General features: G+C 66.5%; 57 protein-coding genes (1 of these 57 only partly in view). 26 read left to right on the top strand and 31 right to left on the bottom strand.

Annotation, left to right across the window (positions count from 1 at the left end; translation table 11 throughout):
- Both F3087_RS39045 and F3087_RS39040 read right to left on the bottom strand, forming a co-directional pair.
- Positions 1-577, bottom strand: partial view of an amidohydrolase family protein gene (locus F3087_RS39045; RefSeq protein WP_150407196.1) — the 5' portion only. It extends 485 nt beyond the left edge of the window; only the first 577 of its 1062 coding nucleotides appear in the window; the start codon lies at positions 575-577; its stop codon lies off the left edge, out of view.
- A 173-nt stretch (positions 578-750) separates the two neighbouring features.
- Positions 751-1377 (bottom strand): TetR/AcrR family transcriptional regulator, encoded by a 627-nt coding sequence (locus F3087_RS39040; RefSeq protein ID WP_223885688.1) that lies wholly within the window; start codon positions 1375-1377, stop codon positions 751-753.
- 465 nt (positions 1378-1842) lie between these two features.
- On the opposite strand from F3087_RS39040, the gene F3087_RS39035 reads away from it, so the two are divergent.
- The 4 genes from F3087_RS39035 (at position 1843) to F3087_RS39020 (ending at position 5073) form a co-directional block, all read left to right on the top strand.
- Positions 1843-2163 (top strand): hypothetical protein, encoded by a 321-nt coding sequence (locus F3087_RS39035; RefSeq protein ID WP_150407195.1) that lies wholly within the window; start codon positions 1843-1845, stop codon positions 2161-2163.
- Positions 2160-3914: an alpha/beta hydrolase gene (locus F3087_RS39030; protein ID WP_150407194.1), complete on the top strand. Its 1755-nt coding sequence runs from the start codon at positions 2160-2162 to the stop codon at positions 3912-3914. Before F3087_RS39035 ends, F3087_RS39030 begins: the two co-directional genes overlap by 4 nt.
- Before the next feature lie 3 nt (positions 3915-3917).
- Positions 3918-4280 carry a hypothetical protein gene (locus F3087_RS39025; RefSeq protein ID WP_150407193.1) on the top strand — a complete coding sequence of 121 codons (363 nt, stop codon included), beginning with the start codon at positions 3918-3920 and terminating at the stop codon, positions 4278-4280.
- A 250-nt stretch (positions 4281-4530) separates the two neighbouring features.
- The gene (locus tag F3087_RS39020; RefSeq protein ID WP_223885687.1) at positions 4531-5073 is read left to right on the top strand and encodes a GNAT family N-acetyltransferase; all 543 of its coding nucleotides are present in this window, start codon (positions 4531-4533) and stop codon (positions 5071-5073) included.
- Here F3087_RS39020 and F3087_RS39015 read toward each other — a convergent pair.
- Entirely contained in the window at positions 5046-5555 is a 510-nt protein-coding gene (locus tag F3087_RS39015; protein ID WP_150407192.1) for a hemerythrin domain-containing protein, read from the bottom strand. The genes F3087_RS39020 and F3087_RS39015 overlap by 28 nt on opposite strands.
- Before the next feature lie 336 nt (positions 5556-5891).
- On the opposite strand from F3087_RS39015, the gene F3087_RS39010 reads away from it, so the two are divergent.
- A complete protein-coding gene (locus F3087_RS39010) occupies positions 5892-7805 on the top strand; it encodes a M61 family metallopeptidase (protein ID WP_150407191.1) in 1914 nt (637 codons plus the stop codon).
- A 136-nt stretch (positions 7806-7941) separates the two neighbouring features.
- On the opposite strand, the gene F3087_RS46270 is transcribed toward F3087_RS39010, so the two are convergent.
- From F3087_RS46270 to F3087_RS39000, 3 genes are all read right to left on the bottom strand, one after another.
- Entirely contained in the window at positions 7942-8118 is a 177-nt protein-coding gene (locus tag F3087_RS46270; protein WP_191094359.1) for a hypothetical protein, read from the bottom strand.
- Between the two features lie 115 nt (positions 8119-8233).
- Positions 8234-8725: a VOC family protein gene (locus tag F3087_RS39005; protein ID WP_449584072.1), complete on the bottom strand. Its 492-nt coding sequence runs from the start codon at positions 8723-8725 to the stop codon at positions 8234-8236.
- 93 nt (positions 8726-8818) lie between these two features.
- Positions 8819-9184: a winged helix-turn-helix transcriptional regulator gene (locus F3087_RS39000; protein ID WP_150407190.1), complete on the bottom strand. Its 366-nt coding sequence runs from the start codon at positions 9182-9184 to the stop codon at positions 8819-8821.
- 123 nt (positions 9185-9307) lie between these two features.
- Between F3087_RS39000 and F3087_RS38995 the strand changes: the two genes are divergently transcribed.
- Both F3087_RS38995 and F3087_RS38990 read left to right on the top strand, forming a co-directional pair.
- A complete protein-coding gene (locus F3087_RS38995; protein WP_150407189.1) occupies positions 9308-10144 on the top strand; it encodes an enoyl-CoA hydratase/isomerase family protein in 837 nt (278 codons plus the stop codon).
- A gap of 113 nt (positions 10145-10257) precedes the next feature.
- The gene (locus F3087_RS38990; RefSeq protein ID WP_150407188.1) at positions 10258-10953 is read left to right on the top strand and encodes an SMI1/KNR4 family protein; all 696 of its coding nucleotides are present in this window, start codon (positions 10258-10260) and stop codon (positions 10951-10953) included.
- A gap of 4 nt (positions 10954-10957) precedes the next feature.
- On the opposite strand, the gene F3087_RS38985 is transcribed toward F3087_RS38990, so the two are convergent.
- On the bottom strand, positions 10958-11470 hold the full coding sequence (locus F3087_RS38985) for a nitroreductase/quinone reductase family protein (protein ID WP_150407187.1): 513 nt from the start codon (positions 11468-11470) through the stop codon (positions 10958-10960).
- A gap of 117 nt (positions 11471-11587) precedes the next feature.
- Here F3087_RS38985 and F3087_RS38980 point away from each other — a divergent pair, with 117 nt between their 5' ends.
- From F3087_RS38980 to F3087_RS38960, 5 genes are all read left to right on the top strand, one after another.
- Positions 11588-11905 (top strand): DUF222 domain-containing protein, encoded by a 318-nt coding sequence (locus tag F3087_RS38980; protein WP_150407186.1) that lies wholly within the window; start codon positions 11588-11590, stop codon positions 11903-11905.
- 39 nt (positions 11906-11944) lie between these two features.
- Positions 11945-12832: a ketopantoate reductase family protein gene (locus tag F3087_RS38975; protein WP_150407185.1), complete on the top strand. Its 888-nt coding sequence runs from the start codon at positions 11945-11947 to the stop codon at positions 12830-12832.
- A gap of 114 nt (positions 12833-12946) precedes the next feature.
- Positions 12947-13789: a hypothetical protein gene (locus tag F3087_RS38970; RefSeq protein ID WP_150407184.1), complete on the top strand. Its 843-nt coding sequence runs from the start codon at positions 12947-12949 to the stop codon at positions 13787-13789.
- 182 nt (positions 13790-13971) lie between these two features.
- Entirely contained in the window at positions 13972-14514 is a 543-nt protein-coding gene (locus F3087_RS38965) for a nucleoside deaminase (protein WP_150407286.1), read from the top strand.
- A 4-nt stretch (positions 14515-14518) separates the two neighbouring features.
- Positions 14519-14899, top strand: coding sequence for a hypothetical protein (locus F3087_RS38960; RefSeq protein ID WP_150407183.1), 381 nt, complete (start codon positions 14519-14521; stop codon positions 14897-14899).
- 222 nt (positions 14900-15121) lie between these two features.
- Here the strand turns inward: F3087_RS38960 and F3087_RS38955 are convergent, their stop codons facing one another.
- A complete protein-coding gene (locus tag F3087_RS38955; protein ID WP_150407182.1) occupies positions 15122-16462 on the bottom strand; it encodes an aldehyde dehydrogenase family protein in 1341 nt (446 codons plus the stop codon).
- Complete coding sequence (locus F3087_RS38950) at positions 16462-17550, bottom strand: AMP-binding protein (RefSeq protein ID WP_150407181.1); 1089 nt, start codon at positions 17548-17550, stop codon at positions 16462-16464. Before F3087_RS38950 ends, F3087_RS38955 begins: the two co-directional genes overlap by 1 nt.
- A 94-nt stretch (positions 17551-17644) precedes the next feature.
- On the opposite strand from F3087_RS38950, the gene F3087_RS38945 reads away from it, so the two are divergent.
- The 3 genes from F3087_RS38945 (at position 17645) to F3087_RS38935 (ending at position 20022) form a co-directional block, all read left to right on the top strand.
- Entirely contained in the window at positions 17645-18196 is a 552-nt protein-coding gene (locus F3087_RS38945; protein WP_191094358.1) for a CGNR zinc finger domain-containing protein, read from the top strand.
- A gap of 165 nt (positions 18197-18361) precedes the next feature.
- Positions 18362-19561 carry an MFS transporter gene (locus F3087_RS38940; protein WP_150407179.1) on the top strand — a complete coding sequence of 400 codons (1200 nt, stop codon included), beginning with the start codon at positions 18362-18364 and terminating at the stop codon, positions 19559-19561.
- A 32-nt stretch (positions 19562-19593) separates the two neighbouring features.
- The gene (locus F3087_RS38935; protein ID WP_223885686.1) at positions 19594-20022 is read left to right on the top strand and encodes a Dabb family protein; all 429 of its coding nucleotides are present in this window, start codon (positions 19594-19596) and stop codon (positions 20020-20022) included.
- 61 nt (positions 20023-20083) lie between these two features.
- On the opposite strand, the gene F3087_RS38930 is transcribed toward F3087_RS38935, so the two are convergent.
- The 6 genes from F3087_RS38930 to F3087_RS38905 all read right to left on the bottom strand — a co-directional run bounded on the left by F3087_RS38930 (position 20084) and on the right by F3087_RS38905 (position 26877).
- On the bottom strand, positions 20084-21499 hold the full coding sequence (locus F3087_RS38930) for an MFS transporter (RefSeq protein ID WP_150407178.1): 1416 nt from the start codon (positions 21497-21499) through the stop codon (positions 20084-20086).
- A 111-nt stretch (positions 21500-21610) separates the two neighbouring features.
- The gene (locus F3087_RS38925; protein WP_150407177.1) at positions 21611-22963 is read right to left on the bottom strand and encodes a carotenoid oxygenase family protein; all 1353 of its coding nucleotides are present in this window, start codon (positions 22961-22963) and stop codon (positions 21611-21613) included.
- 85 nt (positions 22964-23048) lie between these two features.
- On the bottom strand, positions 23049-23561 hold the full coding sequence (locus F3087_RS38920; RefSeq protein WP_150407176.1) for an SRPBCC family protein: 513 nt from the start codon (positions 23559-23561) through the stop codon (positions 23049-23051).
- 29 nt (positions 23562-23590) lie between these two features.
- On the bottom strand, positions 23591-24514 hold the full coding sequence (locus tag F3087_RS38915; protein ID WP_150407175.1) for a VOC family protein: 924 nt from the start codon (positions 24512-24514) through the stop codon (positions 23591-23593).
- Positions 24515-24540: 26 nt separating this feature from the next.
- Entirely contained in the window at positions 24541-25392 is an 852-nt protein-coding gene (locus F3087_RS38910) for a fumarylacetoacetate hydrolase family protein (protein WP_150407174.1), read from the bottom strand.
- A gap of 36 nt (positions 25393-25428) precedes the next feature.
- Positions 25429-26877, bottom strand: a complete 1449-nt coding sequence (locus F3087_RS38905; RefSeq protein ID WP_150407173.1) for an amidohydrolase family protein — start codon at positions 26875-26877, stop codon at positions 25429-25431.
- A 129-nt stretch (positions 26878-27006) separates the two neighbouring features.
- Here F3087_RS38905 and F3087_RS38900 point away from each other — a divergent pair, with 129 nt between their 5' ends.
- Complete coding sequence (locus F3087_RS38900; RefSeq protein WP_150407172.1) at positions 27007-27690, top strand: GntR family transcriptional regulator; 684 nt, start codon at positions 27007-27009, stop codon at positions 27688-27690.
- A gap of 35 nt (positions 27691-27725) precedes the next feature.
- On the opposite strand, the gene F3087_RS38895 is transcribed toward F3087_RS38900, so the two are convergent.
- Positions 27726-28451, bottom strand: a complete 726-nt coding sequence (locus F3087_RS38895; protein WP_150407171.1) for an SDR family oxidoreductase — start codon at positions 28449-28451, stop codon at positions 27726-27728.
- Between the two features lie 105 nt (positions 28452-28556).
- Between F3087_RS38895 and F3087_RS38890 the strand changes: the two genes are divergently transcribed.
- Both F3087_RS38890 and F3087_RS46265 read left to right on the top strand, forming a co-directional pair.
- Positions 28557-29396: a LysR family transcriptional regulator gene (locus F3087_RS38890; RefSeq protein WP_150407170.1), complete on the top strand. Its 840-nt coding sequence runs from the start codon at positions 28557-28559 to the stop codon at positions 29394-29396.
- Positions 29397-29540: 144 nt separating this feature from the next.
- Positions 29541-29693, top strand: coding sequence for a hypothetical protein (locus F3087_RS46265; protein ID WP_191094357.1), 153 nt, complete (start codon positions 29541-29543; stop codon positions 29691-29693).
- Positions 29694-29774: 81 nt separating this feature from the next.
- Here F3087_RS46265 and F3087_RS38885 read toward each other — a convergent pair whose 3' ends face one another.
- From F3087_RS38885 to F3087_RS46255, 3 genes are read right to left on the bottom strand one after another with little or no spacing between them, the layout of a single operon-like run.
- Positions 29775-31688, bottom strand: a complete 1914-nt coding sequence (locus F3087_RS38885; RefSeq protein ID WP_150407169.1) for an ABC transporter ATP-binding protein — start codon at positions 31686-31688, stop codon at positions 29775-29777.
- Between the two features lie 15 nt (positions 31689-31703).
- A complete protein-coding gene (locus tag F3087_RS46260) occupies positions 31704-31862 on the bottom strand; it encodes a hypothetical protein (protein ID WP_191094356.1) in 159 nt (52 codons plus the stop codon).
- Between the two features lie 18 nt (positions 31863-31880).
- Positions 31881-32054, bottom strand: coding sequence for a hypothetical protein (locus tag F3087_RS46255; RefSeq protein WP_191094355.1), 174 nt, complete (start codon positions 32052-32054; stop codon positions 31881-31883).
- A gap of 414 nt (positions 32055-32468) precedes the next feature.
- On the opposite strand from F3087_RS46255, the gene F3087_RS46250 reads away from it, so the two are divergent.
- The 3 genes from F3087_RS46250 to F3087_RS38875 are packed head-to-tail and all read left to right on the top strand — an operon-like array spanning position 32469 to position 37071.
- Positions 32469-32630 (top strand): hypothetical protein, encoded by a 162-nt coding sequence (locus tag F3087_RS46250; protein WP_191094354.1) that lies wholly within the window; start codon positions 32469-32471, stop codon positions 32628-32630.
- Between the two features lie 25 nt (positions 32631-32655).
- Complete coding sequence (locus F3087_RS38880; RefSeq protein ID WP_191094353.1) at positions 32656-33978, top strand: lanthionine synthetase C family protein; 1323 nt, start codon at positions 32656-32658, stop codon at positions 33976-33978.
- 9 nt (positions 33979-33987) lie between these two features.
- Complete coding sequence (locus F3087_RS38875) at positions 33988-37071, top strand: lantibiotic dehydratase (RefSeq protein ID WP_150407167.1); 3084 nt, start codon at positions 33988-33990, stop codon at positions 37069-37071.
- Between the two features lie 264 nt (positions 37072-37335).
- Here F3087_RS38875 and F3087_RS38870 read toward each other — a convergent pair whose 3' ends face one another.
- Complete coding sequence (locus F3087_RS38870) at positions 37336-38871, bottom strand: carboxylesterase/lipase family protein (protein WP_223885685.1); 1536 nt, start codon at positions 38869-38871, stop codon at positions 37336-37338.
- On the opposite strand from F3087_RS38870, the gene F3087_RS38865 reads away from it, so the two are divergent.
- Positions 38783-41983 (top strand): caspase family protein, encoded by a 3201-nt coding sequence (locus tag F3087_RS38865; protein ID WP_396897611.1) that lies wholly within the window; start codon positions 38783-38785, stop codon positions 41981-41983. The genes F3087_RS38870 and F3087_RS38865 overlap by 89 nt on opposite strands.
- A complete protein-coding gene (locus F3087_RS46245; RefSeq protein ID WP_191094351.1) occupies positions 41964-42119 on the top strand; it encodes a hypothetical protein in 156 nt (51 codons plus the stop codon). The genes F3087_RS38865 and F3087_RS46245 overlap by 20 nt, the downstream gene beginning before the upstream one ends.
- Before the next feature lie 8 nt (positions 42120-42127).
- Here F3087_RS46245 and F3087_RS38860 read toward each other — a convergent pair whose 3' ends face one another.
- From F3087_RS38860 to F3087_RS38835, 6 genes are all read right to left on the bottom strand, one after another.
- Positions 42128-42364, bottom strand: a complete 237-nt coding sequence (locus F3087_RS38860; protein ID WP_150407164.1) for a hypothetical protein — start codon at positions 42362-42364, stop codon at positions 42128-42130.
- Positions 42365-42577: 213 nt separating this feature from the next.
- Complete coding sequence (locus F3087_RS38855) at positions 42578-43531, bottom strand: NAD(P)-dependent alcohol dehydrogenase (RefSeq protein WP_150407163.1); 954 nt, start codon at positions 43529-43531, stop codon at positions 42578-42580.
- A gap of 157 nt (positions 43532-43688) precedes the next feature.
- Positions 43689-44291, bottom strand: a complete 603-nt coding sequence (locus F3087_RS38850; protein WP_150407162.1) for a LemA family protein — start codon at positions 44289-44291, stop codon at positions 43689-43691.
- Positions 44288-45016, bottom strand: a complete 729-nt coding sequence (locus F3087_RS38845) for a DUF3137 domain-containing protein (protein WP_223885684.1) — start codon at positions 45014-45016, stop codon at positions 44288-44290. The genes F3087_RS38850 and F3087_RS38845 overlap by 4 nt, the downstream gene beginning before the upstream one ends.
- 153 nt (positions 45017-45169) lie before the next feature.
- On the bottom strand, positions 45170-46138 hold the full coding sequence (locus F3087_RS38840) for a DMT family transporter (protein ID WP_150407160.1): 969 nt from the start codon (positions 46136-46138) through the stop codon (positions 45170-45172).
- A 145-nt stretch (positions 46139-46283) separates the two neighbouring features.
- Positions 46284-47846 (bottom strand): FAD-dependent monooxygenase, encoded by a 1563-nt coding sequence (locus F3087_RS38835; RefSeq protein ID WP_150407159.1) that lies wholly within the window; start codon positions 47844-47846, stop codon positions 46284-46286.
- A gap of 80 nt (positions 47847-47926) precedes the next feature.
- On the opposite strand from F3087_RS38835, the gene F3087_RS38830 reads away from it, so the two are divergent.
- Positions 47927-48544, top strand: a complete 618-nt coding sequence (locus F3087_RS38830; protein ID WP_150407158.1) for a TetR/AcrR family transcriptional regulator — start codon at positions 47927-47929, stop codon at positions 48542-48544.
- 153 nt (positions 48545-48697) lie between these two features.
- A complete protein-coding gene (locus F3087_RS38825) occupies positions 48698-49585 on the top strand; it encodes an ADP-ribosylglycohydrolase family protein (protein WP_150407157.1) in 888 nt (295 codons plus the stop codon).
- A gap of 389 nt (positions 49586-49974) precedes the next feature.
- Here F3087_RS38825 and F3087_RS38820 read toward each other — a convergent pair whose 3' ends face one another.
- The 4 genes from F3087_RS38820 to F3087_RS38805 all read right to left on the bottom strand — a co-directional run bounded on the left by F3087_RS38820 (position 49975) and on the right by F3087_RS38805 (position 54212).
- A complete protein-coding gene (locus F3087_RS38820) occupies positions 49975-50259 on the bottom strand; it encodes a hypothetical protein (RefSeq protein WP_150407156.1) in 285 nt (94 codons plus the stop codon).
- A 2092-nt stretch (positions 50260-52351) separates the two neighbouring features.
- A complete protein-coding gene (locus F3087_RS38815; protein ID WP_150407155.1) occupies positions 52352-53422 on the bottom strand; it encodes an amidohydrolase family protein in 1071 nt (356 codons plus the stop codon).
- Complete coding sequence (locus F3087_RS38810; RefSeq protein ID WP_150407154.1) at positions 53419-53898, bottom strand: SDR family NAD(P)-dependent oxidoreductase; 480 nt, start codon at positions 53896-53898, stop codon at positions 53419-53421. The genes F3087_RS38815 and F3087_RS38810 overlap by 4 nt, the downstream gene beginning before the upstream one ends.
- Positions 53895-54212, bottom strand: coding sequence for a hypothetical protein (locus tag F3087_RS38805; protein WP_150407153.1), 318 nt, complete (start codon positions 54210-54212; stop codon positions 53895-53897). The genes F3087_RS38810 and F3087_RS38805 overlap by 4 nt, the downstream gene beginning before the upstream one ends.
- A gap of 70 nt (positions 54213-54282) precedes the next feature.
- Here F3087_RS38805 and F3087_RS38800 point away from each other — a divergent pair, with 70 nt between their 5' ends.
- The gene (locus tag F3087_RS38800; protein WP_150407152.1) at positions 54283-55179 is read left to right on the top strand and encodes a LysR family transcriptional regulator; all 897 of its coding nucleotides are present in this window, start codon (positions 54283-54285) and stop codon (positions 55177-55179) included.
- Positions 55180-55375: 196 nt separating this feature from the next.
- Here F3087_RS38800 and F3087_RS38795 read toward each other — a convergent pair whose 3' ends face one another.
- Positions 55376-55678, bottom strand: coding sequence for a putative quinol monooxygenase (locus tag F3087_RS38795; RefSeq protein ID WP_150407151.1), 303 nt, complete (start codon positions 55676-55678; stop codon positions 55376-55378).
- Between the last annotated feature and the right edge of the window lie 224 nt (positions 55679-55902).

The raw sequence follows: 55902 nt of genomic DNA, 5'->3' as shown, positions 1-55902 counted from the left end.
AACAGATGCCGTTTTGGCTCGGATGGAAGACGAGAGTGGTTCCACGTGCGTTCATCTCCGCGTAAAGCGGCTCGAATTCCGATTCGGCTGTAGATCGATCGAACACCGAACAGCTCAATGCCACGCCGACCATGCCCAGCTCGTCCAGCCCGCGCCGCATTTCCTCGAGTGACGCATCGATATGCGGCAAGGGTAGCGAAACGAGAGCGGAGAATCGGTTGGGATGTGAGCGGGTCAGCTCGCAGTAACTGTCGTTGAGCATCTGCGCCGCCTCGACTGCCAACCGAGATTCTGTCGCGTAAGGCGCCATACTGCCGGGAGAGAGAATCTGCCGTCCGACTCCGGCATCATCCATCATGTCGATACGTTGGTCGATCATCCCTGGTTCATCGGACATTGCCGCCAACATGCGACGCGCGTCTGGTGTCGAGCTTGCCGCGGGCCCGGTCGACGATATCGCGGTCAATGTCTTCAACATCGGCAGATACGAAGTGGGCAAGTAATGGGTGTGTACGTCGATGATCATTCGTCGGCTCTGCTTCTCTTCGGATTCCCCTGGCCACGGCAGTTCGTGCACTCCGTAGAGGGTCGAATGGGCAACGGCCTCGGACCGTCGGCCCCTGCGGTGCGCTGGACTGGATCTCCGACATCGCAGACCTCCTCCACACTCACCGAACACTCGTTCAGATAGTTACCGAACAAATGTTAGGAATCTTGGCGAGACTTGTCCACCCCCGGTAGAGCCCATGTTCAGGCGAAGACGAGCGAGACGAACTCGTCGACGAACGACAGCACCGAGTCCGCATCGGTGTACCCGGTGGAGTTCGGGAAGAGGGCGACGCGGCCGTGCGCGCCGACGAACGCGATCACCGCGGCGCGTTCCGCGGGCACCCGGAGCGCGACACCTGCTGCGGCGCAGCGCGCGAAGCCGGCCACGAGCAGGTCGACCACGTCGATCAGCGGTCCGGCAGGCCGGGCGCCGGACGCGGTCAGGGGCGGCCCGTCTGCCGTCATCAGCCGGTAGTGCCCCGGGTTATCCACCGCGAACCGGCAGGAGGCGTGGATCATCGCCCGCACCCGGCCCACCACGTCGCCGGACTCCACGCGGCCCTCGGCCACCTCCATCGCGGTGCGCAGCCGGGCGAACTCGTACTCGGCCAGGCCCACGACGAGCGCGCCGCGGTCGGTGAAATGCTGGTAGATGCTCGACGGCGCGATACCGGCGGCGCGGGCGACGCCACGAATGGTCAGCCCGTCCTCCCCGTCGAGCTCGGACAGCAACCGGCTGGCCGCAGCGAGGATCTCCCCACGCAGCCGCTCGCCCTCCCCCCATCGATTGCGCGCACGAGGGGCACCGACCTGGACTTCTTCCGACACGTCCCCATTCTTACTACTCACCGGCAGGTATCGCGTCATCCGCAGCAGTCCGACGCGGGTAACCGGGCGCGCCACGTCGGCATGATGCCCTCGGTACACCATCAAGCCTGCCGCGCGGCGGTGACCAAGGCACTCAGCAGTCGCAGATGGTCGGCATCAGCTTGGGCGGGGAGCGGCGGCGAAGCAAGGCGTAGGACAGCTCATGGCGTGGGTCGACCAACGCCTGCTGTCCCCGGCTCCGCTATGACCGAACGCGCCGACGCCCAGAACCGGGCAGATCTCCGACGCACACAAAATAGCCCACACTGACCAGTGACCGAACGCACGCTATGCGTGAGATGCGTTGAAGGACAGGCGATCCGGATGGCAGACGGGGCTCGGGGTGGAGGTTTTGGGGGGTCGCGGCCGCCGAACTCAGGATGCTACCGTCGGCGAAATTGTCCGAACCGACAATGCGGGGTTGCCATGGGGAGTACAGCGCCAGAGGAGCAGCGCGGTGACGCCGTGCTGCAGGTCGATGCGGACGCTTTACGCCGGCTCGGCGGCAAGCTCGGTACGCACGCCGCCGAGATCGGGCAGATCAGGATCGGGGCGAAAGTAGTCATGGCCGAGGACTCGCCGGTGCGGGCAACGTCCGACCGGGTTCCCGAGGCCGTGCGGCACGCATTCGAGCTGATCGGCCGCAATATCGACCAGATGGCCGTTCGGATGACCGCGGGCGCCGCCACGTATTCGGAGCTCGAGCAGGCCAACACGGATCAGCTGCGACGGTACGCCGGTTCATGACGACCATCGGCCACGTACGGGCCTGCGTGCCGGAAACCATGGTGTCGCTCGCCGAAGTTCTGTCGACGCAGACCAATTCGTTCACCGACCGGGTCGGGCAGATGGCTCGCGACGTCGACCAGGAGCTGGGCAACTGGAAGGGCGCGGGCGCCGCGGCGGCCTCGGCGCGGACGTTGGCGCATCAGCTCGACGCCAATCATCTCGCCGAGACCGTGGTCGGACTCGCCGATCACTACAACGCCTTCGGCACCGAACTGGCGGGATACCGGGACGTGCTGTTGACCACCGTCGTGCACGCGACCGAGGACGACGGCATGTCGGTCGACGACGCGGGCAACGTCACCGCACCGAAAGTGCCTCCCGGCAACGAACATCCGACCGTACCCGGTCTCGTCCAGCACTACCTCGACACGCAGGCGTCCGACTACCAATCCAAGATCCAGCACCTACTGGCCCAATTCGGTGACGCCGAGACGAGGGCAGCCAAGGCCATCACCGACTCCCTGCAATTGCTGGACACCTACGAGAAACACCCCGACGCCGGCGTCGGTTCGAAGGTGCAGGACATCCTCGCCGGCCGGGCTCAGTTGCCCGACGATCCGCAACAGCTGCACGACTTCTGGGCAACCTTGACCCCAGCCGAGAAGGACGCGTTGTGGAAGCACGACCCGTATATCGGAAACCGGGACGGCATCCCGGTCATCGACCGCGACCACTACAACCGGATGACACTGCAGAACGAACTCGCCCGCGCCCGGGCGGGTGACCCTGCGCTGCAAGGCAAGCGCGACGATCTGGAACGGATCAGCAAGGAACTGCAGCAGCCCGATCGCTATCTCATGCTGATCGACACCAAGTCCGGCGCTACCACGCACGCCGCGATCGCCGCCGGGAACCCCGACCTCGCCGACCATGTCGCCACCTTCGTGCCCGGCACCGGTTCCCGGCCGTCGAAGAGCATGTACATGGACTGGGTGGACCGGATGCGTGACCAGGCCAGAACGGCCGGTGCGAAGAATCCCGCGGTGATCTCGTGGCTCGGTTACGACGCACCACCCGAGCTGCTCGATGCCACGCACCAGCGATACGCCGACGCCGGGGCGGGTGCGCTGGACCGCTTCCAGAATGGCTTGCGCGCTTCACATGTCGGCCCACCGTCCTACAACACTGTGGTGGGCCACAGCTACGGGACCACCGTGGTCGGTGACGCGGCCAGTCACGGCCGGACCCTCAATGCCGACGCGGTGGTGTTCGTGGCCAGCCCCGGGACAACGGTCGAGCATGCGAACGACCTCAGCCTGACCGGCGTCCGGTCCGAGGATGTGGGCAACCGGGTGTACGCGACGGCCGCCGCCCACGATCCGACGCCTCTGTACGCGGCCAACCGCGTGGGCAAGCTCGACGATGCCGTCTTCGGCGTCGACTCCGGGCCGGCCGTGCACGATCCGTACAACCCGACCGACCCCGGCCCGGCGCTGCCGAAGGTCTCTTCTGGGCAGCTGGATGATTACGGCATGGATCCCACCGATCCCGACTTCCACGGACGCCCCTTTCCCTCCGATCCTGGACCGACTTCAGAGCTGGGATTGAACGGTGAGGCACACAACAAGTACTGGGAGCCCGGGAGCAGATCGCTGGAGGGTATGGGCCACATCATCGCGGGCCAGGGTGACCGGGCGACGCAGATCCCGCCCGCGCCGCCACCGGTGGCACGGACGCAACCGGTACCGACGCCACCGCCACCCAGGTAACCGATGAGCATGCAGCACAACAACTTCGACTCGCTCGGCTTGAAGGTGAGACGCGCCCAGGCCGCGCTGGAACATGCGCGCGGAGTAGGTGAGGTCGACGGTGTCCGGGTGGTCATCGACGCCAATAATCGCCTCGTGCAGGCATCGATACCGGGTGCGCAGGCCCTCTTGGCCGCCTACCAGGCGGCGTTGCAGGATCTGCAGTCCCACCTCGACGAGGCCATGCGCGAGATCCACGCCGACCCCCGGTTCGATGCCATATCCACCTTCGTTCACGCGAACGAGGCACGACTGGAAGTCGAACGCGCCCAACCCCTCGACGACCCCGGTCGCCCGAGGCCGACGGGAGTGGAGACGGCCTGGTGATCAGGCCTGCTGATGATCAACGCCACGGGGGTAACTGTCCTTGACCGATGCACTGACCCGCCGCGGGAAGCGGTCAGCGCGGGTCTGATGAAGACTTGACCGTGCCCCGGCGGCATGGTCTTGACTGTCCAATGTCACGCCCGCATATGCCGTGACCGGTTACCGCGCAGGCAAAGGAGGCCGTGTCGATGCAGCAAGAACCGATAGTCCTGAACCCGTCAGGCACCGATGCGGTGGCCAGGAGGTGACCGTGGTGCGCATCGAGATGCTGCCGGGCGCAACGGCTTCCGACGATCGGCTGGTTGCCGGACTGACCGCGCTGATCAATCAGGTGTACGAGGTCGCCGAGGCGGGGATATGGGTGGACGGCGCCGCCCGCACCACGCACGCGGAGGTGGCGGAGCTGATCGCGGCCGGTGAGATCGCGGCGACTCGCTCTCCGGACGGAGAGCTGGTGGGCTCGGTGCGGATTCAGCAGCTGGGCGACGGGCTAGGCGAGTTCGGCATGCTGGTGGCCGCGCCCGGTCTGCGTGGTACCGGTATCGGGCGCGAGCTGGTCCGGTTCGCGGAACGGCGCAGCGCCGAAAACGGTGCTCACACCATGCAATTGGAGCTTCTCGTGCCGAGAGAGTGGACCCATCCGGCGAAGAAGTTCCTCGCCGAGTGGTACACCCGCATCGGCTATCGCGTCGTCCGCCGCGGCGCTCTCGAAGACGACTATCCACATCTGGCCCCGCTGTTGGCCACACCTTGCGACTTCATGATCTACAACAAACCGCTACCCGGAACGTAGCGGTTCGCGCTGAACAGCTCCGCCGCCGTGTACTCGGCGCCGGGCAGCTCGTCCAGGGCGGCCGTGATCCGACGTTCCTCCCACTGGAAATGCGATTCCAGAATGGCGGACAGCCCAGCGATCTCGCCGCGCACCGCCGCCAGATTCTCGGCGCCCAGCTCGGCGAGCGCGGCGGTCATCCGGTTCAGGATGTCGGCGACCAGATGGTGGTCGGCGGAGAGCTCGGCGAGTACCGGGGCCAGGTCCGGGAAACGTTGGGCCAGAACGGGAAACGCGGTCTCGTCCTCGCTGGTGTGATGGTCGGTGAGAGCCTGGCAGAAGGCCAGGCAGTGCGCGCGTAGGTCGCGGAGCGGGCCGATCGGCTCGTCGCCCCGGTACTCGTCGAGCGCGCGGGCGACGCGGCGTAGTTCGCTGCGCAACCAGTGGTGAGTGTCGATCAATTCGCGGCCCAGGGCGCGGGCGCGATGGGGATCGGTGGACATGAAGATCTCTTTCACTACGGAGACGGGAGGGAATGCCGAAGCCTTCCACCCGGCGCGCGCACGCGACGCCACCCATCCTAGGCGGGCGGCGAGGGCTCGCTGCGACCACACCGCGCGACAGGTATGACGCAGCCCACACTCGCTCCTCGCACGCTGCGATACCGACCCTCGTAGTATCGGCAATTAGTTCAGCAACTAAGGGGGGTCCGCCGACCCGAACACAATATTCGAAGCGTTTACGCTGGAGGAGGAAAAACGATCGAACCGTACGCGAATTTTTTGCCGATATAAGCTGCATTCTTTCATAGTGTCGAAAATATCGTCTGTGACTCGGGAGTGTCTTTGTCCAAAATTCGTATCATCGGCGCAGTCGGCGTCGTCGTCATCATTCTCCTAGCGGGCTCGCTCTATTTCGGCTTGCGGGACAATTCTGATGATGCTCCGGCGAATCAGAAAGCGATCTCGGTGGCGGTCGACGTGACCAATCTGCCGCAACGCGTGATCAAGGTGAAACAGACGATCCCGGTTCAGTCGGGCGAGCTGGATCTCCTTTTTCCGCAGTGGCTGCCCGGCAGTCACTCGCCGTCCGGTCCGATCGACAAGATCGGGGGCATCACCTTCACCAGCGCCGGGAACAAGCTGGAGTGGAAACGTGATCCGGTGAACGTGTATGAGTTCAAGGTTACGGTGCCCGACGGCGTGGATTCCATCGACGCGAACTTCCAGTACCTCACCCCCACCGATTCCTCGCAGGGTCGGGTGGTGATGACGCCGAATATGCTGAATTTGCAGTGGAATGCCGTGGTCCTTTATCCGGCCGGTGTTCCCGCCAGCAAGATTCCCTTCACCGCGAGCGTGACGTATCCATCCGGATTCGAGCCCGGAACCGCGCTGGAGGTCGCCGGCAAAGACGGCGACACCGTGAATTACAAGACTGTTCCGTTGGACATCCTGGTCGACTCGCCCGTGTACGCGGGGCGTTATCACAAGGAGTTCGACCTGGCTCCCGGCGCGAAAACCCCGGTGCGGCTGCAAGTATTCGCCGATGCACCGGAGCAGCTCGAGGCCAAGCCCGAGCACATCGAGCTGCATAAGGCTCTGGTGAAACAGGCGGTGGGGCTGTACGGCTCGCAACACTACAACCACTACGACTTCCTGCTGTCGCTGTCGGATCAGCTCAGCTCCAACGGCCTGGAACACCAACGATCCAGCGAGAACGGCCAACCCACGGACTATTTCACCGGGTGGAACCCCGCGGTCGGCAGCGCCGATCTGCTCGGGCACGAGTACACCCATTCCTGGAACGGCAAGTTCCGGCGCCCGGCCGACCTGTGGACGCCCAACTACAACGTCCCGATGCAAGACAGCTTGCTGTGGGTCTACGAGGGACAGACGCAGTATTGGGGCAACGTGCTCACCGGCCGGGCCGGCTTGCGACCCGCGGAGGTCTCGCGCGACGCGTTGGCTTCGGTAGTCGCCGCGTACACCGACAACCGGCCCGGACTCGACTGGCGCACGCTGCAGGACACCACCAACGATCCCATCATCGCGCAGCGGCGCACGAAGCCGTATCGGTCGTGGCAGCTCAGCGAGGATTACTACCAGGGCGGGCAACTGGTGTGGCTGGGAGTGGACGCGCGTATCCGCGAACTGTCGGGGAACACGAAGTCACTCGATGATTTCGCGCGCGCGTTCTTCGGTGTCGACGACAGCAAGTGGGAGTCGCAGAACACCTACAAATTCGACGATGTCGTCTCGACCCTCAATGGCGTGGTCGCCGACGATTGGGCGAAGTATCTGCGCGATCGCCTCGACGGAAAGGCACCGTTCGCCGCGAGTGTCGAGAAGACGGGGTGGAAGTTGGTCTACGACAACAACCCCGGCGCCTTACTCGCGGATCAGGTGAAAAAGGCCGAGGGCGCCGTCAATTACACCTACTCGATCGGACTCAACGTGTCCGGCGCGGGCAAGGTCACCGATGTGCGCTGGGACGGACCCGCGTTCAAGGCAAAGGTCGGCACCGGGATGACGGTGGTTTCGGTCAACGACGCCCCCTATTCCCAGGCCACGATGGAAGCCGCGATCGAGGCGGCCAAGACGAACCCCGCACCGATCCGATTGCAGGTGAAGGACTTCGATCAGACCCGGACCGTTGAACTGAACTACCACGACGGCCTCCGTTTCCCGCATCTGCAACGCATCGACGGAACGCCGGACTACCTCACCGAGATCCTGGCCGCGCGGAACTGACGCCGCACGGTCAAGCATCCGGACGTCGCGGACGCGCAGTGGAAGGTGCCTGGTCCCGAACTGACCAGTGCACCGACCATGCGCGCCGCGACGAACCGGAACTCCCGCCGGCTGTTCCGGCGGAGGCACTCGTAATTCAGAACAACCGATCGCTCGACGGTGCCGGTTCTGGCGGAGTCGGTGCGTGTTCGAACTCGTCGTTGCCGATGGCGTCCTGGATCGCGTCGATCTGGTCCTGAACCACCTCGGCGCGGGTCACCAGCTCGATTCTGTCCGGCTCGGTAAGGCTTTCGGCGCCGAGCTTTTCATACACGCACGAAAGCGTGGAGCGTAAGTCCTCGAGCCTGATACCTGATTCCACGAGAGCTCACTTTACGGACCGAAAACCGCGCACACCTCCCCCTCGCCCCGCCGCACCGGGAACTAAGTCACGACTGCTGGGCGCTGATGTTGAACATCCAGCTGATCCCGAACCGGTCCACGAGCGACCCCGCCTCATCACCCCACACCTGCTTTTCGAGAGGCAGCGTCACGTTGCCGCCGACCGAAAGCTGCTCGAAATACCCCCGGAGTTCGTGGTCGTCGCCACCGACGAACACCGCAACGTTGTTACCTTGCCGATAAGGCGGCTGACCCGCCCGATCGTCCGGAAAGTCCCATCCCATCAGCGTGTAACCGGCCTGCGTGACCAGCCGGGCATGCATGACACTGTCCGCATTCGACGCATCCGGCGAACCGAAATCCCCCACCATCCCGATCTCCAACTCCCCACCGAAAACCTCTCGATAGAACTCCATCGCCCGCCGCGCATCGCCATCGAACACAATGCACGGATTGACTCCAGAACTCACGTGACATCCTTCCTGACCTGACCGATCGGACATTCCGACAGTCGCCAAGCCAGCCTTCCAACCAATCACGACATCTCCTGTCGTGATTGGTTCAGTCATCGAGCCCGTCGCGGCGGGTGTTCTGTGCCGAGCGGATCAACCAGCGCCACGCGCGTCGAACGATCATCCGTCGTAGGCGCGCTGTGCCCGCTCGATCTCGTCGCTGTGTTCCAGCGTCCACTCGTAGAGCTGCGTGAACGGCACGCGAAACGACTCCCCCAGGGGCGTCAGCGAATATTCGACACCGATCGGTGAGGTCTCCAGCACTCGGCGCACCACCATGCCGTTGCGTTCCAGGCGGCGCAGCGTTTGGGTCAGCACCCGCTGGGTCACGCCTTCGAGTTGACGCTTGATCTCGTTGAACCGCGTCGGATGTTCGAGCACCGTGAGCGCCATCATCGACCACTTGTCCGCGACCTGATCGAGGATCGGCCGAGTCGGGCAGTCGACATGAAACCGTGGCTCCGGACGGCCGTCGGTCGTGGGCATAGTGGTGTCCTCGAGGATCCTTAGTGCGCGCAAAGTGCGTTATTGACGGTTGCCGCCGAGTGCACGACGGTAAGTATTCATCGCAAACCTACATGCCTATCGACAACCGAAGGAACCGACACGATGAATCTTCCCGGCTACACCACCTTGCGCGTCACCATCAGCGCGGGCGTCGCGCAGGTCGTACTCGACAACCCGCCGGTGAACGCACTCAGCGCGACGATGATGGTCGAGCTGCACGATCTGCTGGGGTTGCTGCGGGAGGAGACCGCGGTGCGGGTCATCGTGTTCTCCAGTGCCGACGAGGAGTTCTTCCTCGCTCATGTCGACATGCACATTTTCGAGCACATGGACGAGTTGCGGGACGTCGCCGCGAAGTTCCCGGACGTCAACGTGCATCAAGGGATCGGGGAATTGCTTCGCCACCAGCCTCAGGTGACCATCGTCAAGCTCGCGGGCCTGGCCCGCGCGGGTGGTGCGGAGTTCGTGATCGCGGCGGATATGGCTTTCGCGGCGAAGGAGACCGCCGGGATCGGACAGACCGAGGCGCTGCTGGGAATCATCCCCGGCGGCGGGGCAACCCAATACCTGGGTGAGCGCGTCGGCCGCAACCGCGCGCTCGAGCTGGTCCTCGCCGCCGACCTGCTCGACGCCGATACCGCCGCCGCGTACGGCTGGATCAACCGGGCTGTCCCGGCCGCGGAACTCGACACCTTCGTCGACACACTCGCCGAGAACATCGCGGCCGTCGGCCCGGAGCTCATCGCGCAAGCGAAACGCGTTCTCCCGCCGTCGGATCTGACCGCCGGACTGCGCGAAGAACACGACGCCTGGTCCACCCTGGTCAACGGCGAGGAATCGGCAAAGCTCATGGCCGGCGCACTGGCGAACGGGATACAGACCCCGCAAACAGAACGCGACCTGGAACACTTCCTGCGCGGCGTCGCCGCCGACCTGTAGACGGAGCGGGACCAACCCAGTCGTAATCACAGCGCCCCCACCGACCGCGGGCTTGTCCGGAGTGCGTCGCCGTCGGACAGCCTCTCAGCTCGCCCCGCGATACGGTGCAGGCCATGACCTATGACTGGTCCGACGTTCCGGACAGACTGGCGCGTCTTGCCGCGACTCCGGGCGCGAACGAGATTTTCGGGGCAGGAGGTGCGGCGGGGCATGGGTGGATTCTCGAACCGCCGTTGAGTGCTGCCGAATTGAGTGAGATCGAAGGCCAGGTGGAGGTGGTGCTGCCTGAGGAGTATCGAGCATTCCTGATTGCGGCCGGCCGTGGCGGGGCCGGGCCGGCCTATGGGCTGTTTCCTATTAGTCGGGTGGACGGGGAATGGCGGTGGGAAGGGGACGGCGCAGATCTGACCGTGTTCGACACGCTCGCGCAACCGTTTCCCCATGTCGCCGCGTTCAACCCGGCGGACGGGCTGCCCGACCGGCCTGATGCGAAGAACTTCGACTCGGTCGAAGCTTTCAACATCGCGGAGGACGAGTATTGGGAAACCCATGATGAGATCGTCTACCGCCCAGGGCATTCGGTCGGGCTGCTCTATCTGTGCCACCTGGGTTGCGCACAGCGCGAGGCGCTCGTCGTGAGTGGGGAGTCGAGAGGACAGATGTGGTCCGACAACACCGCCGACGATGGCGGTTTCGCGCCGTTGGTCGATGATGCCGGAACCCGAATCGGCTTCACCCAGTGGTATCGACGATGGCTGGACCGCAGCGAAGCCGAACTCAGGAACCGGACGGCCGACGCCCGGCGCTGAACGCTCAGCCCTCGCCGTCGAGCGTCAGCACGACCAGCGGCATGGGCCGGTCGACCTTGGACTGGAAGTCCGCCAGCAGTGGATGATTGGCCAGCACCCAGGTCGCGAACTCGTCGTAGTCCGCACCTTCGAGCACCTTGCCGATCGCCCGGTAGGTCTTGTCCCGAAGCTCGATGGTGACCTGCGGATTCGCCTTGATGTTGTACCACCAGGCCGGGTACTTGTCCTCGATGAACGAGCTCACGAACATGATGCCGTCCCGGTAGAGGGGTCCGAGGGGCGTCGTGTGCCGCTTGCCGCTCTTGGCTCCCGTGGTGGTGAGCAGAATGAGGTCGCCGCCCGCGTATGCACCGCCCACCTTGCCCGAGTTCTCCCGGAACTCCTCGATCACATCATCGTTCCAGTCGGCGATGCTGACGTCCTGGTCCCATGCCTGGTTCCACGGCGCGTTCGGATCGTTGAAGTCGGTGATGTCGGTCTGATCCGGCTGTCCCGCAGTCGATTCGGTTTCGCTCATGATTCGAGTATGTCGCGGAGATAGGACAGTTACGGTCCTAACTCGACCAGAAAATTCCGACGCGACAGAGCCACAAAACATCGAACATACGTTCTATCTTGAGGTAGGCTCGCTCGCGTGAACATACATTCGACCGCGCTCGCGCCGAATGCTCCAGCACCGCGATGGCCGGACCTGGACGATGTCGACTTGCTGCGCACCCTCGTCGAAACCGAACGCCGCCGGCGGCGACTGGATGCCGCCATGCGCGCCGCCGTCGCCGAGGCCGAGCGTCGTGGTCTCGCCGCAGACACCGGCTATCGGGACACTGTGGAGCTACTGACCGATCTGCTACGGATCAGTGTCCACGAAGCGCGACGGCGAATCGAACACGCTGCGCCGCAAGCCCGCTCGCGTTCCAGAAAAGTGTGGCGGGTGCTGGCCACCGCGAGCTGAGGCCGCGACTCCCTCCGCGGTCGGTGGTAGTAAAGAAGAATGTCCCAACCAGTTGCCCCGCCGGGCTTGCGCATCGCTGTCGTCGGTCCCGGCGGAATCGGCAGCACCTTCGCTTTTCAGCTCGCCCGCGCAGGCCACGACGTCACCGTCGTCGCGCGCGGCGCTCGACTACAGGACCTGCGCCGGGACGAGGCGATCGTCACCGCGGCCGGTGAACGAGCCGCCGTGCACGTCGCCGGCGAGCTGGATACGACCACGCCGTGGGATCTCGTGCTGGTCACGGTGCTCGTTTCACAGGTCGACGTGCTGCTGCCGACTCTCGCCGACTGTGCCGCGCACACCATCATGTTCATGTTCAACACATTCCAGTCCCTCGACCGCCTCCGCGACGCAGTCGGCGTGCAGCGCACCGTGTTCGGCTTTCCGGCGATAGCGGCCGGCGTCGACGACGACGGCCGATTGTCATCGACCATTATTCGCCGAGGCGCCTCCACCACCGTCTCGGATGATCGCTGGGCGACGGTCTTCTCCGACGCCGGAATCCCCGCGGTCACGCACCCCGATATGCAGAGTTGGCTCCGCTCCCACGCAGCCGTCGCCGTGCCGCTGATGGTTGCCGGACACCGCATGCAGCAGAGCGGCCGGGGTGTGCGCCGACGCGAAGCGATGGAATTGGCCCGCGCCGTCCGCGAAGGATTGAACCTGGTGCGCCGACTGGGAAACACACCCACGCCCAGCCCGATTGCCGCACTCGACCACCTTCCGCTCCCCGTGGTCGCTTCGCTGCTGTGGACGCTCACCCGGCTCCCGGTGTTCCGCAAAACGATGGCGGTGGCACCGAAAGGTGAGTCGACAGTTCTGATCGACGAAATGAACTCCATTGCGCCGCAAGGAACTCCAGCGCTACTGGCCGTCCGGCCCGGGTAGAACTGCCGAGGAAGCTCGCGGTCCAGCTGGTGGGCGAGTCTGGCGCGAGAGGCGTCGGCGGCCTGTTGAAGCAGCCGGCGCACCTGAAATATAAGGCTCGATAGGCTGACGGTCATGAAACGGCCAGACCTGAGTTCTCCGCCGACCTACGACGAAGCGCTGCGATACGCGCGCGACGAGGCGCAGGATCCGAGCACTCTGGTCCACTACGCCCATCACGGACTGGAGAATGCCCGGTACGGCCGCGGTTTCGCCTTCTTGGAGACGATCAACGGCGACCGTGGACCGATGGACGCCTACGTCCTGGTGACCGAAACCGGATATGGCAGCGGAATACTGCCGACCGGCGGGCGAACCATCGACGAGGTGATCGCCGAGCACCTGGCCCGAGCCGAACATGCCAACCGAACCATCCCCGACAGCGAGCTCTCGGTGGCGCACCGGCTGGCGCTCACTGCCTACGATGCCGGCCTCACCCGAATGAGCGAGCTGCCCGGCAGCGCAACGATCGATGCCGAGACAGCCGACTACGCCGAGTTCGTTCTCCTGAACCTGTGGCGCAGCCCAAACCAGGAGGGCACCGGACGAAACATCCTCGCCCGCAACGATTTCCTGATGCAAGACCCGCTCCCCGGGCGGCGCTACACCCAACCTTGCCCGCACTGCGCACAGTCGGCGGTCTACTCCGAACGCTACCCCCGCGCAGTCTGCGACCGCTGCCGGAGCCGAACCACCGATCACGCCGGACGCCGAATCACCGGCTACAACACCAGCTTCAGCGGCGGCATGATCGCCTACTACACCGACACCCTCGACCCTTCGAACAACTCCGACTCCCCCAGCGACGAATGCGTCGAGGTCACCCGAACCGGCAGGTGTTACATCGACGGCCAACCCGCAACCATGCAGGAGGCCCGCTTCGGCGGGATCGTCGTCCAAATAGCCTCGGCCGATTAGGATCTTCCTCTCGATGGCGTGACCCGAGTTATCGATGCCTCGAGCGCCGGCGGTCGGCGGTCCCGGGTTGTTCGGTAGCTCTCGGTCTGCCTACGTCCAGCTCGGCTGGCGGAAACACTGCACGAGTCGCTCCGCAGCGAGTCCGCGTAAGTCAGCCGGTCCGCAGTACTGTCGCAGGGGTGATGGAGCCGGATGAAGCTGTGGGACTCGCGTTGTCGGTCGCCGGCGAAGGATTGTCGGCCGGTGAGATGCCGATAGGTGCGGTCGTGTTCGATGACGAGCGTATCCTCGGGCGCGCCTACACCCAGGAGAAGGCGCTGGGGCGACGGATGGTGCACGCCGATCTGCTCGCAATACAACAGGCCGACGAGATGTTGGGTTTCACCCACCCGGCCGGAACTCTCACCCTCGCAGTCAATCTCGAGCCCTGCCTGATGTGCATGGGTGCGGCCATCACCTTAGGCGTCCGCCGAGTGTGGTTCGCGCTCCCGTCGCCGGACGACGGCGCTGTCGCTCTGCTGGACTCGTGGTCGCCTCCACAAGAACTCTCATTCTTCGCGAAACCGGACGAGATCAGGGGCGGCATCCGATCGGACGAAGCGCGGGCACAGTTCGCCGTCTACGCCGCCGGCGACGGCCCACCGAGTATGCGCGCCTGGGCCGGTGACCTCGCCAGCCGAGCCGATGATGGACCGCCATCGCGCCGACCGCCCGGAGATGCGTAGGCCGATGGAAGCGAAAGACCTTGTAGCGGTCGACCTGTCGGATGACGAACGAGAAATACTGCGGCGCGGTCTAGGCGAATGGGGCGGACCTGCCCGCAGCACTGAGGCACTCGCGGTCGCGATGGGTTTTGCGAGCGTAGCGGACCTGTACGAGCAAGGACGGCGATTGCGGGCAGCGTTGAACTCGAAAGAGCCACTGAGTGCGGCAGATTGGCGAAGGGCACTGGTGGCGACCGAGTTCGTTTTCGCGAGTAATGTCTTCGGATCCGGTGTGGATTGGCAGATAACCACAGGGATCCGCGACGAGGAGACCATCCGAATTCTCAGGGGGTTGCAGCGGAAGCTCGGCCGCGCGGTGGGCCGTGCCCTGTACATCCACCGTTGACCCGCGCCGAAGCCCTATTCCGCGAAGGCATGCTCCCCGAACTCGCCTTGTGAGACGTCCCCCGCTGAAAGACGCACTACTTCTGATTTCCCGCACCGAAAATTGCATGCGATTTTCGGTGCGGGAAATCAGAAGTAGTGCGGGAAGTCAGGGGTGCAGGACGATCTTGCCGCGGGTGTGCCGCTGCTCCAGCTCGCGGTACACATCCCGGACCGTTCGCCGCTAAATCCGTTCGGCTAGTAGGTGATTTGAGGTTTTGCGCTCGGTGAGATGGTCGATGATGGATCCGTCGTGGGGTGTTCCGGGGGTGAAGCAGGTGGTGGGTGTGCCGCCGGTGAAGACATTGCGGATGTTGTTCGCGGAGAGATAGGTGGCGACTTGGTCGTCCGTGCCGCCGAGGATGGCGAGCGAGAGAGTGCGGCCGAGTCGGGCAGGTTCGGTGCCGGATCCCGCGGGATAGAGTTCGAGGGCGGGGAACGGCAGTTCGGTTGCGCGCAGGGGTTTTTCGGGGTCGGCGATCGAGACCACCGGGCGCAGTGCGGCGGAACCGTCGGCGAGGTCGACGAGGTGATCGCCGGGCGGCCCGCCGTGCACGCTCGCGGCGAATTCGGCGAGGCGGCGTGCCTGCTCGAGCGGGAAGACCGGGACCTGGGTGGATTCGTCGTCCGGTCGTCCGATCCGCAGCTGATCCAAACTCGCTGCGACCGTCCGGCTCAGCGCGGCGGGGTCGCCGACGAGGCCGGCGCTGGCGTTGAGGCACTGACCTCCACCACCGTCGGCGGTGGAGGCGATCAGCAGTTGGGCCAGCCGATCGGGGTCGGCGCCGGACAGTTCGAGCACCTTCGAGTTGCCCGGTCCCTGGACCAGGACATCCGGCCGATTCCGGTAACGGCGAGCGACATCGGGCCCGCCGTAGACCAGTGACCGATCGGCCTCCCGCACCAATCGATCCGCACCGTCGTGACCGGTCGGCAGGAGTGCGATCGTGTCCTCGGCCAAACCGGCGTCGACCAACGCGCGCACGATGCGCGCCGGCGTGAACGGGTCACGCCGCGACGGCCGGACGATGACGTTGTAGCCGAGCGCGACCAACTCGAACAGCGCCACGTGCACCGCCGGATGATTCGCCGGGGAGAGCACGCACGCGAGGTCACCGCGCCGATGCACGCTGACCGTGGCCCGCCCGTAATGCTGCGCAGCCAATTCCTCGGGGACGATCTCGATGATCTGTTGCACCGCAGGCCGCACCAACTGCAAGAACCCGGTGACAACCGGCAACGGGGTACCGGAAGTCGCCGATTGCGCTAGCGCGTACTCCATGGGCGAGAGTCCGTCGACCGTCTCATCGGCGATCAGCCGCGCCGCATCGGCGATCACCTCGAGCCGCTGCACCAAGGGCTGCGGGCGGGCGGCACGCAATCGCCGAATACTCAACCCGGCCAGCAGATCCGAGGCGAAGTCGAGCCGGCCGATGTCCTCACCGCGCACAGTGCGGATCGGCTCGCCGGTGCGCGCGGGCCGGTAATCACCGCCGATCAGTGGGGAGATCCGGTAGCCGCCCATCAGTACACACCCTCGATCACGGCTGCACCCTCGACGGGCAGCGGCTGCACATTCTGCACCAGGTCGGTGCCCTCCTCGCCGGTGAAGCGGATCCGGGTCGCCTCGTCGCGCTCGTAGCTGACCGGCAGGAACACCTCCGGCGTCAGCACATGGATCGCGATGAGACCGCGCTCGCCATAACCGACCTGTTCGCGGTGTTCGTCCAGCACCGACCACGCCGTGTACGGGAAATACGCTTGGAACGTGGGCAATTCGTACGCGGGTTCGGAAAGCTCGAGCGCCGATCCCATCATGGTGTTGCCGTACCCGCCGACGATCTGTGTATCGGGGAACACCTCACGCAGCAACTCCAGGGTGTCCGGGTTCATCGAAGTGCTCCCCCACACCGCGAAACGCACCTTGTCCCTGAACAATTCGGCGACCTCCGGATGCATCGCGAGCGCGGCGAAGATCGGCGGAGTCAGATAGACGAGCCGCACGTCCTGTGATTCGAGAATCCACTGTGCCTGCCGCACAACATGTTCGATGTACAGCTCCGCGACCTCCGGGTGACCGCCCTGGATCGCCGAGCGCACGAACCTGGGATCGAGATCGATGCAGAACAGCTCCAGGCCCAACTGCCTGGCCATGATCGCGTTGCTGTACCCGACGACATGCGGACCAGTGGGACCGAGCAACATCATGCCCCCGCCATCCACCGGAGCCCCGAGCTTCCGCAGACGCTCGGCCATCCACACCGACGTCTTCTCCCACTGGACGGCATCGATGATCCGCTTCGGCGCGCCCGTGGTACCGCCGCTCTCGAAGACCGAGGGCCGAATACCGTTGCGGCGCATAGCCCGAGGCACCAGCGCCTCGATCGGCACGGTCCGCCACTCGCTGCTCACATCGGGGAACCGCAGCAGATCCGCACGCGTGCGCACCTCGCTGAGCCGGAAATCGAACGACTTCGATTTCTCGATCCAGAAGTCCGTGCCCGTCTCGGACGAGAAATGAAAATCGATCGCGCGCTGAATGTGCTCGGAGTAGGAAACGTCCTCCGGCCAGCTGACCTCGGCCAGGTAGCGTGCATGCATATCTGTGTTCATGAAAGCCCTTCCCTCGCAACCGAAAACGGCACCGCACCAACCGCGGCACCTCCATCTCCGAGGACGCTACGAGCAGACCGCTACCCTTGTCGACATGGACGTAGTGCGGATAGACCATTACAAATGGTGGGCAATCGGCCTCGCGATCGCCCTGGCGAACAGTGATCCGGACATAGCCGGCACCGAGACCCTGGACTCGGCCGCGGCGATCGACCAGCTGCTCCGCGCCCACGGCGCCACCGAGGTCCAGGTCTCCGAGGACGACCTCCCCCACCTGCGCCGCATCCGGCCCTACCTCCTGCGCGCCGTCCGCGATCCGGCCCCCGACCGGGCCGCACCGCTGCTCAACCACGTAGCCGCCGAGGCAGGCGCCACCCCCAGGCTCACCAACCACGACGACCTGCCCTGGCACATCGACTTCCACACCCCCGCCAGCACCGCCTGGCGCCACATCGCCGCCGAGGCCGCCGCCGCGCTGATGGGATTCCTCATCGCCCGCGGCCCCGACCGCATCCGCCTGTGCTCCGCCCGCGACTGCCACCGCTTCTACGCCGACACCACCAAGAACAACTCGATGCGCTACTGCCCCGACCGCGGCTGCGCCAACCGCGAACGAGTCCGCCGGCACCGCGTGCGTAACGGGTAACCGTCCCCGGTCGAGACCGAGATCACCTACGGGCGGCAGGTGACTACGTAACCGCCGGATCGACTACGTATCTAGGTAGAAATCACCGACGCGAGTGCCGGTGCGCGGATGGAAATCTCGATGTCAGCAAGCGAGCACGACTTGCCGGACACGAGGAGGAACACCATGAGCGCGGCAACCGACGAGGCGGTGGAGCGAGAGCTGGCCACACCGGCGCGCATCGCCCGCGCCACAGTGCTGGCCGCCGCGACGCTGACCGTGATGGGCCCGGCGGTCATCGCCCCGAGCCTGCCCGCCATGCGCGAGGCGTTCTCGGCGGTGGCCGGCGCGGATGTGCTGGTGCGGCTGGTCCTGACCGTCACGTCGCTGGCGATCGGCCTCAGCGCGCCGCTGGCAGGCATGGCCGCCGACCGCATCGGGCGGAAACCGCTGCTGGTGGGCAGTCTCGCGTTGTACGCCGTGGCGGGAGCGGCCGGGTTCTTCGTCGACAGCATCGGCGTCCTGCTGGTGACCAGAGCCTTGGTGGGCGTCGCGGTCGGCGGCATCATGACCGCGGTCAGCGCCATCATCACCGACTGGTTCGAGGGACCGAAGCGGGCGACTTTCCTCGGTCTGCAACAGGCTTCCGCCAGCATCGGCGGCGTTGTCTTCTTGCCGCTGGCGGGCCTGCTGGCCGCGTCGAACTGGAAGTTGCCGTTCTGGATCTACGGCGCGTCCGTGATCATCCTGCCGTTCGCGCTGTTCGCACTGCGAGAACAGCGGCGCGACAAGGTATCCGGGCCGGCCGCGGTCGAGGCCGCCGGTTCGCGGTCCGGGATCTTCCGGCCGATCGCCGGGCTCTACCTGCTCGCCTTCTTGGTGACGCTCGCCTTCTACATGGCCCCCACCCAACTGCCCTTCCTGCTGGCGGAACTGCACATCGGTCCGGCCCTGGTCGGTGCGGTGATCGCCGCGACCACGCTCAGCAGTGTCGGTGGCGCACTTGCCTTTCCGTCGCTGCGGGGCCGCTGGTCGCCGAGTGTCCTCACCGCCGCCAGCATCGGCTTGCTCGGCATCGGGTGGGTGCTGGTCGGCACCTCGAGCACGGTGGTGCAGGTGGTAGCCGGACTGCTCGTGGGCGGCTTCGGCGTCGGCCTCGCCGTCCCGAACCTGAACCTCCGATTGAGCGACCTCGCACCGGCCGCCACCCGGGGCCGGATCCTCAGCGGCCTGGTCACCGGAATCTTCCTCGGCCAGTTCGTCTCTCCGCTGATCGTCGCGCCACTCATCCACCTCACCAGCATCGGCGGCACGTTCCTCTGGACCGGGATCGCCATGACCCTGGGCGCGGCGATCGCGCTGCCCCTGCTCCGTAAGACCAAGTAACACAATCGAATTCACCACTACACACACAAAGGATGAAAGAAATGATCTACCACGGCAACCGCTTCACCCTCCGCGCCGACGCCTCCCCCGAAGCCATCGAAGAAGCCCTCGAGAGCCTGCGCAACCAGGGACGGAGCATCCCCTCGGTGAAGTCCTTCGTGGTCGGCCCCGACTTCGGCGGCGAATACCAGTGGGGCGCGGTGTTCGTCATCGAAGACCTGGCCGGCTACTGGGAGTACCTGATCCACCCGGCCCACCGCAACACCGACCGCGTCGGCCTGCCCCTGGTCGATAAGTTCGCCTCCTTCGACATCACCGACGACCCGGACCCGGCGATGGCCGAGAAGATCGCCGAACTGCACCAGCGCCGCTACGACAGCGACCCGGAACTGACCAAGCTGGTCTCCGATCTCGGCGAATACAGCGGCAGCGCCGCCCCCGGAAAGCACGGCGAGAACTGAACACTCACCCAACCCGAAACCCCCTGTCGGACAGGCTCTCCGACAGGGGGTTTCGTTTTCGTCAGGCCCGGTCGCGGAGGACGGCGGTCAGCAGGGCCGCGGATGCGGCGATCACGGCGGTGGCGATGAAGACGGCGCCGTAGGCGTGGGCGAGCTGGGATGGTGGGGGTTGATTGCCGGAGTCGCCGGTCATGGTGGCGATGGCGAGTAGGCCGGCGAGTCCGAGCGCGCCGCCGATTTGGCGGGTGGTGTTGACCAGTCCGCCGGCCAGTCCGGTGTGTTCGGCGGGGATGCCGGTGGTGGCTCGTGCGGTGAGCAGGACGAACGCGACGCCTTGTCCGGTGCCGATGAGCAGCGACGGGGCGGCGATGTCGGTCAGGAATCGCGCGTCGACGGAGGTGCGCGCCAGCCAGGCCAGCCCGGCCGCGAGCAGTGCCAGGGCGGTGGCCAGCAGGGCGCGAGTGTTGAAGTGCCGAGCCAGTTTCGGTGTGATCGTCGAGGCCGCGGTGATCATGATCGCCAGCGGCAGTTGGGTGAGACCGGCTTGGATCGGTGTGTAGCCGAGCACCTTCTGCTGGTAGAGCGGGAGGAAGAAGAACAGTCCCAGCCATACCGCGCCGAGCATGGTCATGACGATGTTCGCGGGCACTACCCCGCCGATGCGCAGGATCGCGGGCGCGACGAGCGGCTGCGCCAGTCGCCGCTGCGATCCGGCGAAGAGGATGAGCAGTAATACCGCCGCGATCAACGGGGCGATGACGCGGAGCGCGGTCCAGCCGTATTGCCCGCCGACCGAAAGCGCGTAGGTGAGCGCGGCGAGGCCGCCGGTCACGAAGGCCGCGCCCCACAGGTCGATCCGGCCGCCCGCCGGAAGGTCGGCGGGCACCAGCGAGATCGTGGCGGCCAGCACCGCGATCGCCACCGGAGCGCCGATGAAAAATACCGCGCGCCAGCCGAATACGCCAGTCAAGATGCCGCCCGACAGCACACCGGCGACGCCGCCGATGCCCGACACCGCGCCCCAGACCCCGATTGCCCGCGCGCGGCCCGCGCCTGCGGGAAACAAGGTCAGCACCAAGGCGAGTGCGGTCGGGGCGAGCAGCGCCGCGCCCACCCCCTGCCCGACTCTGGCGACGAGGAGGACCGCGGCGGTGGGGGCGAGTCCCGCCGCGATCGACGTGACCGTGAAAATCGCTGTGCCGGTGAGAAATACCCGCCGCCGGCCGAATACGTCACCGAGCCGGCCACCCAGGAGCAACAGAGCCCCGAAGGCGAGTACGTAGCCGTTGACTACCCAGGAAAGCCCGACGGGTGACAGCTCGAGCCCGCGCCCGATGTCGGGCAGGGCGACGTTGACGATCGAGGTGGTCAGCACGACCAGGAACTGCGCGGTGGCCAGGACGGTGAGCCCGATCCATGCCCGGGCCGACGGGGTGGGGGTTCGATCTACGGGGGCGGGCTGTACTCGGGAGTTCATGATCTGTCTCCAGGTCCATACACATGTGGCCGTCCGACGGCTCGGTCGCCGGCGGACGGCCACATGCAGTTGTCCTTACGAATTCGGTTGTGCGGCAAGAAGGAACGACGATCAGTCCGCGATCCAGGATCCGTGGATACCGCCGGGCACGTGCCGGGGCAGTTCGACGGCCGCGATCGGCGGCGCGGTGAAGTCGCGGGCGTCGAGGATCAGCAGCTCCGATGCTTTGCCGGCGCGGTCGCCGACGAGGGTGAGCAGGTAGCCGTCGTCTTCGCCCGCGGAGTCGGCGGCGGGGACGAAAACGGCCTCGCCGGGGATCCGGCCCGCACCGGTCGGAGCCAGCAGGCGCGCGCCGGTGTCGTTGTCGTACTTGACGATTCCCACGCCGTCGGATCCGGAGCCGGGGTAAGCGACCGCGTAGCTGTAGCGGTTGCGGCGCCCGACGTAGTCGTCGTTGATCGTCGGGAATTCGGTGACCAGCGAGTCCATCATTTCCTCGCGCGCCGTCGTCTGCCCGGGTTCGAGGACCCAGCGGTACTGCAAGGCGCCGGCGACCGGGTCGGTCGGGTATCCGGGCGCGCCGATCCACCACTTCCACGAGGTCTCCCAGGCCGACCGGTCCAGCCGGGGGCCTTCCACGACGACCCGCCCGGCCGCGTCCTCGTAGGCATTCGAAACATGCAGCATCGCACCGGGTTCCACGTCGAACCAGCGCACCGGGCCGGTGCCGGTGCGCGGCAGGATGCCCATGCGCGCCTGGTAGGCGTCGTCCCACCGGTAAGGGATGCCGGAGGTTTCGGTGGGGTTGAAGGTCACCGACAGGTCCAGCCACACCGCGTAGTTCTCGGTGATCGCGAAGTCGTGCATCAGCGACGGACCCGCCCCCTCGACGACCTGCTGGTGGCGGAGGTCGCCGTCGGCGGAGGCGATGTAGTAGATCAGGTGCGGCGCGACCGGGGAGTAAGCGAAGAAATGCAGTTCACCGGTGACCGGGTCCACCTTCGGGTGCGCGGTCATCGCGGTTTTCAGCTTGCCGCCGAAGTCGTAGGCGCCGACCGTATCCAGCTCCGGAGTCACCTCGAACGGCAGGTTCGACTCCTGCAGCGCCAGGATGCGGCCGGCGTGCTCGACGATGTGGGTGCCCGCCACACTGGCGGTCAAATCGATGCTGCCGTCCTCGCGGATATAGGGTGCGCCGTCGAGGGCGGGCGTCTTCACCCACCGGTTGCGATACCACTCGGCCTGACCGTCGCGCAGCCGCAGGCCGTGCAGCATGCCCGCGCCTTTGAACCAATGTTTCGGTGTGTCACCGGGTTTCGGGTTGTGGCCGTTGCGGAAGTAGCGGCCGTTCAGTTCGGTGGGGATGGTCCCGCGCACAGTCAGGTTGTGCGCGGTCACCTCGTCCGGCACGGGCTGGTAGTGGCCGGTCAGGTAGGGCTTGGCAAGGGTGGTGTCGCTGTTCATCGGATTGCCTCGTGATTCGTTCGAGCGGCGGGGTGCGTTCCGAGAACACACCCCTGCCAAGGGTTTTCGTCGTCGTTGCGCCGAATTAGCCGGCCGTGCCCTCGATGTGCGCCTTCAACAGTTCCAGTCCGGGCTGAACCTGCGCCGGGTCTTCGACCGGGTGCGGGCCGGGCGGCTCGGTGTCGGGGACCAGCCGCTCGAACAGCCGGCAGAACAGGGTGGTCCCGTCGCCGAGGTCGAAGGTGGTGAACGTCGCGATCGCGTGCATCGCCGGGGCCGGGACATCGTCGTCGAGCACGTCCCGGCCGACCACCGTCCACAGCTTGCCGGGCACCCGCGCCACCACGGTGTATTCCTTCGGCTTCTCGTTCAGCTCCGGAAAGATGTACTCCAGCAACACATCCCCGAGTTCGGCAGGAACGCCTTCGGTGCCGCGCCGCACCTCGGTTCCCGACGCGAACGGCAGCCACTTCGGCAGATTCGACCAGGTCGTCGCCCAGTCGTAGACGACCTGCGCGGGGCGTTCGACGACGATGCGGTTCTCCACGAACCGGACGTTCAGGTTGTCCGGGATCTGCGGTACGTACAGGTCAGACATGATCTCTCCTTGTTGGTCGGGGTAGGCCGTTATCCGGCGTGATGCGCGCCGGTCATCAGCGCGGCGAGGTCTTCTGGGTGCAGGAACGACGGTGGCGGCGGCGGGCCCCAGCTGAACAGGCCCTGAGCGCCGGTGAAGACCTCCGGGGTCCAGAGCTGATCGTCGATGATCGTGTCCATGTCGGAGTAGTACTCGGAGAAGTTGCCCGCGGGATCCTTGAGGTACCAGAAGAAGTTCGAGCCCGCATGGTGGCGTCCGAGGCCCCAGACGTGCCGCTCCGGGTTGCCCTCGAGCATGGCGGTGGCGCCGCGTCCGACGTCGTCGATATCGTCGAGCTGCCACGAGGTGTGGTGCAGGAAGTTGACCGGCGCGTTGAGCACCAGCACGTTGTGGTGGTCGGTGGAACAGCGCAGGAACGCGCCTTCGCCCTCGATCTCGTCGGAGAGCTTGAAACCCAGACCGTCGACGAAGAAACGGCGGGTCGCCGCGTAGTCCACCGAACCCAGGACCGCGTGGCCGAGCTTGCGTGGGCGGATCGGATCCGCGCGCAGCACACCGGGAGCGCGGGTGCCGCTGCGTTCGATGCGGCCGGGCCCGTTGTACGGGGTAGCCGGTGTGGCGGGTTGCGTGACGTGGTTCGAGATCCTTACCACGGCACGGAAATTGGCGATCGGTTCGGTGGTGGCGACCGAGTCCGCGGTGCGCTGCACCGGCAGGCCGAGCTTGCGCAGGCGGGCGGCCACCGCGTCGAGATCGTCGGAATCGTCTGCGCCGATGACGATTTCGGCCAGTCGTCGGGACGGTGTGCGGACGAGCCGGAGTTGGTCGCCGCCGTCGCGGGTGGCCAGCCAGCCGTCCGGTCGGGGTACGAGCCCGAATTCGGTGTAGTAGTCGCGGGTCGCGGCCGGATCGGGTACGCCGATGGTGACCGACGACAGTCGGTGTAATGCCATTGTGTCTCCAGGGAATTCGGGACGGTTCAGTGACCGGCGACCAGCAGGTGCCGCATCTCGCCGACGCCGCGCACATAGCTGACCAGTTCATCGCCGGGGGCAAGATACCGCTCCGGAGTGCGGCCGAACCCGACCCCGGCGGGGGTTCCGGTGAAGATGACGTCGCCGGGCAGCAGCGGCGTGATCGCCGACAGCCGCGCGATCAGCTCGGGCACCGGGAAGACCATGTCGGAGGTCCGGCCCTTCTGCATCTGCTCGCCGTTGATCAGGCAGCCCAGTTCCAGATCGTCGGGGTCGTCGAACTCGTCCGGGGTGACCAGCACCGGCCCGATCGGCCCGAAACCCGGGAACGACTTACCCATGCTGAACTGCGGCGCGGGACCAACCCGCTGCCGGACCCGCTCCGAGATATCCTGTCCCACAGAGACTCCCGCGACATAGCGCCACGCATCCGCCGCGTCGACACGATACGCCGGCCTGCCGAGCACGACCACCAATTCGACCTCCCAGTCCACCTTGCCCGGCACGAGCGTGACCGTCCCGTACGGAGCGGCCAGCGCGGTCACGAACTTGGTGAACACCGCAGGCTCCTCGGGGGGCGTCAAACCCGACTCCGCGGCGTGCTCGGCGTAGTTGAGCCCGATGGCGAACACCTGCCGAGGACCAGGGGCCGGATTGCCGAATTCCGCGACGGGGACATCGGACAGCGGTGTGCCCGCCTCGGTGACGGTCGTGCAGAACTCGAGCAGTTCGTCCCAGTGTTCGTAGGCGTCCTGGATGTTCGGGCCGAACCTGCCGCCGCTGATGCGGGCGAGGTCGATGACGGTGTCGGACGCGGTGATCAGCGACAGCCGATCCGAGATTGCGGCGAAACGCATGGTGTAACTCCTAAAGGTGAACGGGTTGCGGAAGGTTCAATGGGTCGCCGGCGCAGGGTCGCCGTGCGTGGTCGCCGACCGATAGTCGGTGTAGGTGTAGGGATTGTCGAGGACCTTGGTCTCGGGGATCTCCGGGTTCATGCCCGCGCGCCAGGCCTGCTCACCGAGTTCGGCGCGCAGGTAGTCGACCGTTGCCTGTACCGCACGACGCGCACCGGCCAGGTCGACACCGACCAGCCGGTGGTCGCGTTTCACGATCCGGCCGTCGACCAGGACCGTGTCGACATCGGCCCGCTGCGCATGCAGGACGACGTGCCCGTGCGGGTTGAGCAGCGGCGTCATCGCCGGCGAATCGTCGTTGCGGACGAGCACCAGGTCGGCCTTCTTGCCGACCTCCACGCTGCCGATCTCACTGTCGCGTCCGAGCGCTCGCGCGCCACCCCGCGTCGCCCACTCGACGACCTGCTCGGCATGCAAAGAGGCATGGGTGATGGTCTCACCGCGAGCGTGTGCCGCCTGATGCTCGGCCGCGCGGTCGGCGCCCAGCGTCGTGCGCATGGCGGAGAATAGGTCCCCGCTGCACAGCACACAGCTGTCCAGCGACAGCGACACCGGAATTCCGTGCGCGCGCAGGGCGGCCGTGGCCGGATAACCCTGCCCGGCACTCTGCTCGCTTTCGGTGGACACCGACACCGATCCGCCGCTCGCCGCGATGCGGTCGTAAGAGTCCGCGGACAGTGTCGAAGCGTGCACGTACACCGTCCTGGCCTCGGCGTAGCCGTGCTCGTGGATCAGTCGCACGGCGTCGTCGCCGGTCGCGCCCCAGACGCCGGCGTGCGTGGTCACAGCCAGATCCAACTCGCGGGCCACCTCGAACGCCCGCTGCTCGGGAAAGCTCGGATCGCCGGTGACGTCGAAGGCGATCTGGAAGCCCTCGAGCTCGCCGGCCCGGCGGTCGAAGAACTTGCGGAATTCCGGTGTGCCCGTCCAGTTCGCGGGCGCGTCCTGGATATTGCCGTAGGCCAGCACGAACCGGCCCGGCACCGCGGCGAGCGCGTCGACCGCGGCGTCGGCGTGGTCGATCGTCTGCAGGCCGTGCGACCAGTCGACGCAGGTGGTGACCCCGGCGTCGAGCGCCTCCAGTGCGCCGAGGAGGTTCCCGGCGTGGATGTCCTCGGGCCGGAACTTCGTGCCCCAGTTCAGGTAGTACCAGACGAAGTACTGCGTGAGTGTCCAGTCCGCGCCGTATCCGCGGGTCGTGGTCTGCCACATGTGCCGGTGCGTGTCGACCATCCCGGGCATGACGATGCCGCCGCGGGCGTCGATCTCGTCGGTGCCGTCGGGAACGACGAGGTCGACGCCCACGGCGGCGATCCGGCCGTCGACCACGAGCACGTCGTGGCCTTCGCGAACGGTCCGGGCGGAATCCATGGTGAGGACGGTCCCGCCGCGAAGCACGGCGGGACGGAGGGTGTGCGGGGGCATGGCAACTCCTCGAATATCGCTGCTCGGCAAGGTTTCCGGTTCTCCGACGGCCGAGCGATCAACACTTTCGAAACTAGACGCTAACTTTCGAAAGTTCAAGAGACATTCGTAAACTGCTAGGATGTGCGCATGGCGAAGAGCGGCGGGACGACCCGCACCGACGGCATCCACCAGGCGTTGCGGGCCGACATCCTCGGCGGTCGCCTGGTACCGGGCGAACGGCTCAAGTTCCCCGACTTGGCCGATCGCTACCAGGTGAGCGTCGGGGCCACTCGCGAGGTGCTGACCCGGCTGGTCGCCGAGGGATTGGTGGTGACGAAGCCGCATCTGGGCTTTCAGGTCCGGCCGCTGTCCCACCACGACCTGGCGGAGCTGACGCAGGCGCGGGCGGAGATAGAATCCCTGGTCCTACGGCTATCCGTACTGGACGGCGATATGCGCTGGGAGGGCGATGCCGTTGCGGCACACCACGTGCTGGAACGCGCGCCGTACCGGGACCCGGCGGATCCGGACCGCCTGACCGACGAATGGTCGCAAGCCCACGCCGCCTTTCACCACGCGCTGCTGGCGGGCTGCGCCAACCAGCGGCTGCTCGACGCGGCGCGCTCGCTGCGGCAGGAGGCCGAGCTGTACCGGCAGTGGTCGGTGTCCTTGGGCAACGAACCCGACCGCGACGTCGCCGCCGAACACCGAGCACTGCTCGACGCCGTGCTCGCCCGCGACGCCGACCACGCACAGCAACTACTGCGTGACCACATCACGCACACCACCCAGCTACTGATCAGCGGCGCAACCGATCAGCCGAATCGTTGATCACGCCACGACATTCGGCCGGCACTGTGGGCCACTCACCAGGGCACTGTTCCGGCGTCGTCGAAGAATCCGCCGGTCGGTCCGTCGTCGGGCAGGGTCGCTAGGCGAATCGCGATGGCCGCGCCCTGTTGCGGGGTGCGGACGCCGCGAAAACCGTTGAGGTCGGTGGCGGAGAAACCGGGGCAGCCGGAGTTGATCAGGATGTTGGTGTCGCCGAGTTCCTTGGCGTATTGGATCGCGAAGGCGTTGAGGAAGGTCTTCGAGGCCAAGTAGGCGGCGGGGACCGGGCCCATGTCGACGCCGGGGGTGGTGTGCAGGGCGAGCGAGCCGACGCTGCTGGACATGTTGACGATCCGCGGTGCGGCCGAGGCGCGCAACATCGGCAGCATCGCGTTTGTTACGCGGATGACCCCGATCACGTTGGTTTCCACGACGATTCGCACGGTCGCGGGATCGAGCGTGGTCGGTATCTGCGGCGCGCTGCCGGTGATCGCGGCGTTGTTGACCAGAACGTCGAGCCCGCCGGCCTGCTCGGCAATCAATTCGGCCGCCGCGGCCACACTGGCGTCGTCGGTCACGTCGAGCGGCACACCGAACGCATCGACACCTGCCGCGCACAGCTTCTCCACCGCGGTGTCGCGGCGGTGCTGGTCCCGCGCGCCCACCCCGATCCGCCAGCCGAGCGCGCCCAGGCCGGCGGCGATCTCGTATCCGATTCCTTTGTTCGCGCCGGTTACCAGCGCAATCGTCTGTTCACTCACACCGCTGATCCTGCTGCGGCTCCGGGTGCAGCGTCCAAGACCGATCGGGTCGGCGGCAATACCGCACGGGTATTGGCCGTGGTCATCGCCGGATACCATGACCTGGTGGAGACGCGGGAGATGCGATATTTCGTCGCCGTCGGCGAGGAGTTGCACTTCGGGCGGGCGGCACAACGACTCTCCATGGCGCAACCGCCGCTGTCGCGGGCCATCCAGCAGCTCGAACGACGGCTCGGCGTCGTCCTGCTGCACCGCACCGCTCGCGCGATCACTTTGACCGAACCAGGGGCGGTACTGCTGCGGGAGGCCCGGCTCGCCCTCGAAGCGGTCGAAGCCGCCGAGCGCCGCACCCGCCGTGCCGCCGCCGACCGGCCCGGAGTGGTGCTGGCCATCAAAGCCGGTGCGTCCAAAGAACTGCTGTCGACACTGCTGGCCGCCTACGCCGCCGAACCCTGCGCGGTCCCAGTCGAGGTGATGCTTTGCGGGCCAGGCGAATCCGAAGGCCTGCTGCGCAACGGGCGAGCAGATGTTGCCCTGCTCCAACGGCCGTACGACACGACAGCCGGATTCGACACCGAGGATCTGCACACCGAACCGCAGGTCGTGGTCCTGCCCGCGGGTCATCCGCTCGCCAACCGGGCGCATATACCGTTCGCCGAGGTCAAAACCCTGCCGGACCTCCCCCTACCCCGCTGGCCTCGACGGGACGGCAGCTACCGGGACGGCCCGGGTCCGCAGGTGCGCGACCATACCCAACTGTTCCAACTCATCGCGCTCGGATTGGCCTGCGCGGTCGTCCCCGAGTCGCTACGAACCCAGCTACGCGAAGATCACGCCATCGTCCCGGTCCCCGACGCACCGGCCGTCACAACCGTCATCGCGTGGCCACCACATAGCAGATCCAAAGCCGTTGCCGACCTCGTCCACACCGCGACACTCCTCTGAGCGACACCCTTGTTCGCCGACCGTGGCTCAGGTCCTAGAGGCCATGCGGTAGCCGATCACGGTGCTGTCGAAGTCACGCCGCCCGGGCCATCGCGCTGCGATACTTGTTGCCGGGGAACGGTTCTACCAGCGAAAGTGACTCCGATGAGTACTGATTCAGCTACCGACGAGAACGAACCTGTTGCCGGCGTCGAACCACCGGCGACGGATGCGCAGAAGTCCGCGCAGCGGACTCCGCCACGGGTGGGTGCTGTACCGGACTCCGTGGTGTTCATCCAGCCCCCTCCGGTCGAGTAGATCGAGTCGGCACGTCCACTCCAGTCGCTCCGCGGGCATGGGGCGGTCGCCCGGATTGGTTGGCCGGCAAGGCTGCGGGCATCAGCCGAGGGCGGGCTCGGGGTGGTATGGGGTGGCTTGGAGGGTATAGAGGTCGGCGTAGTGGCCCTGGTCGGCAAGCAGTTGGGCGTGGGTGCCCTGTTCGATGATGCGGCCGTGGTCGAGGACGACGATGCGGTCGGCGTGGCGGATGTTGGCCAGGCGGTGCGTGATGAGGATGGTGGTGCGGGCGGTGCTGGTCAAATGGTGGATGGATGCGAAGACGGCGTGCTCGGCCTTGGCGTCCATGGCGGCGGTGGGTTCGTCGGCGACGAGGATGGGGGCGTCACGGTAGAGACCGCGGGCGACGCTGATGCGCTGCCATTGCCCGCCAGAAAGGTCCCTGCCGTTGGCGAAGCGCCGGGACAAGACAGTGCGCTCGCCGTGCGGCAGCTCGGCGATCACCGTGTCGGCGCCGGATTCTGCTGCGGCGGTGGCGAATCCGAGGCCGTGCGGATCGGCGCGTTCGATCCGTCCGATGCGGATGTTGTCGCGGGCGGTCATCGGCCAGCGGGCGGGATTCTGCATCACCATCGCGATGCGCCGGTAGATCGACTCTTCGTCGACCGTCGCCAGATCGACATCGTCCCACCGCACTTGGCCGTGCGTCGGCCGATAGAGCCCGGTGATCAGTTTGGCCAATGTGCTCTTGCCCGAGCCGTTCTCGCCGACCAAGGCGATGACCTCGCCGCGGCGAATGGTCAGGTTCAGCTCGCGCAGCGCGGGCTCGGTCTGCCCCGGGTACGTGAAAGACACTGAGTGCAAGGTGATTTCATGTGGATCGGCGGGCGCCTCCGCAGTCGAGGGCGGTCGGCTGCGCAGTGCGGTCTGTTCGAGCAGGTCGGCGTAGAACTCGAGGTAGAGGATATTCTCGTACAGACTGTTCACGCCTGCCATCGTGCTGGACAGCGCGGCGGCGGCCATGCGCATCGCGACGATCGCTGTACCGGCCGACGCCAGCGGCAGGGAGCCGAGGTAGAGCAGTAGGCCGAGTACTCCGTAGGCGACACCGGTGCCGATCCCCGCGACCATGCGACCGGCCAATCGCACACGCGCCCTAGCGAATTCGACCCTGCTGGCGTCCTGGGTGAGTTGTGCGCTGATCCGCCGATACTCCGCGAGCAGCGCGGGCCCCGCCGTGCAGGCACGCAGTTCGGCGGCGGTCTCGCGATCGGAGAGCAAATCGCTGGCGATGGCAGTGCGAAGATTGCGCGTCACCATGCGGACGTAGGACTGGTAGGCCAGCTTTGCCGACCGCGCCGATGCCCACAGGTCGGGGACAACCACCAACAACACCAGCGGCGCGAGCACCGGGTGCAGCACGGCTGCGGTGCAGACCGCGGCGCCGCCGTGGATGACCGCACCCGACACGCTCGTGATGGCGTCGAGGCAGCGGGCGATGCTGCCCATGCCGCGCTGTAATCCTTGGCGGACCAGCTCGGCGTAGTCGCTGTCGTCGAAGGCGATCAGGTCGACGCGCGCGATCGCGGAGTGCGCGCGATCGCGCGCCAGCTGCTCGACTCGTGGCTTCAGCAAGGCTCCCGTTGTGGCGGTGCCACTTTCGAGCAGCGCACGCGTCGCGAGCGCGGCCACCACCAGACCTACCGCAGGTAGTGCCGACACCACTCGCTGCGGTGTCGGCCCCTGCGCCAGCAGCACCGACAGCACATCGGCGGTGGCCAGCAGACCGAACGCGGTCGCGCACCCACCCGCTACGGCGAGCATCGCGGTGAGCACGCTCAACCGCCGGGAGGCCTGCCAGGCCAGGCCGAGCACCACCCGCGCGCCCGCGGGCAGCGCGAGCAGTGTCCGCCACAGACCGGCCTCGGCCACCTGTTGATCGACCGTCATCCAGGCCGGCGTGCTCATCTCGTCCACCCCGACGAGCGGTGCGTCGCCGAATTCCGCTGTTGCCATCGGGTTTCCGGCGACTCAGTGGCAGTTCGGCCCGTGGCTGGGACAAGCGCTGCCACAGGTGGCCTCGTGCGAGTCCGGGTCGGCTTCGGTCGGCGGGTCGAGCGCAACCACTGACCAGTTGCTGCGTCCGACGCCGAACCGCACGTCGAGGTCGAACTCATCTTCGGTAATCATCGCGAATCTCCTTGCCGCTCAGCAGCAGTTGGATCGATTGGTGTGTTTGGTCGGGCAGCCGTCACCGCAGGTGTAGGCGTGCGAACCGCAGTCACCCTCGCTGGTCGGCGGAAAACCGTTGAGCAGCTGGTCGACGCGAAGGGGTTTACCGAGCCGGACATCCAGATCGAAGTCGTCGAGTACGACGGCCATGTGTTGCCTCCTTGGGTGCAGGGGTAGATCACTCCAGGCTCGCGCCGCGGCATTCCCAACCGGCAGAGGCAGCGCCCGGGAAGATCCGGGAAAGTTCCCCGGCCGCCTGCGGTCGTTGCCCCTGTCGCCGAGGGGTGGCAGTGCGGCACGGTGGAAAGCCTCAGCACTCTCTGGCGAGAAAGGAGTGAAATGTCTACACCCATCGATGAATTCGACCTCGACATTCGTCTCGGCGAGCTGTCACGGTCGCCGGAAAGCCAACTGTTCCTGACTGGCAAACAGAAGTCGGACGGCCCAGAGGCCTGCCCGACCGATGACTGTAGTAGTTGGCCGATGTGCCCTACCGGCGACAGATGCTGAGCACAACCATGGCTCGGTGTGGTGTCGATCCACACCCGGATTCAAGGAGTAATCATGTCCGCACCAGTTGACGATTTCGATCTCGACGTTCGAATCAGCGTGGCCACCAGGACACTCGATCCGATCATGTCGGGCCGAACATCGGACGCGGATTGGTGTGACGAATCGCATTGCGGCACCTGCGGTTCGGCCTGCCATATCACCCGCGACTGCTGAATACGCCGAGAGGACACCTGAGCACGTGAACACGGACCGCGCGTCGACGATCGTCGATCACTCCCATGCTGCTGCTCCAGCAGGGCCCGAAACACGATGGCGCAGTTCGCTGCCCGCCCATCGGGCCGCGGCGGCGGTCGCTGTCGCCGTCGAGGTCGGACAACGGCTGTGCGATACCGAATCGACGCCGGTGCCGCCGGACCACGCGGGCCGTGCCGTGTTGTTCGGACAGCTGGACCGGCTGCTGCCGGACCAGGGCTGGGCCGCGCACGCACATCGCAGCCTGACCATCGCGGCACGGTCCGTCGAACAGCACGAGCCGAGCAGGCTCAGTCTGTTCGGCGGCCTGGGTGAGGTGGCGTTCTCGGCCGACGCGTTGTCCGAGTGCGGCACCAGATACCAGCGCTTGCTCAGCGGCCTCGACGGTGCGATAACCACCGGGGCGGCCGCGCTCGGTGCTGCGGTCCGGCAGACACCGGCCGGGCTGCCGTTCTCCGCGTTCGACGTGATCTCCGGTGCGGCGGGAGTCGGCGCATATTTGTTGCGCCGCAAGGACGAGACCGCGTTGCGCGCGATACTGACCGGGTTGGTCGCCCTCTGTGGTGTGAGCGATGATGGCCTGCCCAACTGGCATACGCCGTTTGCCGCCATCCATCCCGACACGCCGATGGCGCGTGCCTTCCCCACCGGCGTCTTCAATTCCGGTCTCGCGCACGGCATCACCGGGCCGATGGCGGTGCTGGCGCTTGCCGAACTCGACGGCATCTCGGTGCCGGGGCAACCAGCGGCGATCGAGCGAGTGGCCCGCTGGTTGATCGCCCATCGCGCCGATGACGACTGGGGACCGAGTTGGGCCTCGGGCATCCCGATGCCGGATCCGACGGGATCCGCGCCACCTGCGTATGGACCGACCCACAATGCCTGGTGTTACGGCAGCGCGGGCATCGCACGCGCGCTATGGCTGGCCGGAACAGCGTTGGCGGACAAGGAGTTCAGCGAGTTCGCCGGACACACACTGACCGCGGTGTACCGCAGGCCGGCGAGTGCCCGGCGCATCGACACCTCGCCCGGCCTCTGCCACGGGATAGCGGGTCTCTTACAGATCACAGTGCGATTCGCCAGTGACACCGGCGATCCCGGGTACTCGGCGGCGGCCGGCGGGTTGACCGACGAGCTGATCGAGATGTTCGAACCGGGAGCTCGGTTCGGCTACCGCGCAATCGGCGAAAACGACACGACCACAGACGATCCCAGCCTGCTCGACGGCGCGGCCGGTATCGCGCTCGCCTTGCTCGCCGCTGCCACCGACATCTCGCCGTCATGGGATCGAATGTTGTTGCTGGCCTGAGGAGTTGATATGCCCGGAGCGAACCTCTATCGCCCACTCGACTGGTTGATGGTCCGCGCGCCGCTGCTGCCCATCGAGCGGTATTCGGCGCTCGATGCCGTGTCTTCGGAGTCCGCCGATGCGGAGTTGCTGCCCGCCGACCCGAAGGTACGGCGCGCGCTCGCGGTGGGCAGCGGTGACCTGGTTCGCGCGCTGGAGCGACCGAACGCCGAGGCCCGCGCCCGATTGTCGATCAAGTTGCAGCGGTACCTGATCCGAATGTCGAGCAGGCCGACGCCGTTCGGCATGTTCGCCGGTGTCGGCCTGGCGCGGTGGGGTACACGCACCGATCTCTCGATCGCCGGCGCACCGCCGACGGTGCGCACCAGGCCGGACATGGGATGGCTGCTCGATTTCGTCGCGGTCATGGAGAAGCGCGCCGAGATCCGTGCGGGGTTGCGCTGGTTCGCGAATCCAGCCGCGTTCGTGCAAGCCGATCGGGTGTTCCTGAGCGAGCGCACGCCGATCGGCGAGGGCGCCGCACCGGCGCAGCAGGCGGTGTCGCTGCGGGCAACGACACCGGTGCGGCGCGCCCTCGAGCTCGCCAAGGCTCCGGTGCCCTTTCGCGATCTGGTCGGTCGACTCGCCGCCGACCTCGGTACCGATGCCACGCGCGTCACACACCTGCTCGACCAGCTGTGGGAACAGACGTTGCTGCTGACCGAGCTGCGGCCGCCGCTCACCGCCGCCGAACCGGCTCGCTATGTGGCTGAACGTCTCTCGGCTATCCCGGCGGGCGCGGATGACGGCGCGGCACTCGGCGATCTGCTCGACGAGATAGACGCGTGGGATCGACTCGACCACGAGCAGGCCGCGGCCGCGCACCCGAAGCTCGTGGTTCGGGCGCAGTCGGTGCACTCGGCCAAGACCGAGAAGGGGCCGTTCCAGACGGATATGGCGCTGCCGCTGGCGGGCACCCGGCTCAGCCGCGCTATAGCGGACGAAGCTGTTCGCGCGGCCGAACTGCTGCTGCGGCTGACGTCATGGCCCACCGGCCACGCACATTTGGACAGCTATCGCACGGCCTTTGTCGAGCGCTACGGGCTGGAGCGCGAGGTGGGCCTGCTGGAGTTGATCGACCCGGAGATCGGGCTCGGTGACCCGGACAGATCTAAAACCGGTGCGCCGGGCAGTGACCGGCGTCGGTTGCGGGATCGCACGCTCACCGAGCTGGCATTGGCGGCGATCAGGGATCGCACGCAGGTGGTCGAGCTGGATGCGGCAACCATTGCCAAGCTGGAGTTGCAGCCCGTTGAGCCCCTGAAAGCGCCTACTTCCCTTGATATTTCGCTGTTCGTGCTGGCCACGTCGGCCGCCGCGCTCGACGCGGGAGACTTCCAGGTAGTACTCGGACCCAATATGGGCGCGTCGGTCGCGGGCCGGGTGCTCGGGCGGTTCGCCGACGTGATCGGGCCGAGTGCCGGTGCGGCGCTGCGGGAATCGGCGGCCGCCGAGGCGGCGTGCCGACCGGGGCGGCTCTGGGCCGAGGTCAGCTACCTGCCCCGGCCCAACCGGCTGGCGAATGTCGCGATCCGGCCGCTGAGCCGGGACTGGGAGCTGGCGTTCGACACGACACCGGGAGCATCGGCCGAGCGCGTCATCCCGGTGTCCGAACTCGTTGTCGGCGTGCAGGAGTCACGGTTCGTGGTGCGTTGGTCACGCACCGGCGAAGAAGTGATGCCGTGTGCGGGGCACATGCTCAACTCGCAGATGGCGCCGAGCGCACTGCGCTTCCTCGACGAGATCAAGGGCTACGGCAGGCCGATGCCGACCACGTTCGACTGGGGTCCGGCCGCCGGTTTCCCGTTCGTGCCGCGGGTTCAGGTCGGCCGGATCGTCTTGTCGCCTGCCAGGTGGCGGCTGAACACCGACGATCTGGCCGCGACCTCGGCGGCGGCGTTCGCGGCGGCGTTCGCCGCCTGGCGGGAGCGGTGGCAGCCGCCGCGCCACGTGTACCTGGCCGCTTCCGACAACCGTCTGCTGCTCGACTTGGACGCACCCGACCAAGTCGCGCAAATCCGCACCGCGGCAGCCGGATTGCGGAACGGCCAGCTCGTCCTGCACGAGGCGTTGCCAGCGCCGGCGCACGCTTGGCTGCCCGGCACCGACGGGCGTTACCTCAGCGAAGTCGTTGTGCCGTTGGTGCTCGACGCCGTCGAGGCCGCTCCCGCCGGGGTGGTTCGGGCACCGGCCAGAACACAGGCACGCGACCGTCTGCGCCCGCCGGGTAGCGATTGGCTGTTCGCCAAGCTCTACCACGTGCCGACGTTCGAGGAAGATCTGCTGGTGAACCAGATCCGGACGTTCTGTGCGGAAACCCTGGCCGACGGATCGGCCGACAGCTGGTTCTTCCTGCGCTACACCGACCCCGATCCGCACCTTCGCATTCGCTGGCACGGTACTCAGGACCGGCTGGTCGACACGGTGGCACCTGCCGTGCTGCGATGGGGAAATACTTTGGTAGCCAATGGTTTCTGCCACCGGTTCGGCCTGGACACCTACGATCAGGAGGTTGAACGCTACGGCGGCGTCGCGGGAACCGAGATCGCCGAGGAGCTCTTCGCGGCCGACAGCGTTGCGACGCTGGCGATGCTCGAACTCATCGATCAACGGGTGGTGACGATGGAGCGGGCACACCTCGGCATGTATACGGTGCACGATCTGATCGTCGCGCTCGGCCTGGACGAGCCGGCGCGACTCGATCTCTATCGAGCCGGTGTCGTCGATCGAAAGGCCACCGCGGACGAATACCGTAAGCAGAAGGGCACATTCAGGTCGTTACTCGGCGACCCGGACTGGCCTGCGGCACAGCCGGGCGGCGCGACGATCGCCGCAGTGCTGGCCGAGCGGCGAATTCGGTTGCGGGCCATCAGGTCTCGACTCGAGGCGGCCGCCGCGAGCGGCGTGCTCAGCCGGTCGATTCCGGAGCTCACGCGTAGCTTTGTCCATATGCACTGCAATCGGCTGCTCGGCTGCGGGCATCCACCGGAGCAGCAGGTGCTCGGCCTGCTCTTGCGTACGACGGAAAGCCTGCGGCACGCGCCGCTGCGCTAGTGCCCGTCCAGGAACTAGACGCCGAGTCCGGCCTCCCTTGCACGCAGGATCGCGGTGGTCCGGTCGTACACACCGATCATCGCGTTGGGCGCCCGGCCGCCACCAGCTCGAGCACTTCGCGCTCACGCCCGGTGAGACCCGGAAACGCTTGCGCGGCGTCCGGTACCTCCGATCGCCCCCCCACATGTTTTGGACGACAACAGGTATGGCACGCACCTCGGGGTATGCCGGGTGGAGCTGTAACCGGCTGGGGCTGTTCGATTTTCAGATCGACGGGCGCGACCACAGGCGCGCGATGTCGTCTGGTGGTTCGGTGATCATCGAATCAACGATCGGTGGCGCGGTGATCGCGCGGGAATTGGTCACCTTGTTCGGCGCGTAGGCAGGCCAGCGCGGGGCCCCGGATGCGGCGAAGTCGGTCCACGCGCCGATGAGCAGGTCGCGTACGGCGAGGTGTTCCGGGCGGGCCGCGTCGACGAGAGCGAGCTTGTCGAACAGATAGAGCAGGTCGGCGCCATGGAACGCGCCCAGGTCGGGGCCGCACGGTTCGGCCAGCAGCAGCTGATGGTAGGCCCGCCCGCCGGCGGCGTTCTGGGCCCGAGCGAGGTCGGTGGCCGGTATCCGGTACACCGCATCGGTGAGAAACATGCTGCGCAGATCGGACAGATCATCGGAGTGCGGGGCGCGAGAACGGTAGGCGCGCAACAGTTCGTCCGGCTCGGTGACTCCGGCGCGCTGCATCTCCGCGAGCAAGGCGGTCCGGTCCGCCGGGCGGAAGGCGTCTCCGGCGAGCCGCTGGAACAGTCGTATCTCGTCGTGTGTCGCGCCGATCAGCAACGGGATGTGCGCGACCGCACCGTCGGCGACGGTCCGCAGCGGGTCACGCGGTAGCACGACACCGTCGAGCACGACGCCCCACACGTGCCCGCCGGGCAGGTTGCGGCTGCCGATATCGGTACTCGCGATGATCGTCTGCGCGTCCAGGACGTCCTGGGTGGGGACCTTCAGCAGGTCCTCGGGGTCGTCGAGTCGTAGTGCGGCGAGCAGGTTTTCGGTCATCGTGTTCGCGGTATCCCGGCTGAGGATCCGGGAGGTGCCACCGCTGTGCAGGATCGCCTTGGCGAACAGCCCGGACGCGGCCGGGACGCCCAGCAGGGTGCCGATGGAAAACGCACCGGCGGACTGACCGGCGACGGTGACGTTGGCCGGGTCACCGCCGAAAGCCCGGATATTGGCGGCGACCCAGCCGAGCGCGGCCACCTGATCCTGGATGGCGAAATTGGTGGCGCCGGACCACTGCGTGCCCAGATCGGCCAGGTGCAGGAACCCGAACGCGCCGAGCCGGTAGTTCGCGGCCACCACGACCGCGCCGGTCTGCCGGGCCAGCGCGTCGCCGTCGCTGTACGGAGGTGCGGCCGAGCCCGCCTCGAAACCACCCCCGTAGATCCACACGATGACCGGACGCAGAGCGGTGTCTCCGCTGCCGGCCGGAACCCACACGTTGAGATACAGGCAATCCTCGGAGGTCTCGGTGATCTGCGCGGTCGGGAAGGTCGGGAAGGTCGACTTCGGGCTCGCCCCCGGCACATTCGGCGAGGCGCCCTGCGCCGGTGCGGCGCGGAAACGATCTGCGCGCCGCACGCCCGGCCACGGCTCGGGCGGCTGCGGGGCACGCCATCGCAGCTCACCCACGGGCGCGGCCGCGAACGGAATGCCCGCGAGCAGGCGACCCCCACTGGGCAGGTGGCAACCGGCAATCGTTCCCGTCGCGGTATCGACCAGGAGTGCAGCATCGGACACAGAAGACTCCGTTCGTCGGTACAGCAGGTCCGTCGATCCCCCACAGACTTCCAGACCAGATGCCCACACCGCGCCGGACACGCACTCGGCGCCGACCGTCCGCGCGCACCCGCGGTATTCGCGCATCCAGCCAGGACTTACCGGGCCACCGGAGGGGCACCACCACGAGGGTGGTGAGCACGAGAAATCCGATGAAGATCGTCCCGGCCAATTTGTCTTCTTGGTCGAGTGTTTCGAGGGGATGCGTATTACTATCGGAGCCGTGGGGAGAAGGCTTGCGCTGATTATCGGTTCCGAATGCGATGCGCTCCCCCACCTCGGTTTTCCTTCCGCACTGGTCGCGGAAGTCGCTGCCGCCCTTGCTGATTCCGGCCAATGGCGGTCGGCCGTACCCAGCGGTATGACAATTGTGAATCCGACCGTCCGGAATCTCCAAAGCACGTTGCGCGCGGCATTCGAGTCAGCGGGGCGGCAACAAGCAACGTTGCTGTTGTGGTTTATCGGTCACGGCCTCAGTGTCAATGGCGACTATTATTTCCTGGCCCGTGATTCGCTCGAATCGGATGCAGCCGGCAAGCCGATTCTGGACTCGCAGTATGCCGTTCACCTCGCCCAGACCCTCAAGGAACGGATCAGCGGTTCGCCGGGGCTGGACGGTCTCGTGGTCGTGGTCGACAGTTGCGAGGCCGCGGCGGCAGCGGACGCCGGTGCGCGCAGTTGGCCGGTTCTCATCCGCCAGACGTCCGGCCGGGTGGACCTGCTCGTCGCCAGCGACGACGGCAACGCCTACGACGGATGCTTCACCCGCACCATGCTCACGACGTTCCGCAGCGGAATACCCACCAGCGGCGAGAATTTGCTGTCCGCGGATCTGCTGGCACCGGTCGCGCGAGCCTGTGCACGCCAGCAGCCGCAGCACTTCTCGTTTGCCGCGGGGTCGCCCACCTCGGTCGCCGATCACGGATTGTGGCTGGTGCCCAACGTGACTCGGGCCCGCGACGCGGTGCGCGATCGTCCCGACGCAAGCACCGTCGACGAACTCGTTCGCGGGCTGCATGTCACCAAGGCGCTGCGCAGCCAGGTGAACGCCGTGACCGAGCACGGCTACGAGCGTCTGCGGATGCTCCTCGGACCGGGCGGCAGCGGCAAATCCACCGCGGTCGCCCTGCTGGTGCGCCCCGACCTGCTCGGCCTCGAAACCGCAATCAGCGCAGCGCATATCGGCGCCGCCATTTTCCTCACCGGCACCAGCACGCTGCGGTCGGTCACCGACGAACTCGCGGTCCAGCTAGAACGCCGAGTCGCGTTGCTCAGCGCAGCAGGCGAGATCGAACCCGCCGCGACTGCGGTAGCCGTGCCCGGCGAATACCGCAAGGTGGCAGCGAGATTGGCCCGGGCGCTGGTGACGCTTGGTGAAACCGGCCGCACCACAACGCTTCTCATCGACGGACTCGATCTGCCGACCGAACACGGCCATCGCGACGAACTGTGGACCGCGATCGAAACTTTGACCAGCCATGCCGACTTCGCGCATGTCCGTGTAATCGGTACCGCCCGAAGCGATGACGATGCCGCCGCCCCGCCACCGGCCCTGCGTATGTGGCGCTTCGAGCTTCCGCTGCCGGGTGTGGGCGACGTCGGCAACTACCTGTTGCGGCACGCGCAAGACGAACACGGTGAGCCGTGGCCGAGGTCCCGAGTCACCCGCGCACTCACCGCCGTCGACCCGGGCGTACCGGCGGATGTGCCGTGGCCGGACCGCCCGTGGCGCGCGGTGGGCGGCTGGCTGCACGCCCGATTGATCGCGCAGGTCGATCGGTACCTCGTGGACGGCGATTTCACCGCGGGTCTACCCATCGATTCTCTGGTCCGGCATCGAGTGGGGCACCTGCAGTGGTCGCTGACCGGCATGCGGGCGGAGACGGTCGGGTTGCTGATCACCGTCGTGGTCGCCGCGGAGGCCGGACCGGTCCTGCCGATCGATGTCGTCCTGCGCGCAGTGCACGATCTCGGCGCGCGCACCATCGATGAAGCGCAGGTACGTGATTCGGCCGTCGGCCTCGGCGTGCTGATCGCCCGGCGCCGCCCCGGTTCGACCGGCGAGCATCTCGGCGTCGCCCATGCGGCATTGAAAGACCCACTGCGCAAAGCGAATCCGCGCAAAGACAGCTCGAGCGTCCGCGCGCACCGGGCGATCATTGCCGCGCTCAGGCAGAGCGGTACCGCCGAAGCCGCCGCGTATCGGGAAGTCGCGGCCATCCGGCACTACCTCGGGGCGGGCGACCCGGTCGGCGCGTTCGGCGCGCTGTATGCGTTGCCCTGGGCGTCCCTGGCGGAGCGGATCGAGTTGTGGGAGGCGTGGCTGCCCAACTTCACCGCTCGCCTCGGCCCCGATCACCCGGAGACCCGGCGGGTGCGCGATACCATCGAAAAATGGCGGACGCCGACCGATCAGCCCACGGGCGGCAGTCGGCGCCGCATTCCGCGCACCCTGATCGGCGCGGTGATCGTCGCCGTCGTGCTGGGGTTGTGGGGCACCTGTTCGCAGCTGACACCCCCGCCCACCGAGATCGCCGCCACCGGCACCGTCGTCTTCACCACCCCACCCCCGGAGTCCGAGGTGGAGGAGACCGAACAGCTTCCGCCGAACCCGGGGCCCGAGCCGACCCGCACCGGACAGCCGCGGTCGAAGCCTCCGACCGCGGCACCGCCCACCACCGCGCACACCGTCGAACCATCAACCAGCACAACACAATTGGTCACGATCCCGTTTGTCACCGCGGTCACGACGCAAAAGCCGGCCTGCACCCCCTACAACACCTCGGTCAACTATGCCGCCACTCAGGTCGGGAAGGCAGTCAAGAAGTACATCCCCTTCGCCTATATGGAATGCGACAACCTCGCCGTGGTGCAGCTCGACGACGGAATGAACGGCGCGGCATTCTCCATCCTCGACGGCGAATGCCCACCGCCCCAAGGGAAGACCGAATGCTATCTACGGGTGATATTCCACCCACCCGGTGTCGGCCAGTTCGAGGCCACACTGAAGATCAACCAGAAGAACGGGAACCCGCGTCTGAAGATCACGCTGCATGGCACCGGGAAGGCGTGAGGAGACCACACGTCTGCGCGAAGGCCGGATCAAACCGGCCGTCGGTGCCGTCCGCCCCTTTGCCGAAGCGCCCGACGCCTTCGGTCCCCGCAGGCACGGCCCGGCCAAAACGATCATCCGCGTCAGCGACGAATGAACACGCCGCTAGTCGACAAAACCTCGGGCAGTCAGGACGGTCCTGAGCACATGCTCGACCGCGGACTCGAACAACGCTCCCCGTAGCTCATTTCGGGTGGCCAGGTTGCGGGTGGCGAGGTCGAGCATCTGATCAGGGGTCAGGCGGCGCACTACCAGGGCAGCAACGTCTTCCAGGTCGAGGTCGCTGTTCGCGTTATCCAGTCTGGTCAGGGCGAACGCGACGACGATTTCCTCGTCGGTCATTCTTCACCTCCGCAGTTTGCTCGCCTTGGCACGCCGTGATAGTCAGGCCCCAATACTACGGCGTTGGCAGATCGATTCACCTTCCGATGGATGGCGGGACCGGTCGGGGCTCGTTGCCGCAGAAGCACCCATACTTCGTGCTGAGCGAAGCGGCCATAGCGTGGTAGCTGGCGGGCCAGATCGGTTGCGGCACAGAACATCCGGTGGTATCGATCAGCGGATCTCGACCACCACTTTGCCGAGGGCGCGTCCCGCACCGACGTAGGCCAGCGCGTTCGCGGTCTCGTCTAGGGGGAAACTGCGGTCGATGTGGATTCCGATCTGTCCTGCGACACACGACTCCGAGAGGGGTGTGAAGTGCTCGGGCCCTTCCTTCACCGCGAGGACTCCGAGAGAACGCCCGGTCACCAGTCCGGCGAGCACGCCGACCGTCGTCATCCGCAGCAACGCGCTTGTGGTGCCGCCGACGCAGCGGTACCGGCCGCCACGCGCGACCGACCTGCGGTAGGCGGAGACCGAGCGGTGGGCGACGAGGTCGAGCACCCGGTCGTACGGTCCGGTTCGGGTGAAATCCCCAGCGCGATAGTCGATGACGTCGTCAGCGCCGAGCGTGCGCATGAACGCCAACTTGTCGGCGTTGTCCACCCCAGTCACATGCGCCCCGGCACTCTTGGCCAACTGGATCGCAAACGCTCCGGATCCGCCACCCGCTCCGTTGATCAACACCGACATTCCGGCAGCGATATCGGCCGTACCCTGTAGGGCGATCGCCCCGGCTTGGGGCAGGGTCGACGCCTCGGCGAAGCTCAGCGAGGCCGGTTTGTGAGCCAGCGCCGATTCAGGAGCCACGGCATATTCAGCGAATCCGCCCTTGAGCATCAGATTGTCGCCGTAGACCTCGTCACCCGGCGCGAACAGGGTGACCTCGGAGCCGACGGCTTCGACCCGTCCGGCGATATCGGATCCCAGAACCGGGCGCCTAGGTGCCCGGAGCCCGCCGAAGCGCGAATACAGCGGCGTCCCCCGCAGTGTCTCCCAGTCGGAGAGGTTGATCGACGTCGCATGCACTCGGACCAGCACCTGTTTCGGCGCCGGCGAGGGCGTTGGGACATCCGCGATCGACAGCACCTCGGGGCCACCGTAGCGGTCGTACACAACGGCCCTCATGCGATACCGGCGCGGAGGATCGAGCGACAGCCTGACACATGACAAACTCTAGTCGGCGGGTCACCCCGCGACCTGTGCGTCGACTACGAACGTGCCCGACGCCTAGAACGTGAGGGCAAATAGCAAGCGCGGTCGGACTCCCGATCGCGGCCGGCGTTCACGAGGCGCCGAACAGCCGGCCGACGTCGATTACCTCCCCCGCTTCGGGACCGCTGATCTCGAAGTATTCGGCGGGCGAAACATGGTGGATTGAAGCGATGACGGCGGCGGGCACGGATTCGATCTTTGTGTTCAGCGCCCGCACATTGCCGTTGTACAAGCGCCGGGCCGCGGCGATCCGGTCTTCGATATCGGCCAGGTCGCTTTGCAACGCCCGGTAGTTTCGCACGGTGCCCATGGTCGGGTACTGCTCGGCGAGAGCCCGCAAATTGCCCAACGCTGTGGTGAGAGCGTTTTCCGCAGTGGCAACTTCCGAGACGTCGGCGACTCGATGTTCCGGGAAGGACATCGAAACGTGGGCACGATTGCGCGCCTCGACCACTGCTGCCAAACTTCCGCGTTCGAAGGCTGCCGATTGCTCAACTGTGGCAACCAGATTCGGCACCAGGTCGTGGCGGCGTTGCAGTTCGACTCCGACCTGCCGCCAGGATTCGGCCACCAGGTTCCGCAACCGCACAAAATCGTTGTACACCGCGAAGTACCAGAGGACCGCGATCAGCGCTGCGGCCAAGGCCACGAGGATGCCGACGGTGCTGCTCATGCCACATTCCTTTCCGGTGCACTGTTATCGGACCACACGAACCGTGGGATGCCTTCGGCGACAACCCGCATCACGTCGAAGACCGAGCCGATCTCCCAGGGGCGATTGCCGAGCGTGGTTACGCCGACCAATCGATTCCCGGTGATCTCGAATTTGGTCAGCAACACGGCTGGTTCGCGTTTGCCGAGGTCGATCAGCCGGTCGATGGTGCGCGGGGTGAAGACCGCATGCGCGAAAGCCGGATTCGAGCAGTACACCGCGAATTTGTCGTTGAAGTCGGCGGATTCGAACTCGACCCGGGTGCCGGCGGTGGTGTCGAAGTTCGGGCCCATCGTCAGCCGGGGCAGCGCCGCGGGGAGTTCCAGAACGAAAACATTCCGGTAGTGGGTGCTCATATTGATTCTGTTGTTGTTGAGCCAGGTGAGATGGAAGAAGCTCGCCGGATAGGCGCCGACCCTGCCTTGCATCGCGTCCCGAACCCGCATGCGCCGCGCCCGGCGGATGGTGAACGGCGGGAAGTTCCACGCAGGCACCGCCCAATCCGCGGCACGTTGATAACTGAACCCGTGTTGCTCGGCCCACTGCGCGGTCCATCGTTTCCGGAACGACTTGACGATCAGCCCCGAGGGCAAGAAGGCCAGAAACGGCGTGGCGGGCAACAGTACCCACGAAACCGGTCTCCCGTGATCGCGCCACCAGATGCCCTGCACAATCACCAGAACCACGAACGTAATGAACGTCAACGTGTTGAGCAGGCGAGGCCGCGCCCAGATCGGACCCCTCGCACTCTGATCATCGGCCATGCCACCCACTGCTTCTCCTCGTGTCACACCGCCGGCGCGGATGCCTCAATGATCTTCATGAGGCTTGCGATGTTCTTACGAAGAGCTGACAGTCGAGGTTCGAGCCGCGACCCTCGCGTCGTGCTTGGTCCGCGCCACCGTGCTGATCGCGACCAGCGCGACGATCCCCACCACGCCGGCGAAGGTGCTTATCGACGGGGTGAGCCGCTGGTCGGGCAGTTGCAGGAAGAACGCGAACAGCGGTGAGAGCGTGAGCAGGATCGACGCGGTGATCGGCTCGGTGTGCTTGATGCCGACCTGCAGCAGATACAGCGGCACCGCGACGCCGACCACCGCGATCAGCAGCGACGGGAGGAACGCCGTCCGCACGCCCGGATGTTCGTTGAGCGCGACCAGCGTCCAGGTCACGGCCAGCATCAGGAAGAACCGCACCGCCAGCACCGACTGCGGCTTCAGGTCCGCCTCGCTCAGCCGCTTGGAGTAGATCACGTTCGTCACCGAGCCCAGCCCGGTGAGCAGTGTGAGCGCGATGCCGATCGCGGTGTCCGCGGTGGACCGTTCGCCGACCGCGCTGCGTCCGGTGAACGAGCCCCAGACCAGCATCGCGATCATCACGCCGATGAGCAGCGAGATGACGACCTCGGTGCGCAGCACCTTCGTCCCCGGCCGCAGCACGGGACTGACCAGCACGGTCAGCAGCGGGCCGAGCGCGAGGCCCACCACGTTCACGATCGCCGGTTCGAGGAACTTCAGCGCGTACAGCATCGACAGCCAGGTCACGGCGGTCGTCACGTTGATCATGATCACGTCGTAGCGGTTGTCCCGCAGCGGACGCAGCGCCGCCGCCGGGCCGCGGCGGATCAGGTCACCGCCGAGGAAGAACACGGCGGCGAGCGTGAACGAGATCGCCGCGACCGTCGCCGGGTCGTGCGCCTGAAGTTGGTTGCCCGCAAAGACATCGAGTGCCGCAGTGAGGAACGCGAAGCCGGTCAGGGGAACGAGCCCCTGAGCCAGCCGCGTCCGGGGAGTCGTCCCCGTGTCCATCGCAGCCGCGGCAGACCTGCGCGATCGGAGCACGAGGAGTCCTTTCGAAGCACAGCGAATTGCAAACCGCAACTTGAGCTTATCGATCGGACCCCACTGCTGGGAGCACCATTTTTGGGGGCGGACACCTCCTGCGGGGCCGGACCTATCCCGCGCTGCTCACCGACGATGCGGGCATCAACCGCAGCAATGCGCTCACGCTGTTCCCCGGGTTCGAATCCGTGCCGGGGAGGCGGTCGGCGAGGTAACCGTCCGGCCGGATGAGCAGCATCTCTCCGGGGGCGGGCGTGTAGAGCTGCTCGAATTCGCCGTCCCCGTCGAAGATTCCGTCGCCGGGAGTTCTGGTGATCCGGTACACGTGCAGGTGGTCGGATCCGAGGGGCTCGAGGAGATCCTTTGCGCTGCCGTCGATGTCGAAAGCGAGCAGGGTCCATTGCGGACCGCGGGTCAGGTCGAACAGGCCGAGCGTGCCGCCGGGGCCGCGCAACCCGGCGGCGTTCGGGGCGCGGTCACCGGCAACCGGATGCGCGGCACCGTGGGCGGCGGCGCGATCGCCATAGTGGATGCCGAGCCCGGTGGTCAGTGCGCTGTCGGCGAGCTTGGACATCGCGTCGGCCGCCTCCGCTATATCGCCGTTCGCGCCACCGACGACGCTGTTCAACCGCTGCGTGCTCAGCGCCAATACGGTCCGGGCGACCGGAATGCGTTCGGCGGCATAGCTGTCCAGCAGGTCCGGGGCCGCGCCCGCGATCACCGCACCGAGCTTCCAGCCGAGGTTGTAGGCATCCTGGATGCCGGTGTTCATGCCCTGTCCGCCGGCGGGCGAATGCACGTGCGCGGCGTCGCCGGCCAGCAGCACCCGGCCGCGGCGGTAATCGTCGACCATGCGGATGTTCACCCGGTAGATCGAGAGCCAGGTCGCGCTCGTGAGGGTGAGGCCGGCATTGCGGTCGTCGAGCAGGCGCTGGTACAGCTCGAGCGACGGCTCGGCCGGGTCCGCGTCGTCGGGGATCCGGTTCTGCAGCTGCCAGATATCGGCAGTGGGCAGGGGCGTCAGGATCAGCATGCCGGAGGCCGAGGTGAAGACGTGTATGCGGTCGCGTGCCAGTCCGGCGACGGTGACATCGCCGAGATACCAGCGCTCGGTGTCGCGAGTCTCGCCGATCAGTGGGAGATCGATCAGGTGGCGGACGGCACTCTTGCCGCCGTCCGCGCCCACGGCATAGCGCGCCTCGACGGTGCGCTCGCCCGCCGCGGTTCGCACGGTCACCGCGACGTGGTCCGAATCCTGTTTCAGGGCAATCGCTTCCGCGCCGTATTCGATCGCGCCGCCCAACTGGTACAGCCGTTCGCGCAGCGCGTGCTCGACATCGAATTGCCCGATCCAGAGCATGTTGGGGTAAGGGGTGTGGAAGTAGGCCGCAGCCGGGACGGTGGCCGGCGGGTGATCGACCGCGACGCCGGACGGATCGTGGAAACGCACCGGCAGCTCCGCGATGCCCTGCCGCACGATGTAGTCCACGGCGCCGAGATCGTCGAGCACCTCGAGCGAACGTGACTGGATCCCTTTGGCTTTGGAGGCGCGGCTGGGTGCGTCCACGCGTTCGACGACGTGACAGGCCACGCCGCGACGGGCCAGATCGCAGGCCAGGGTGAGACCCACCGGGCCGGCGCCGATGACGAGGACTTCGGTCTGAATCGGGTTCATGACTTCCTCCACGAACAGTCTTTAGATGCGCTACTGCATCTTATGAATCCGAGCGTACGGCGATCTGATAAGATGCACAAGTGCATCCTAATGAGGCTCAATCGGTTCAACGCCGCCGCGGCGCGGCACTCGAGGAAGCGCTGCTCGACGCTGCCTGGGCCGTACTGCTCGAGCACGGCTACGCCGGGTTCACCCTCGAAGCCGTCGCCGCCCGCGCCGGCACCAGCCGCCCGGTCCTGGCCCGGCGCTGGGCGGGCCGGCACGAGCTACTGCACGCCACCATGACGCACGCCAGCCGGATACGACCGGTCACGACACCGCGCACCGGAACCCTCCGCGGTGACCTCATCTCCCTGCTGCGCACCCTCAACGACTCCCGCCGCGATCTCGCCACCGTCATGGGCGTGCAGCTCGGCGGCTACTACCAGGAAACCGGCACAACCCTCGCCGACCTGCGCGAGATCTCACTGAGCGGGCAGCCGTCGACCGTACTCGACGAGATCCTGGCGGCAGCCGCCGAACGCGGCGAGCTCGACCCAGCCAGAGTCACCCCGCGACTGCGCGCGCTCCCCGTCGACCTCCTGCGTCACCACCTCTTCATGACGATGCAGCCGATGAGCGACGCGGATATCGAGGACATCGTCGACAGCATTTTCCTGCCGCTGGTCCGGCCCCCCGAACGAGATCAGCAGGACTGAATCCGACCTGAATCTTTTGGCCTGATCTGGATGGCCAGAAAGGTTGACGCTACAGATGACAAAGTCACCCGAAACTCCCAGCAATGCCGATGTGTTGCGTTTACCCGAGATCGATTCTGCGGTGAGGATTTTGGTTCCTGCCAGACTGGTCGGATGAGCTTTGATGGCCGATCACTGGCGCTGATGTCGCTGCGGGGCCTGGCGGTGGGGGACGCGTTCGGGTCGTGTTTCGACGATCCGATCAATCACGGCGCGCTTCGGGAGCGGAGAGTGCTGCCCGGTCCGTGGTTGTGGACCGACGACACTCAGATGGCGTGTTCGATCTTCGCGGTCCTGAATGAACACGGCCGAATCGGTCAGGACGCGCTGACCCAATCGTTCGCCGCGCACTACGACATCTATCGCCGATACGGCCCCGGAACGAGCCGGATTTTGCGCCTGATCCGCCAAAAGGGCCTTCACTGGCGCGAACTCGCCCAACAAGCCCGTGAGGGTCGGGGGTCCTGGGGAAATGGTGCCGCGATGCGCGTAGCGCCGCTGGGCGCGTGGTTTGCCGACGACATCGATCGGGTTGTCATCGAGGCCACGGCTTCAGCGGAGGTCACTCATGCTCACCCGGATGCCGTGGCGGGGGCAGTCGCTGTTGCGATTGCTGCCGCCCTATCCGCGGCGAAACCGCAGCTCCATGGAGCCGAATTCCTCGATATGGTCGCTGCTCAGATGTCGGACGGGCCGGTCCGAGACAAGCTCAGACATGCGAAGTCCATCCACGATTCCGGCACTGCCGCTGCGGAATTGGGCGTCGGCCACGCCACCTCCGCGCTCGATACCGTGCCCTTCAGCCTCTGGGTGGTCGCCCACCACGGGCATGATTTCGCCTCCGCGTGCTGGACAGCCGTTGCGGCCGGCGGTGATATCGATACGACCTGTGCGATCATCGGCGGGGTCCTCGGTGCCCGCGCGACTCCCGACGGCATACCGCGTAACTGGCTCGACCGTTGCGAAGCGCTACCAGAATGGGCGATCACGCTCACACGATGATCCAGGGAGCGAGCCCTGCTCTTCCGCAGATAGGCGAACGCACTACGTTGCCGTATACCCGCGCGGTCTGAAGCGGTCCGCGCGGGCCTGTGGAAGGTCAACGGGCAGAGATCATCTCAGTGTCGGCAACGCACGATACTGCGGCGCCTGATAACCGCCGACTCGCTGGAAACCGAGAGACAACCCATCTGCCCGGTTCAGACCTGCAAGGTCGCTACCGGACTCGGGATGGAGTTCGAACCGCATCGACATGGCAAACTCCTCAATCGCCTCACTATGGGCAAACCTGACGTCCGCCGTAGCGACGAGTCTTCTTCCGCGCGAGCTGGTTTCGGAATTAGCAGCGCGGCCGAGCCAGCCGGCGATGTGTCTCGTCTTCCGAAAGGGTGTCAGTCGATGGCTCGATACTCGATCGATGGGCGGGTCAATTCGGAGTGCGAGATCCAGTAGAGGTCGTGCAAGTGCCGCATCGCCCAGTGCCAAGCCTCATCGCGAAAGACCAGTAGGCGAGACTCTTCACCAGGATCCTCGTAGTAGTAGAACGTCGAAGCCCCGGCTTCCGCCTCCTTCGATTTTCGCCCGCCATACCGCTCCATCACCCATGCGTAGCGCCGATGCTCCCGTTCCAGCAGCTCGACATACTCGTCTTCACCCCACTCGCCTTCGTCCGCCACAGGTGCTCCCCACACCCCTCCCTCTTCGAACGCACTGCAATGCCGCGGCCCGATGAGTACTGATCCAGAACCGGAGACCGATGCTCAGCAGTCCGAGCAGCGGACACCGCCACGGGTGGGTGCTGTACCAGACTCTGTGGTGTTCATCCAACCCCCTCCCGTCGAGTAGATCGAGCCAGCCCGTCCACTCTTGTCCCTCCGCAGGCATTGATCAGCCGCCCGAATTGGTTGACCGGCAAGGATTTCCGACGCACCCGCACGCCGATGCGCGAACGCCGCAGGCAGGTCTTCGCCCGTCCCGCGGGCAGTCGCGCCCACAGCACCGACCGCTACTGGACGGACGATCACGAGGAACCCATGCAGGCATCGACCGAGAAGCGAGCTGCATCAATTCCTCCTGATCACTTGTCCAGCAGTGCATCTCGTATTCGCATGCCATACATACCGCAGAGCGCGCCTTCCGGGCGCACGGTGGCCTGCCCTCAACGCGCCTGCAACGTCCGGATCTGCCGATGAGCGAGTACGCGGAGGGCTGCTAGAGCAGTCGGCGCAGGCCGGGGCGGATAGTCAGGGTGGGTCGAGCGGAACAGGGTTGGCGCCTGCCGCTCCGCCGATGGTGGTGAGCGCCGCGCCCGCAGGCACGAGTCGGCGATGATCAGATGTCGTATGGGAGGTCAACCACCATCTCGGAGTTGGTACGAGGTGCGGCTGACATCGAATCCAATACCACTACCGTCGTATCGCGTGCAAGACACCCCGGGTGCCTCGGCCGGGCCGAAGACCGCGCAACGAAGACGCCCGAACTGCTCCGAATGCCCCGGCTCCCAGCGGACTGCATTGGGGGAGCCGATATTTCCCGCACACGTCCACCTCGCGGTTGCGGGCCCCAATCCCGCGAGCGTCAGCGCGGGCCGGTACCCCGAGCATGTCGACGGCTGTCTGCCGGGCAGCGTATAGGTGGGCTCGACGGGAAAGCACTGCACCGCGGTGGCTGCCATGCGGCATACAACATCTGCCGTCCCGCTTCCACTGTCGTAGTTACCGATGTAAATCCAAAGGTCTTCCGCGTGTGCGGTGCCCGCGGCTCCGGTAAGGGTTGCGACGACAGCGGCGGCCGACACAACGAAGCGGCCGATGATCGAATTGCTCCTGTGCTGCCGCATCGCTCAGGCACCGTCGCGGAGCTGATACGCGGTGCGAGAGACCTCGAAACCGTTGCCACTGCTGTCGTATCGCAGGCAGACTACGCCGGGAGCTGCGGCGGTGCCGGAGGCAGAGCAACGGAACAGGCCGACCTGTTCCGAGTGTCCCAGCTCCCATTTCACAGCGTTGGCCGAGCCAACCCTCGCCTGGCACGTCCAGCCGGAGACTGCGGGGCCCGATCGTGCGAGCGTCAGAGTCGGGAACGCGACGCACGTCCTGGGCTTCTCGCCCGGTATCGTGTAGGTGGGTTCGTTGGGAAAGCACTGCGCTGCAACGCTTGTCAGTTGGCACATAATGTCTGCAGGCGAGCCCCCTCCTGGATAGTCCCCGACGTAGAACCAGAGGTCATCCGCGTGGGCGGTGCCCGCAGCTCCGGCGAGGGTTGCGACAGTAGCGGCCGACACCAACAGGCGGCCGATAATCGAATTCTTCATGCGAGCGACGGTATGAATCGTCCATCTCATATCCATTTCACGCTCGTCTCAGAGACGTTTTGCGGATCTCATGCAGCTCGCACTTCAAACTCGGGGAAGAAGCGCCCTTCTTGTAGTTGGTGCCGGTGGCGTCGGCGAAGAGGACGGAGCGCTTCCGCGCACGCCCGGGACTGCGCCCATGATCCGGAGGGTGGTGTCGCCGGGACCTGGTGGCGTCGACGGACCGCCGATAGAGACAGGGCCGAGGGTAGGTCTCTTCATAACGTGGGCAGGCGCGGCACTATCGCGGCAGCGAAGGTAGCGGCAGCGAAGGCGGAAAGGCCCACCCGCACGAACGGCCGAGCCGAGGGTTTGCTGAGTCAGTGTTAACGCTGGCAGGGGTGGACGGACGGGACGTACTTCTCTGGCGTTCGACCGCTCCGTCTCGACAGTCCAGAGCCACCTCGGACCGCTCTCTAAGCCTCCGGAGATGCCGATTTTCGGATACTCGGCGCCGGGATGGTGGGCCCGGCTGGAGCGATGCCGAATACTCGCTCGGCCGTACGGTGGCCGATCGCCGTCCGCTGCCCTTCGCTCAGCGGTGCGTCCCGCAGGAAGGCCAGGGCGGCTGCCGGGTCTTCGTAGGGCGCATCTATCGCGAACATGATGTTGTCCGCGCCGACCGTGCGCAGGGCCAGTTCGAGCACGTCCGGATCGTCGATGCCGCTGGTGGTGACCACGAAGTTGCGGCGGAAGTACTCGCTCGGTGCGATCGACAGGGGCCGCATCGGCGTAGCGGCTCCGGCTGTCCGTGTCGCGAACGCGTGCCGGTTGTCGATCCGGCGCAGCCAGTACGGGATGCCTTCGCCGAGGTGGCCGAGCACGATGGTCAGCCCTGGGTAGCGGTCCAGGGTGCCGCTGAGGATGAGCCGCATGGCGTGCAGGCCGGCCTCGGCCTGGTATCCCCAGATCGCTCCGGGCAGGCCGTAGTCGCGGTAGGCGGCGAGCATGCTCGGTGCCCGCGGGTGCAGGTAGATCGGCGCTCGGTTCGCCTCGGCCGCTTCCAGCAGCGGTGCGAACTGCGGCTCGTCCAGGTAACGGCCGCCGGTGTGCGAGTTGATCATGACGCCGTGCAGTCCGAGCGGACCCACGGCCCGCTCGACCTCGGCGGCCGCGGCGACCGGATCCTGCGGCGCCACCGTGGCCAGCCCGCCGAAGCGGTCCGGATGCCGGCGCACGATCGCGGCCAGCGCGTCGTTGAACTCTCGAGCGAGGGGCACCGCGGCGGCCGCTGGATAGGGTTGGACCCCGGGCGGATTCAGGCTGAGCACCGCCATGTCCTGACCGAGCTCGTCCATCTCCCGCAGCCGCGTATCGAGATCGACGAGCCGAGCGCGGACCTCGGGTGAGCCCTCTACCGTACGCATCAGAGTCATCTCGGCCTCGTCGCCCGGCACGACGTCCAGGCCGTGCGCGACGGTCAGGAACTCCTCGGTGGCCGTATGCTCCTCGACGGCAACGACTCTCCCGCGGCCCGACGTGCTCATGGCCGCCGCCCGCCGTCGACCGACAGCGTGACTCCGGTGATGTAGGAGGCGGCATCGGAGCAGAGCCACACCGCGGCTGCCGCGGCCTCTTCCGGGGTGCCCAACCGGCCGAGCGGTGTCGTGGCGGCCTGTCGTGTGCGGGTCGGGCCGGGACACACCGCGTTGACCCGAATGTCGTTGTGCGCGTAGTCGACCGCGGCGGCCTTGGTGAGTCCGACGATGCCGTGCTTGGCAGCCACGTACGCGGGGGCGTTCGGGATCGAGTACAGGCCGCCGTTGGAGGCGATGTCGACGACACCGGCGAGTGCTTCTCCGCCGTCTTTCGCTATCAGCTCGGTGGTCTCGGCTGCCGCGCGCTCGTCGATATCGAGCACGGCGACCGCGGCGCCGTTGCGGGCGAACGCCACTGCCGCCGCGCGGCCGATCCCGCTGCCCGCGCCGGTGACCAGTCCCACCTGGCGCGAAACGCCGCTCATATCAGTGCCTCGTGGTTGGCCCAGGCGACCCGGTACGGGTGCCGTGACTGCCAGCGGTGGATGACCTCGTGTATACCGGGCACGGTGAACACCTTCGCCAGTGTGTCCGTGTCCGCGACGCCGATCTGCACGATCGCGGTCGCGATCAGCGCCGGAATCGCTTCCTCACCCGGGACGGCGATGTGGCGGCGGGCCGCGAACGACTGCACCGAACCACTGCCGAGCAGAACCTGTTCGATATCTGCGAGGTACTGATCCAGCGTGCTATCGGGCAGCGGCTGATCGAAGGAAACGATCATCGTATGGTTGATCATGCAGCAATTCTTCTTGCATTCGGTCATTGGTGTCCAAGATCTGTTCGGCATCCGGCGATAACCTGTAGGCATGATCGAACTGGAGACTCGCGAGCTGGAGTACTTCCTCGCGGTGGCCGACGAGCTGCATTTCGGCCGGGCCGCCGTCCGGCTCTCGATCGCCCAGCCCGCGCTGTCGAAGGCGATCCGGCGGATCGAGACCCGGCTCGGCGTTCCGCTTTTCGTCCGATCCAGCCGACACGTCGAGCTCACCGCGGCAGGCGAGGCGTTGCAAGAACACGGACGGCATGCGCTCAACGCGGTCGGCGCCGCCGTCCGCAACGCCCGGCGCGCCGGCGACACTCAGGCACACCTGCGACTCGTGCTCAAGCCCGGCGGTGACGCCGGCCTGCTGTCGCCGATCCTGGCCGAGTACGCCCACCAGCCCGACGCCCGCCGGGTAGACATCATGTTCAGCGGTCCCGCGGATCGCACGGACTTCCTGCTCACCGGCCGGGCCGACGTCGGCCTGCTCTACGCGCCGTTCGACGACCTGCACGGCTTGGCCCACGAGACGCTGTATATCGAGGACCGGGTGCTCATCGTCCCGTCCGGACATCGGCTGGCCGGACGCGCCGCGGTGCGAATGTCCGATCTGGCAGGTGAAACGCTGCCACGCTGGAAAGGCGTCCCCGGAGGCGACGGCACCGGTCCCGAGGTCGTCGACGTGGTCCAGTTACTCCACATGATCGCGGTGAGCAGGGTGATCGGCGTATTGCCGCGCTCACTGGTAGAGCCGGTCCCGGCCGGCCTGGTGTGCGTCGCGGTAGCCGACGCGCCACCCAGCCGCCTGGTCCTCGCCTGGAACGCGCAGGACCACCGACCACTGGTCGCGGCGTTCGTGGCCGCCGCGCTCGAGACACGCCGGGTGCCCACTCCGACCGGCCCTCGACCGAACCACCACCACCCGGATCCGCACGCGCCATAATGCCGATGTCCGTGCAGTGCTCCCGTGTCATCAGCGGTAGTGGGCGGCGATTTCGGAACGGTGGCCAGACCTGCTGGGAAGACTTGTCACCAGATGCATCCCGGACTCGGAATTTCCCGTCGGACTCGGACCGCGTCTGGGCGACGGCGAGAGAAGCCTCGCCGTCGTCTCTCCCGGCCTAGCTATGCCTGCGGGCTTATGTCGGAAGCTTCGATGCGAGGATGTCGACGTTCTCGATCGCAGGCGAAACGGTGAACAGTTCCTCGGCGTGCTGCCCCAGCGCGGTGCCTACACCGCCGGCCAGATGGGCTTGCCGGCCCGCGTCGTCGGGGAACACATCGAAGATGCCGAATGTGGACGCATCGAACCGGACGGCAAACCAAGCCCGAGTGTCAGGCTCCTGCTCGACGATCGCTTGCGCGTCTGTCAAGAACTTCGCTACTTCCGATTCCTTGCCAGGTTTTGCCTGTACCCGGACCAGCAGACCGACTCGTACCATGATTCCTCCTTCGGTTGGACACGCTTCGAACGGACGCTCTACCCGGGCCTGGGCGAGACAAACACCAGACCCTGCGCCTGAGTGCGACCGAGCGCGTAGAAATGCGTAGCCCGGCTGGCTCCAAGCCTCAACGCAACGAAACCCGAATCGGGCGATTTATGCCGTATCCGGAGCGACCCGGACCGAACGCGCCAAAGTGCCCTTGGTCTCAATAGGTCGGCGCA

It is taken from the genome of Nocardia colli (assembly GCF_008704205.1).
In the GTDB taxonomy this organism is placed as follows: Bacteria; Actinomycetota; Actinomycetes; order Mycobacteriales; family Mycobacteriaceae; genus Nocardia; species Nocardia colli.
This window is presented reverse-complemented; position numbering and strand designations above follow the sequence as displayed.

Excerpts from the sequence above, each read along its gene's own strand:
- F3087_RS39035 (WP_150407195.1), top strand. The coding sequence starts at position 1,843 with ATGGGGAGTACAGCGCCAGAGGAGCAGCGCGGTGACGCCGTGCTGCAG.
- F3087_RS39030 (WP_150407194.1), top strand. The coding sequence starts at position 2,160 with ATGACGACCATCGGCCACGTACGGGCCTGCGTGCCGGAAACCATGGTG.
- F3087_RS39025 (WP_150407193.1), top strand. The coding sequence starts at position 3,918 with ATGAGCATGCAGCACAACAACTTCGACTCGCTCGGCTTGAAGGTGAGA.
- F3087_RS39015 (WP_150407192.1), bottom strand. The coding sequence starts at position 5,555 with ATGTCCACCGATCCCCATCGCGCCCGCGCCCTGGGCCGCGAATTGATC.
- F3087_RS39000 (WP_150407190.1), bottom strand. The coding sequence starts at position 9,184 with ATGCCCACGACCGACGGCCGTCCGGAGCCACGGTTTCATGTCGACTGC.
- F3087_RS38995 (WP_150407189.1), top strand. The coding sequence starts at position 9,308 with ATGAATCTTCCCGGCTACACCACCTTGCGCGTCACCATCAGCGCGGGC.
- F3087_RS38990 (WP_150407188.1), top strand. The coding sequence starts at position 10,258 with ATGACCTATGACTGGTCCGACGTTCCGGACAGACTGGCGCGTCTTGCC.
- F3087_RS38985 (WP_150407187.1), bottom strand. The coding sequence starts at position 11,470 with ATGAGCGAAACCGAATCGACTGCGGGACAGCCGGATCAGACCGACATC.
- F3087_RS38975 (WP_150407185.1), top strand. The coding sequence starts at position 11,945 with ATGTCCCAACCAGTTGCCCCGCCGGGCTTGCGCATCGCTGTCGTCGGT.
- F3087_RS38970 (WP_150407184.1), top strand. The coding sequence starts at position 12,947 with ATGAAACGGCCAGACCTGAGTTCTCCGCCGACCTACGACGAAGCGCTG.
- F3087_RS38965 (WP_150407286.1), top strand. The coding sequence starts at position 13,972 with ATGGAGCCGGATGAAGCTGTGGGACTCGCGTTGTCGGTCGCCGGCGAA.
- F3087_RS38960 (WP_150407183.1), top strand. The coding sequence starts at position 14,519 with ATGGAAGCGAAAGACCTTGTAGCGGTCGACCTGTCGGATGACGAACGA.
- F3087_RS38955 (WP_150407182.1), bottom strand. The coding sequence starts at position 16,462 with ATGGGCGGCTACCGGATCTCCCCACTGATCGGCGGTGATTACCGGCCC.
- F3087_RS38950 (WP_150407181.1), bottom strand. The coding sequence starts at position 17,550 with ATGAACACAGATATGCATGCACGCTACCTGGCCGAGGTCAGCTGGCCG.
- F3087_RS38945 (WP_191094358.1), top strand. The coding sequence starts at position 17,645 with ATGGACGTAGTGCGGATAGACCATTACAAATGGTGGGCAATCGGCCTC.
- F3087_RS38940 (WP_150407179.1), top strand. The coding sequence starts at position 18,362 with ATGAGCGCGGCAACCGACGAGGCGGTGGAGCGAGAGCTGGCCACACCG.
- F3087_RS38935 (WP_223885686.1), top strand. The coding sequence starts at position 19,594 with ATGAAAGAAATGATCTACCACGGCAACCGCTTCACCCTCCGCGCCGAC.
- F3087_RS38930 (WP_150407178.1), bottom strand. The coding sequence starts at position 21,499 with ATGAACTCCCGAGTACAGCCCGCCCCCGTAGATCGAACCCCCACCCCG.
- F3087_RS38925 (WP_150407177.1), bottom strand. The coding sequence starts at position 22,963 with ATGAACAGCGACACCACCCTTGCCAAGCCCTACCTGACCGGCCACTAC.
- F3087_RS38920 (WP_150407176.1), bottom strand. The coding sequence starts at position 23,561 with ATGTCTGACCTGTACGTACCGCAGATCCCGGACAACCTGAACGTCCGG.
- F3087_RS38915 (WP_150407175.1), bottom strand. The coding sequence starts at position 24,514 with ATGGCATTACACCGACTGTCGTCGGTCACCATCGGCGTACCCGATCCG.
- F3087_RS38910 (WP_150407174.1), bottom strand. The coding sequence starts at position 25,392 with ATGCGTTTCGCCGCAATCTCGGATCGGCTGTCGCTGATCACCGCGTCC.
- F3087_RS38905 (WP_150407173.1), bottom strand. The coding sequence starts at position 26,877 with ATGCCCCCGCACACCCTCCGTCCCGCCGTGCTTCGCGGCGGGACCGTC.
- F3087_RS38900 (WP_150407172.1), top strand. The coding sequence starts at position 27,007 with ATGGCGAAGAGCGGCGGGACGACCCGCACCGACGGCATCCACCAGGCG.
- F3087_RS46265 (WP_191094357.1), top strand. The coding sequence starts at position 29,541 with ATGAGTACTGATTCAGCTACCGACGAGAACGAACCTGTTGCCGGCGTC.
- F3087_RS38885 (WP_150407169.1), bottom strand. The coding sequence starts at position 31,688 with ATGGCAACAGCGGAATTCGGCGACGCACCGCTCGTCGGGGTGGACGAG.
- F3087_RS46260 (WP_191094356.1), bottom strand. The coding sequence starts at position 31,862 with ATGATTACCGAAGATGAGTTCGACCTCGACGTGCGGTTCGGCGTCGGA.
- F3087_RS46255 (WP_191094355.1), bottom strand. The coding sequence starts at position 32,054 with ATGGCCGTCGTACTCGACGACTTCGATCTGGATGTCCGGCTCGGTAAA.
- F3087_RS46250 (WP_191094354.1), top strand. The coding sequence starts at position 32,469 with ATGTCCGCACCAGTTGACGATTTCGATCTCGACGTTCGAATCAGCGTG.
- F3087_RS38875 (WP_150407167.1), top strand. The coding sequence starts at position 33,988 with ATGCCCGGAGCGAACCTCTATCGCCCACTCGACTGGTTGATGGTCCGC.
- F3087_RS38865 (WP_396897611.1), top strand. The coding sequence starts at position 38,783 with ATGCCCGCGAGCAGGCGACCCCCACTGGGCAGGTGGCAACCGGCAATC.
- F3087_RS46245 (WP_191094351.1), top strand. The coding sequence starts at position 41,964 with ATGGCACCGGGAAGGCGTGAGGAGACCACACGTCTGCGCGAAGGCCGG.
- F3087_RS38860 (WP_150407164.1), bottom strand. The coding sequence starts at position 42,364 with ATGACCGACGAGGAAATCGTCGTCGCGTTCGCCCTGACCAGACTGGAT.
- F3087_RS38855 (WP_150407163.1), bottom strand. The coding sequence starts at position 43,531 with ATGAGGGCCGTTGTGTACGACCGCTACGGTGGCCCCGAGGTGCTGTCG.
- F3087_RS38850 (WP_150407162.1), bottom strand. The coding sequence starts at position 44,291 with ATGAGCAGCACCGTCGGCATCCTCGTGGCCTTGGCCGCAGCGCTGATC.
- F3087_RS38840 (WP_150407160.1), bottom strand. The coding sequence starts at position 46,138 with ATGGACACGGGGACGACTCCCCGGACGCGGCTGGCTCAGGGGCTCGTT.
- F3087_RS38835 (WP_150407159.1), bottom strand. The coding sequence starts at position 47,846 with ATGAACCCGATTCAGACCGAAGTCCTCGTCATCGGCGCCGGCCCGGTG.
- F3087_RS38825 (WP_150407157.1), top strand. The coding sequence starts at position 48,698 with ATGAGCTTTGATGGCCGATCACTGGCGCTGATGTCGCTGCGGGGCCTG.
- F3087_RS38815 (WP_150407155.1), bottom strand. The coding sequence starts at position 53,422 with ATGAGCACGTCGGGCCGCGGGAGAGTCGTTGCCGTCGAGGAGCATACG.
- F3087_RS38810 (WP_150407154.1), bottom strand. The coding sequence starts at position 53,898 with ATGAGCGGCGTTTCGCGCCAGGTGGGACTGGTCACCGGCGCGGGCAGC.
- F3087_RS38805 (WP_150407153.1), bottom strand. The coding sequence starts at position 54,212 with ATGATCAACCATACGATGATCGTTTCCTTCGATCAGCCGCTGCCCGAT.
- F3087_RS38800 (WP_150407152.1), top strand. The coding sequence starts at position 54,283 with ATGATCGAACTGGAGACTCGCGAGCTGGAGTACTTCCTCGCGGTGGCC.
- F3087_RS38795 (WP_150407151.1), bottom strand. The coding sequence starts at position 55,678 with ATGGTACGAGTCGGTCTGCTGGTCCGGGTACAGGCAAAACCTGGCAAG.